This window comes from Bradyrhizobium elkanii WSM2783, assembly GCF_000472865.1.
Taxonomy (GTDB): Bacteria; Pseudomonadota; Alphaproteobacteria; order Rhizobiales; family Xanthobacteraceae; genus Bradyrhizobium; species Bradyrhizobium elkanii_A.
Genome location: NZ_AXAP01000011.1, coordinates 1 through 54552 on the forward strand (window position 1 = coordinate 1; position 54552 = coordinate 54552).

A 54552-nucleotide genomic window follows, 5' to 3' on the forward strand; every position below is an offset into this window, starting at 1 on the left:
GCGCGGCCCATACGTGAACTGATAGAAGGTGCCGTCATCGCGCATGTGGCGGAAGGCGCCGCTGAGAATTGCGATCACCTTGCGCGGCGACATCGGCAGGAGCGGAAGTCCGCTGACCACCGCGGCGGCGGGGGCCATGAAGGGCTCGTATTGCGAAAGCTGACGCGCATCCATCCACAGCACCCGCGCCCTCGGGAAGCGCTCTTGCAGCAAACGGACGAAGTCCGAGCCGTATTCGACCAGCAACAAGTCGCGTTCCGGAACGCCGCGCCGGATCAGCGCATTGGTGAAGGTGCCCGTCCCTGGTCCCAGCTCGATGACTGGCCCGGCGCCGGGGACGATCTCTTGCGTCATCAGACGAGCCAGCGTCTGGCCCGACGGGGCGATCGCAGAGACTTGCCTCGGATTTGCAACGAAGGCGCGGATGAACTCAAAGAAGTCCAAAACGGCAGCGGAACGCAAGGAGACGCTCCTCTCTGGTAGTGAGTAAAATTGTCCGACACGAGTTTCCGGATTTTCTGGACGGTGCTGTCGAGCTCTTCGTATCGCTGGAGCAGCCAACCGGCAGTGGCGAACCACGCCAATGGACTTGCAGTAACCGCCAAAGAAGATGCAGGGGTGGACCAGGCCGAAATCGAGGAGCTGCATGCAGCGGCCGCCTCAACGTTCAATGCATCCGGATTCCGTTGCCTAGTGAAGTTTGTTGCCGTGCAGCTCCCGCCAGCGGCTTGGCGTCACGCCTTCCCAATATCGGAAGGCTCGATAGAACGAACTCGCATCCTGATAGCCCAGGAGGCACGCGACTTCGTCAATTTCGGCCGACGGGTCGGACAGAAGCTGCCGCCCGAGCTCTTGGCGCGCTTCGACCAGAAGATCGCGGAAGCTTGTGCCCTCTTCGGTGATGCGGCGCTGAAGGGTGCGCTCGCTCAGGCCTAGATCACGCGCGACGTCGGACAGCTCCGGCCGTCCGCTCGCAAGGCTGCGCTTGAGCACGACCTTGACCTGCTCCTTGATGGAGCTGCGCGCCTGCAGCTCTCCGAGTGCGGAGGCCAGCGCCGGCGTGAGCATCTCGAGCAGCGCCTGATTGTATCCGGGAAACGGACGATCGAGATCGGTCGGTTTCAGGATGAGCGCGTTGCGCGCCGCGCCGAAGCGGATGGGGCATTCGAAATATTTCTGGTAGACGTCACTCTTCGGACGAGGGCGGACGAACTCGACGCGTTTCGGCGCCAAGTGCTGCCCGGTGCCACGACGCCCGAGTTCGACCAAGGACGCGAAAGTCACGTCCGTCGAAATCGCGGGCTCCGGCTCGCTTGCGTGAGGCCATTCGGCCGTGACGGTACATTCGCCCTTGCTTTCCGCGACACTCAATTGCTCCGGCGAGCAGAGCCGCTTGAAACGCGCGATGCGAAGCAGCCCGTCGCGGTAATCCTTCGCGTAGAACGCGACGAGGCTCGAGGGGGGATGCACCGCCGTGTCGGTCCGCTGCACCAGCTCGATTCCGAGCCCGGGCTCTGGCTTCAGCTCCTCGAGGGCCTTCCAGAGAGCAAAGAACTGATCCGTGGTGACATGCCCCTGCCCGTTCAGGTGCAAGGTCGCCGGCAGGCGCGCCTGCCGCAGCAGAGCGGGCGGCGGCACGCCGATGCGCTCGACCGTCTGCCAGAAGGCCTGTGGCACCTTGCATCTGTCTGCGGCCGCTCCACTCATGGCTGGTCCTACCGCATCTGGCTCATGATCACGCGATCGAACATGCGGTCGCCGAACCATTCGCGGATCTTGATCATCGGCTGGGCGTATTTGCCGGCAACGTAGCGCGTGCGCGGCTTGCTCTCCCTTACGGCCTTGGACACGACATCGGCGATCACGCCCGGATCGGTGCCGCGGCCCTGGCCGTACGCATCGCGGGTCGACTTCGCGACCGCCTGGGTCAGCTTGGCGTAGGGACCTGCACCCGAGCGCTTGAGCAGCCCATTGGCGACCACGTCGCCGAACCCCGTCTCGATCAGGCCGGGCTCGACCACGACGACCTTGATGCCGAAGGCGGCGAGCTCGAGCCGGAGGCAATCCGACCAGCCTTCGAGCGCATGCTTGGTGGCGTGGTACCAGGCGCCCAGCAGAGTATAGATCTTGCCGCCCATCGAGGTGATGTTGATGATGGTGCCGGCGCGCTTCTCCCTCATCTTCGGCAGCAGAAGCTGCGTCAGTCGGGCGGCACCGAACAGATTGACCTCGAACTGATATCGCGCCTCCTCGATGCTGACATCCTCGACGGGACCATACAGGCCGAAGCCGGCGTTGTTGACGAGCACATCGACACCGTTCACCTCGCTGAGAATGGTGTCGACCGCCGCCTTGATTTCGGCCCCCTTTGAGATGTCCATGCGCAACGCCCTGGCCCCGAGCTCGACCAGGTCATCCATCTTGTCGATGTGGCGCGCGGCGACGTACACCTGGAAGCCGTCATTGATCAGGCGTTTGGCGATTTCCTTGCCCATGCCCGAGGACGCCCCGGTCACAAGTGCTGTCTTCTTGCGTCTATCACTCATCTCAACCTCACAGTGTTCGGCCAACCCTACGGCCTTCAGGCGCCGCGACACTGACGAAGTCCGCCAAAAGACTTGCACATTGCGCCAACCGACGCCAGCGAAGCCAAACGGAGGGTTAACGGGAAAGGACGGGCGGCCCCGGAACGCGCGGCTGTCGACGCGTACCGGCCGGCTTTACGAATGCTGCTGCAGGCGAAGACGGCGGATCCCAGCGACGGCAAGGATCACTAGAGCGTGTTCGAGCGAAGTGGAGACCGGTTCGCGTGAAGAAAACGCGTCTAGACTAGCTAAATATCAAGCGGTACTCCCAATATTTACGTTGCCGAAGAAGAGTTCGGCGTTAACCACCGCTCACGGTTCCAGACTGAGCGAAATCGCTTCGAAGTTTCTTAAATTTTGCTGGGTACCTCTTCCGGACATGGTGATCTGGGGAAAAATATGAGTAAGCGGGCCAAACGTGGATAGGTAGAGACGGTCGCTCTACCGGGGGTCGCGAGAGTTACAGTTGGCGCCGTGGCCGCCGCCGCATTGGGGTACAGCTTGCTGTTTCGCCCGACGACCGTGCAGCCGATACGGAAGCCGTCCGCGCACCAAGCCCTTGCGTCGTCAACTCCGGTTTACGTGTCAACTCCAGTTCATGCATCAGCTCCGGCTCCGATTTCGGTCCCGGCGACTCAGGTCGAACCACCAAAAGCCGCTGACGGTCCCGGAGCATTTGTTCGGCAGGTGATCGACTACGCCAGCCACCAGCCGCCGGGCACCGTGATCATCGATACCCAAAACACATTCCTGTATTTCGTTCTGAATGATACGCAAGCGATGCGCTACGGCATCGGTGTTGGCCGCGAAGGCTTCACATGGTCCGGTGAGCAGACTGTGGCCCGTAAGACGGAATGGCCGGATTGGCGTCCGCCGGCAGAGATGATTTCGCGTCAGCCCTATCTGCCGCGGTTCATGGCAGGCGGTCCCGGCAACCCGCTCGGCGCTCGGGCGATGTATCTGGGCGAGACCGAATATAGAATTCACGGCACCAACAGGCCCGAGACGATCGGGAAGCGGGTTTCGTCGGGCTGTATCTGGCTGAGCAATGATGACGTCGTGAACCTTTATGAGCGGGTGAAAGTCGGAGCAAAAGTGATCGTGCTTCCCGCAACCGCTGCCCGTCGACCATCCCAGGGAGCACCGCCCGACGCCGCTTTCCGATCGCCGGACCCGGCATCGCCATCGAACCGGCCCTCGGCAACTAGCGCGCAGATGCCGTCATCTGGACCGAAGATCGCCGAGGTCCAGTAACTCAGTCCTCCGTCCTCGGTCTGTAACTGAGGACCAAGGAGGCAATTCAGATCGTCGCTTTTAAGTCCTCTGGCCCAGAGCGACACGCTCGGTCTAGCGCCTTGATGTCGGCAATGAGGGGTAAACCGGACGCGCTTTGACCAAACCGAACCGACGCGACCGACCCGCAGCGGACATAAGCACTCGATAGCTGAAAGCAGCTCCGCATGGCTGTGACATTTGCGTCACGTCTTCGGTGCTTAGGTCAATTTGCTCGGCCGCACTTTTGGACAGATGACTTGGCTTGTCTTATTTTGGCGAGGGGGGTGCACGCCATGACCGTGAAGAGAATCATTGCAGGCTGCTTGCTAGCAGCCGTGGCTTGTCTGGTGTTTTTCCCAGTTCGTTACGTTCTGGTCAAGCCAAGCAAGCTTGACCGGGCATACAATAAAGTCGTGCCGGTCCAATACAACATCACGGTGCAGGCGAAAGACATACAAGCTACGCTCAATGTTGCGGACATGCATGCGGACAGCCTTCTATGGAAACGCGATTTGCTCGAAAAGTCGGACATTGGTCATGTCGACCTGCCGCGATTAATCGAGGGACACTATGCGCTACAGGTGTTTTCGTCGGTAACGAAATCTCCTAAAGGTCAAAACTACGAGTCAAACAGCGCCGACAGCTTCGATACCCAGACATTGACAAGCATACTCTTCGTGCAGCCAATGCGAACGTGGGGTTCGGAGCTTGAACGATCTTTATGGCATGCGGAAAAGCTCCGAAGCTTTGCCAGCAGGTCAGATGGAAAATTGAGGATCATCCGCACCCCACAGGACATCGAGCGCTTGATTCTTGATAGGCAGGGCGGCAGTTCAATTGTGGGCGGCATGCTCTCTGTTGAGGGCTTGCACAATCTTGAAGGCAAGCTCGGAAACCTTGACGTTCTTTATGCTGCTGGCTTTCGAATGGCTGGCCTTACTCACTTCTTTGACAACGAAGTTGCGGGCTCAATGCATGGGGTCAACAAGGGCGGCCTCACTCCATTTGGAAGGAAGGTCGTCGGTCGCATGGAGGCTTTAGGGATGGTGGTAGATGTCGCCCACGCAAGCCATGCGACAGTTGCCGACGTGCTTGCGCTAGCGACTCGCCCAGTCGTGTCTAGCCACGGCGGTATCCAGGCGATTTGTAAAGCCAATCGCAATCTCAGCGACGATGAAATACGAGGGATTGCCAAAACTGGAGGCATGATCGGCATAGGATTCTGGGAAGGTGCGATCTGCTCAACGAAGCCAACGGATGTGGCTCGCTCCATAGCCTACGTTCGCGATCTCGTTGGTATCGACCACGTAGGTCTGGGCTCGGACTTTGACGGGGCGACCACCACCGCATTTGACGCAAGTCAAATCGCGGGCGTAACTCAGGCCTTGCTCGACGTGGGCCTATCGGCCGATGACATCCAAAAAGTCATGGGCGAAAACCTGCTGCGCGTGCTTCGCGAAGCGTTGGTAGCTAAAAATCCATGATCTGTACTGCCCAGCCGTATGCTCTGCGGGCATGAATCAATTCATGACTGCACGGCCTGTTCGTCGTTTCCGCCACTGGTCTCGGCCGGCTCCGCCTGTGCGATCTCGGCCGCGGCGATATCGCCCTTGCTGACTTCCCCGGTGTCGGCGATCCGCGCCTCTGCCGTTTCCTTCACATGCGCGGCCAGTGCCGGCAGGCGTTCGATCAAAGCGTGAAAGTCCTGGGCGTCGAGCGCGAGCAGCCTGGTCTTGCGTGTCGCCGTCACGGTGCCGGAGCGGCTGGTGCGCTTGAGCAGCACGATCTCGCCAAAAAGGTGCCGTCGGACAGCCTGACCCGCTGGCTCGGCAGTTCGATCTCCACCTCGCCTGCGGTGATGAAATACATCGAGGACGCGACGTCGCCGCGGCGGAATGAGGCGCAAGGGGCTTTTGGAAGAAAAACGAGCAAGAAACTCGCGAGGCCGTCAGTCTGCTGCTGGCCCGAATGCGAAGTCTGCGCTTTGATGTCTCAGGTTGCGCGTTCCGCTCCATCCGGGCTACGGCAAGGCTCTAGGAGCGGGTATGCTTCGCTTCTGCGCCTTGCAGCCCATCATTCGCCGTGAAGATCACGTTCCTGAGCCAGACATGCGCCGGGTCGTTGTCGTTGCGTCGATGCCACAGCAGCGTTTGGCGAAACTCGGGATAGTCAACAGGCGGCGTAAAACTGCGGACTCCTTGCCAAGCGAAACTGCGCACGATGCGCTCGGACAAAGTTGCGATCATGTCGGTTTCGGCAATCAGTTCAGGAACCGCGAGATGGTAGGGCACGCTCAACGCGACCTGCCGCTTCAACCCTCGTTCATCCAGAAGCCGATCGATCGCTCCCTTGAGATCGCCGACATGTGTGATCAGAACGTGTGGGTACTTCAGAAACATATCCAAGGTCAGCTTTCTCTTGATTTCGGGATGGCGCGCCGACACCAACGATACGTAGCGCTCCGGAAACAACGCTGCGCGCTTGATCGTCGCGGGCGCATCCGGAATGAGGGTCAGCGCGAGGTCAATCTCGCCGCGCTCAAGCCCGTTGACCACCTCCCTTCGATCCAGCGCCCGCACAACGAGTGCCATGCGGGGGGCTTGGGCGCGCAGCATCCCCATCACGCCGGGGAGGAGCGTCGCGGTCACGTTGTCGGTGGTCGCGATCCGAAAAATTCGCGTGGAGCGTACGGCATCAAATCGGCTGTAGCCCCCAAAGGCGTCTTCAATCTGCCGCAGCGCCGAGCGGATGGAATCGGCCAGATCGAGCGCGCGCTCCGTGGGCCTGACGCCATCGCCGCTACGGAGGAAGAGGTCATCGCGAAACAGAGAGCGCAGCCGCGCGAGGCGCTTGCTCATCGCCGGCTGGCTGAGACCGATGCGCCTGGCGGCCTCACTGACGCTGCCCTCGCTCAGCAAGGCATCGAATGCGACCAGCAGGTTCAGGTCGACTGCCGAGAGTTTCATGCACGCCACCTAGCTATATTTCCATGAAGAATATCTATATGTGATATATTCATTTGACGCATATCATGGCGCTGCGCAAATTTCCTTCACGCGTACGCAATAACGCAGAAGGAACTGTCCATGCGTCTGGCATCTCTGTGTCTCGCAGTCGCTGCGTCCGCCTGGTCGCTGCCTGTCTGCGCGCAATCACAGCCGTCGTTTCTTGCCGTGCTCGCCGACGCCGACATGGTCCCTACCGTCTATGAAACCGGCGAGCTGGGACCGGCCGATCCGAACCATCGCGACACACTTGCCATTATCGGCCTGCCGCTCGCCGCAGGAGCGCGTCCGACCATGATTGAAGTGTCGAATTCGGTTTATGGACCGCCAGGTGGGCTCGCATTGAGCCGTGACGCGCGCTTCGCTTTCGTCGCCGAGATACTGCGTCCACGGCCCGCGGGCGCGACGAAGCTGAGTGAAATGCTAGCGGGCAGCGTGATCCGCTCCGTAGACTTGCGGAGGGAACGCGGGCCAGCGATCATCGATATTGTCGATGTCGGTACACAGCCGCAAGCCATCGCGCTCAATCCGTCCGGCGACCTGATCGTCGCGATGACCACCGACGTCGATCGGGAGTTGAGCTTCGTGCCAGTGCGGGATGGCCGCTTCGGTCAGGTGAAGCGCGTCGGCCTCGGTCTGCCTCCATCCAGCGGCCTCATTCCACTGAGATCAACCTGGGTCGAATGGCACCCAAGCGGCACCTGGTCGACCGGGCACAGGTCGCATTTTACGAGGTCGTCAGAGGTCCGGATGGATCGATAGACGAGGTGCGGCCCTGGGGAAATCGGGTGCAGGTGAACAAGTTTCCCTTCATCGGACGGTTCTCGCCTGACGGTCGCTTCTATGTGACGTCGGATCTGCAGTGGGGCATCGACACCAAGGGCTTTTACGGCGTGCGGGAGGGCATCCTGACCACGGTGCGGACGGCGGAAATCGGCACAACCGGGGATGCGGCGCGGCACACCGTGCCACATATCGCCCTTGGCAGCTGGGGCTCTGAGACGATGACGTTCAGTTCCGATGGCCGCTTTCTGGTGACCTCGAACTTGCGTGGGACCGGTAAGCCTGCAGGTGATCCTGACCGTACTGACGAAGCCTCCATCAGCCTCTATGAGCAGGATCCTGAAACCGGCCGTCTCGCACACCGCGGCGAATGGACGTTTGACGCGGTCTTGCCACAGGGCCTCGCCTTCGATCCGTCCGGCCAGTTGCTCTACGTCGGCGTCAATCGCTATCTGGGCGAGGTGGACGCCGGGCTTGGCGGAGCAGTCGAGGTCTGGCGCATAATCGTTGACGAGAAGCCCCGACTGGAGCGCACCAGCGAACGGATACGTCTTCCGGCCGGCGTCCATACGATCGTGGCGCGATGAGGTGCCTGCAGCGCACCTGCTCCGAAGAGGTTCGGCGGCTTGGCTATTCCCGGTTTCCGCCGCCGGTCTCGGCCGGCTCCGCCTGCGCGATCTCGGCCTCGGCGATATCCCCTTTGCTGACCTCCACCGTGTCGGCAATCCGCGCCTCCGCGGTCTCCTTCACATGCGCGGCCAGCGCCGGCAGGCGTTCGATCAAAGCGTGAAAGTCCTGCGCGTCGAGCGCCAGCAGCCTCGTCTTGCGCATCGCTGTCACAGTGCCGGAGCGGCTGGTGCGCTTGAGCAATGCGATCTCGCCGAAGAATGTGCCGTCGGACAGCCTGACCCGCTGGCTCGGCAATTCGATCTCCACCTCGCCTGCGGTGATGAAATACATCGAGGACGCGACGTCGCCGCGGCGGACCAGCACTTCGCCCTGTTCGATGGTCTGCGCACGGAGCAGCCGCATGATGTCGGCGATCTCGGCGGCGCCGAGGTGGGAGAACAGCGGCACCCGCGCCAGCATGCCCCAGGTGACGACGAAATCGCGCCGGCGCACCTCGTCAGCAAAGGCGGTCGAGATGATCGCGACCGGCAGCGCGATCATGGCAAATCCGAACACGATCGCGAACACCGTGACGATCTTGCCGAGCGGCGTCACCGGAATCACGTCGCCATAGCCGACGGTGCCGAGCGTCACCATCGCCCACCACATCGCCTGCGGGATGGTGCCGAACTTGTCCGGCTGGACCTTGTGCTCGATCGCGTAGAGCAGCGAAGCGAACAGCAGCACTGCGCCTGCGAGGATCACGAGGCAGCCGACCAGCGTGCGCCGCTCGGCGTGCAGTGCCGCCAGCAGCGAGCGCATCGCCGGCGAATAGCGCACCAGCTTCAAGAACGGCAGCATGCCGAACATCACCACCGCGGTCTTGTCGCCCAGCATCAGCGCGATCGCCGACGGCACGAACGCGATGAGGTCGATGATGCCGAAGCTCGAGAACACATATTCGAGCCGCGCCCGCACGGCCGTCGTTGCGTGCAGGGAGTGACCGGCCACGCTCCAGATCCGCACCGCATATTCCAGCGCGAACACGATGACCGCGGCGACCTCGATGGTCGTGAACAGCGTCCCGAACGAGGCGTCGAACTCCGGCACCGACGCCAGGATCGCCGCCAGCACATCGATGGCGATGATCAGGACCAGCAGCCCGACCAGGCGCGCGCCGGGCGTATAAGGCAGATGATCGTGTTCGAGCAGCTCGTAGAGCCGGTCCCGCAACTCAGGGGCACCGGTCTCGCGCTTGCCCCGCATGGTCGCTTACACGCCGGCCAAAGCTTGCTCGATCGCGGATAGCGCCGCATTGGCCTTGGCGCCGTCAGGTCCTCCGGCCTGCGCCATGTCGGGCCGGCCGCCGCCGCCCTTGCCGCCGAGCGCCTCCGATCCCTTGCGCACCAGTTCGACCGCGTTGAAACGCGAGGTGAGATCGGCGGTGACGCCGACCACGATGCCGGCCTTGCCGTCCTCGGTGACACCGACGATCGCGACTACGCCGGAGCCGATCTGTTTCTTGCCGTCGTCGACCAGGCTCTTGAGGTCCTTGGTCTCGACGCCCTCGACCGCGCGCGCCAGCAGCTTGACGTTGCCAACCTCGCGCACGCCGGCGTCCCCGCCGTTCGAGGCGGCGCCGCCGCCCATCGCAAGCTTCTTGCGCGCATCCGACAGATCGCGCTCGAGCTTCTTGCGCTCTTCCATCAACGAGGCGATGCGCGCCGGCACGTCCTCGACCGAAGTGCGCAGCTCCTGCGCCGCGGTCTTCGCCAGCGCGATGGTGTCGTTGGCATGCTTGCGGGCGTAGCTACCTGTCAGCGCCTCGATGCGGCGGACGCCAGAGGCGACCGCGCTCTCGCTGGTCACCGAGATCAGGCCGATGTCGCCGGTGCGTCGCACATGGGTGCCGCCGCACAATTCCACGGACCAGCCAAACGCGTTCTGGCCCTGCTCGCGCGGGCCCTTGCCCATCGAGACCACCCGGACCTCGTCGCCATACTTCTCGCCGAACAGAGCGCGGGCGCCGGCTTCGCGGGCGTCATCGACCGCCATGACGCGGGTGGTGACCTCGTCATTCTCGAGCACCACGTCATTGGCGATGTCCTCGACCCGGGCGAGTTCCTCCGCCGTGATCGGCTTCGGGTGCACGAAGTCGAAGCGCAGCCGGTCCGGCGCCACCAGCGAACCGCGCTGGGCGATGTGGTCGCCGAGCACCTGCCGCAACGCCTCATGCAAGAGGTGCGTCGCGGAGTGGTTGCGCCGGATCGCCGAACGCCTGCCGTGATCGACGTCGAGCTGCAGCGCGGTGCCGGCCTTCAGCGTGCCCTGCTCCACCTGGCCGATGTGGACGAAGAGATCGCCGGCCTTCTTTTGGGTGTCGGTGACGCGGAAGGTGACGCCCTCGCCGGTGAGCAGGCCGGTGTCGCCGACCTGGCCGCCGGACTCCGCATAGAACGGCGTCTGATTCAGGACCACCGCGCCGCTCTCGCCGGCCTTCAGGCCGTCGACCTCGGCGCCGTCCTTCACCAGTGCCGCGACCACGCCCTCGGCACGCTCGGTCTCGTAGCCCAAGAATTCGGTCGCGCCGAGCTTCTCGCGCAGCGGGAACCAGATGCTCTCGGTCGCAGCCTCGCCGCTTCCGGCCCAGGCCGCACGCGCCTTCTCGCGCTGGCGCTCCATCGCGTCGGTGAAGGAGGCCTGATCGACGCTGATGCCGCGCGACTTCAACGCGTCCTGGGTCAGGTCGAGCGGGAAACCATAGGTGTCGTAGAGCGTGAACGCAGTATCGCCATCGAACATGTCGCCCTTTTTCAGGCCGGCGCTCTTCTCATCGAGAATGGCAAGACCGCGCTCCAAGGTCTTGCGGAAGCGGGTCTCTTCCAGCCGCAGTGTCTCTTCAATCAGTTTCTCAGCGCGCACCAGTTCCGGATAGGCCTGCCCCATCTCGCGCACCAGCGCCCACACCAGGCGATGCATCAATGGCTCGCGCGCGCCGAGGAGCTGCGCATGGCGCATCGCGCGGCGCATGATACGGCGCAGCACGTAACCGCGGCCTTCATTGGAGGGCAGCACGCCGTCGGAGATCAGGAACGAGGACGCGCGCAGGTGATCGGCGATCACGCGCAGCGAGGCCTTCTGCTCGCCTTTGGGATCGGCGCCGGTGAGATCGGCGATGGCGCGGATCAGCGAGACGAACAGGTCGATGTCATAATTGTCGTGGACGCCCTGCAGCACGGCGGCGACGCGCTCCAGCCCCGCGCCGGTGTCGATCGAGGGTTTCGGCAGCGGATTGCGCACGCCGCCCTCGAGCTGCTCGAACTGCATGAACACGAGATTCCAGATCTCGATGAAGCGGTCGCCGTCCTGCTCCGCCGAGCCGGGCGGGCCCCCCCATACCTTGTCGCCATGGTCGTAGAAGATTTCCGAGCACGGACCGCACGGGCCGGTATCGCCCATCTGCCAGAAATTGTCGGAGCCGGCGATGCGGATGATGCGCGATTCCGGCAGGCCGGCGATCTTCTTCCAGAGATTGAAGGCCTCGTCGTCGTCGATATAGACGGTCGCCGTCAGCTTGTCCTTCGGGAGCCCGAATTCCTTGGTGACCAGGTTCCAGGCCAGTTCGATCGCGCGATCCTTGAAGTAATCGCCGAACGAGAAGTTGCCGAGCATCTCGAAGAAGGTGTGATGGCGCGCGGTGTAGCCGACATTGTCGAGGTCATTGTGCTTGCCCCCGGCGCGCACGCATTTCTGCGAGGTGGTCGCGCGCTGATAGGGGCGCTTCTCGACGCCGGTGAAGACGTTCTTGAACTGCACCATGCCGGCATTGGTGAACATCAAGGTCGGGTCATTGCGCGGAACCAGCGGCGACGACGGCACGATCTCGTGGCCGTTCTTCGCGAAGAAATTCAGAAAGGTCGACCTGATGTCGTTGACGCTGCTCATAGCCATCCAACCGGAAAAGGGGCCCGGAATCCGCCACAAAAGGGTTAATCTTCCGGCCGAACGCTTTTAGACAAGGCGCACGGCGGTGTCCAGAAACTGTGCAAGCACATCATAGGCTTGCCGCGATCGCGTAAACCGGCCGTTGATAGTTGCCGCAGCCGCGTTGACAGCCTTGGCCGCGTCGTGTTTCCCTCTTATCTAGTATCAGTCACGTCGGGAGAGACCGGCCTTGAGCCGGCGCCGAAGGAGCAACCGCCCCGGAAACTCTCAGGCAAAAGGACCGCGTGACCACTGACATCTGGAAAGAGGCGCGTGAGGCTTCAGGCCGGGCGCGCCCGCCGACGGGATAATACTCTCAGGCAAAGCGACAGATGGGGCTTTTGGGTTTCCAGGGGATGGTCCCCAGGGGAACCGCGAGGGCCCTGCAATGCTTGCGCGAGACGAATCCGACCTCAAACGCACTCCGCTTTATGCGCTGCACCTCGCCCGCGGAGGCAAGATGGTGCCGTTCGCGGGCTACGAGATGCCCGTGCAGTATCCCGCCGGGGTGCTGAAGGAGCACCTTCATACGCGCGCCGCCGCCGGGGTGTTCGACGTCTCCCATATGGGCCAGCTCGCGCTGCGGCCGAAATCCGGCAAGGTTTCCGACGCAGCTTTGGCGCTGGAGCGGCTGGTGCCGCAGGACATCCTCGGCGTCGCGCCGGGACGCCAGCGCTATGCCCAGTTCACCAACGCCGACGGCGGCATCCTCGACGACCTCATGGTCGCGAATTTCGGCGATCACCTGTTCCTGGTGGTGAATGCGGCCTGCAAGACCGAGGACGAGGCGCATCTCCGGCGACATTTGTCCGATACCTGCGATATCGATTCGCTGTCGGGCCGCGCGCTGATTGCGCTGCAGGGGCCCAGGGCCGAATCGGCGCTGGCGAAAATTTGTGCAGACGCGCCGTCGATGAAGTTCATGGACGCCGGCCCGCGCCGCGTCGCTGAGTTCGACTGCTTCGTCTCCCGCTCCGGTTACACCGGCGAGGACGGGTTTGAAATCTCCGTTCCCGCGGAGCATGCCGAAGCGCTGGTGACCCAACTCCTGGATAATCCGGATGTGCTGCCGATCGGGCTCGGCGCGCGCGATAGCCTCCGGCTGGAGGCCGGGCTCTGCCTCTACGGCCACGACATCGACACCACGACCACGCCGGTCGAAGCCGCGCTGGAATGGTCGATCCAGAAGAGCCGCCGCAAGGGCGGCGCCCACGCCGGCGGCTTTCCGGGCGCGGACAAGATCCTCGACCAGTTCGAGCATGGCGCCCCGCGTCGCCGCGTCGGCTTGAAGGCGCAGGGACGCGCGCCGGTGCGCGAGGGTGCGCCGCTGTTTGCTGATAGCACCTCGACCGAGGCGATCGGCAAGGTGACGTCGGGCGGCTTTGGCCCCAGCCTCAATGCACCGGTCGCGATCGGCTACCTGCCCACCCCGCTCTCCGCCATCGGCACCAATGTTTTTGCGGAGGTGCGCGGCCAGCGCCTGCCGCTTGCGGTCGCCGCCACGCCTTTCGTTCCCAACACCTATAAACGCTAGAGGACACTTTTCATGACGACGCTCTACACGTCCGACCACGAATGGCTCAGCATCGAGGGCGATGTCGCTACGATCGGGATCACCGATTACGCGCAGCAACAGCTCGGCGACGTCGTGTTCGTCGAGCTGCCGAAGGTCGGACGCGCGCTAAAGAAGGCGGAAGCCGCCGCCGTCGTCGAATCCGTGAAAGCGGCCTCCGACGTGTACGCGCCGATCTCGGGCGAAGTGCTCGAGGTCAATGATGCGCTCGCCGCCGAGCCGGCGCTGGTCAATTCGGATGCCGCAGGCAAGGCCTGGTTCTTCAAGCTGAAGATCGCCGACAAGGGCGAACTCGGCGGCCTGATGGACGAAGCCGCCTACAAAGCCCACACCGCCTGAGAGGTTGCCATGAACGCGCCGTTCAAACCGACCAGTGAAGCCGCGGCCACCTTCGTGCGCCGCCACATCGGCCCCTCGCCGCGCGACGTCGACGCGATGCTGCAGACCGTCGGCGCCACCAGCCTTGCCGCGCTGATGGGCGAGACGCTGCCCTCATCAATCCGGCAGAAGGCCCCGCTCGATCTCGGCCGCGCGCTGAGCGAGACCGAGGCGCTGGCCCACATGACCGAGCTGGCCGCGCAGAACCAAGTGTTCACCTCGCTGATCGGCCAAGGCTATTCCGGCACGATCCTGCCGGCGGTGATCCAGCGCAACATCCTGGAAAATCCGGCCTGGTACACGGCCTACACGCCCTATCAGCCCGAGATCAGCCAGGGCCGGCTGGAAGCGCTGTTCAACTTCCAGACCATGATCTGCGACCTCACCGGGCTCGACGTTGCCAACGCCTCGCTGCTCGACGAGGCAACCGCTGCGGCCGAAGCGATGGCCCTTGCCGAGCGACACTCGCAGGTGAAGGCGCAGGCATTCTTCGTCGACCACGAAGTCCATCCGCAGACGCTTGCGGTGCTGCGCACCCGCGCCGAGCCGCTGGGCTGGAGCCTGATCGTCGGCGACCCCCTCACCGATCTCGACAAGGCCGACGTGCTCGGCGCCCTCCTGCAGTATCCGGGCACATCAGGCGCGGTGCGCGACCTGCGGCCCGTGATCGCAGCGCTGCGTGCCAAGGGCGCGCTCGCGATCGTCGCCGCCGATCTTTTGGCGCTGACGCTGCTGGCGTCGCCGGGCGAGCTCGGCGCCGACATCGCGATCGGCTCGGCGCAGCGCTTCGGCGTGCCGATGGGCTATGGCGGCCCGCATGCCGCCTACATGGCGGTGCGCGATGCGTTGAAGCGCTCGCTGCCCGGCCGCATCGTCGGTCTGTCAGTGGATTCGCGCGGGATGCCCGCCTATCGGCTGGCGCTGCAGACCCGCGAGCAGCATATCCGCCGCGAGAAGGCGACCTCCAACATCTGCACTGCACAGGTGCTGCTCGCCGTGATCGCCTCGATGTACGCGGTCTATCACGGCCCCGAGGGCCTCACTCATATCGCGCGCAACGTGCATCGCCGCGCCGCGGTGCTGGCGGCTGGATTGCGCAAGCTCGGCTTTGCGCCGACGCGCGAAGCATTCTTCGACACGCTGGCCGTCGAGGTTGGCGCGAAGCAAAGCGAGATCGTCGCTCGTGCGCGCACGGAGAAGATCAATCTGCGGATCGGCGACAGCACGCTCGGCATCGCCGTTGACGAGACCACGACGCCCGAAATCATCGAGGCGGTATGGCGCGCATTCGGCGGTACGCTTGCCTATGCCGACATCGAGACGGGCGCGCGTGAGGCGCTGCCGACGGAATTGAAGCGCACCACCGCGTTCCTGACCCATCCCGTGTTCCACGCGCATCGCTCCGAGACCGAGCTGCTCCGCTACATGCGCAAGCTGAGCGATCGCGACCTCGCGCTCGATCGCGCGATGATCCCGCTCGGCTCCTGCACGATGAAGCTGAACGCGACCACGGAGATGGTGCCGCTGACCTGGCCGGCGTTCGGCAGCCTGCATCCGTTCGCGCCGGCAGATCAGGCCAAGGGCTATCACGCGCTGTTTACGCGATTGGAAAAATGGCTGTGCGACATCACCGGCTATGCCGCGGTGTCGCTGCAGCCGAATTCCGGGGCGCAAGGCGAATATGCCGGCCTGCTCGCGATCCGCGGCTATCATGCCGCGCGCGGCGAGGCGCATCGTAGGATTTGCCTGATCCCCTCCTCCGCCCACGGCACCAATCCGGCATCCGCCGCGATGGCCGGCATGGACGTCGTGGTGGTCGCCTGCGATGCGCGCGGCGACGTCGATGTCAACGATCTCCGCGCCAAGGCGGAGAAGCATTCGGCAAATCTCGCAGCCGTGATGATCACCTATCCGTCGACGCATGGCGTGTTCGAGGAGCACATCAGCGAGATCTGCGATATCGTGCATGCCCATGGCGGACAGGTCTATCTCGACGGCGCCAATTTGAACGCGCAGGTCGGGCTGGCGCGGCCCGGCAATTACGGCGCCGACGTCAGCCATCTCAACCTGCACAAGACGTTCTGCATTCCGCATGGCGGCGGCGGCCCCGGCATGGGCCCGATCGGCGTGCGGGCGCATCTGGCGCCTTATCTGCCCGGCCATCCCGCAACGGACGGCGGCACGCCGCACCCGGTCGGGCCGGTGTCGGCCGCGCCGTTCGGCTCAGCGTCGATCCTGACCATCTCCTACATCTACATCCTGATGATGGGCGGCGAAGGCCTGACGCGCGCCACCGAGATCGCGATCCTCAATGCCAATTACATCGCGGCACGCCTGCAGGCGCATTTCCCGGTGCTGTACCGCAACGCCAAGGGCCGCGTCGCGCATGAATGCATCGTCGATCCGCGGCCGCTGAAGACCTCGGCGGGCGTCACCGTCGACGACATTGCAAAACGCCTGATCGATTACGGCTTCCACGCGCCGACCATGAGCTTCCCGGTGCCGGGCACGCTGATGATCGAGCCGACGGAATCGGAATCCAAGGCCGAGATCGATCGTTTTTGTGATGCCATGATCGCGATCCGCCAGGAGATCGCCGAGATCGAGAGCGGCCGCTTCAAGGTCGAAGCCTCACCGCTCCGGAACGCGCCGCACACCGTGCACGATATCGCCGACGACGAATGGAATCGCGCCTATAGCCGCACTGAGGGCTGCTTCCCCGACGGCGTCTCTCGATCAGACAAATATTGGAGCCCGGTCGGCCGCGTCGACAATGTCTACGGCGACCGCAACCTAGTGTGCTCCTGCCCGCCGGTGAGCGATTACGCGCAGGCTGCGGAGTGAGGTCACGCCGTCATTCCGGGGCGCGCAATGGCGCGGCCCCGGAACCTCGAAATCGTAGAGTTGTAGGATGGGTAGAGCGCAGCGAAACCCATCGCGCCCGTCCGCTTGGCGGCAATGATGGGTTTCGCTGCGCTCTGCCCATCCTACGGAGCATTTCAAGGAGCGACCAAGGCGCGGTTCAAGGAGTCCCAACGCCACAATCGGTCGTTGGTCAGCTCGGTGCCGCCCCACCAGCGATGAATCGGGTTATGCCGCGTGAAGTCGTCGGCTTGCGCGAGGACCGCCTTTCCAAGCTCGGTCAGCGAAAGCCTGCTTTGCTTGTACCGCGCATGACGGTCGGCTTGTTCGTGCATTTCGATGGTGAAAGGTCCTTCGTCGAGCCCGGACACCGCAGGCGATGGACAACGAGCTAGACCATCCAGCAACGCCCCAATCTCCCAATAGACGAATGTGCGGCGTTCGTTTGGTTTCTCGTGCCCAGGAAACAGGTCGTGCGGATGTACGTGGCCGGCCGAAATCAGCTCCAACATGCGCATTTCCGTCGCGCCAAGCCCGGAGCCGCGGTTCGGAAGCTCTTCAAGCAGCGTAACAACGGTGCCCTGCAGTCGCGGAAGCACACTCAAATTGTGCTCCAACAGGTCGAACCAGACTGCCGGCGTCGGCGCGCGATAGGCGGCCCAAGCGGTGCTGGCTATCTCCAGGTGATCGTTGCGAATAGGGATTGCTCTCCGCTCGAGCCCGACCAATTCCGACGGTAGATGATTGCCGATAGCGGTATCCATCTGAACCAGGGCCAGCCTGGAAATGATATTCGAGTGCCGGCGCAAATGGTCCAGTAGCCAGATCAGTTGCAATTGTGAGTTCGGCTCCGGATCAATCCACAGCTCCACCGCATCAAAGCGCTCGCAGAATTCGGCCAGGCCAAGTCCATGCGCTCGCGCGCTTTCGGGATGCGTGCCGGCGAGACTGTCTAACCAGTGAGGAGCCGAAGCTCCCTGCCTGACCGAGCGCGCTGACAGCAATGTTTCAAGTTCGGTCGTCGACAGTAACGGTCCGCAGACGAAGCGCACGCCAAACGGGATCACACCATCGGCGAACCCTGCCCTCTTCAGGACCCCCACCGCGCTGTCACTTGAGGTCAGGATCAGGCGCTTCATGGCCCCCTCGGCAATCGCGCAAAAAACGAAACGGGCGCCGAAGACGTCGGCAACTCAACGTCCTCCGCGCCCGCTTCCCGCGAAGAAATCGGATATTTCGAAAAAACTTACTCTTCCGCCGGCTCCTCGCCGTCGGCGTCACGCTCGGGGGTGCCGGCGAGGATCTGCTCGGCAATCAGGCCGGAGTTCTGCCGGATCGCAAGCTCGATCTTGCTGGTGATATCAGGGTTGGAGCGGAGGAACGCCTTGGAGTTTTCGCGGCCCTGACCGAGCCGCTGGCTGTCATAGGAGAACCAGGCGCCGGACTTTTCGACGATGCCAGCCTTGACGCCGAGGTCGAGGATTTCGCCCATCTTGGAGACGCCTTCGCCATACATGATGTCGAACTCGACCTGCTTGAAGGGCGGCGCCAGCTTGTTCTTCACCACCTTCACGCGCGTGGTGTTTCCGACCACCTCGTCGCGCTCCTTGATCGCGCCGATGCGGCGGATGTCGAGACGGACGGAAGCGTAGAACTTCAGCGCGTTGCCGCCGGTCGTCGTCTCCGGCGAGCCGTACATCACGCCGATCTTCATGCGGATCTGGTTGATGAAGATCACCATGGTGTTAGACTTGTTGATGGAAGCGGTGAGCTTGCGCAGCGCCTGGCTCATCAGGCGCGCCTGCAGGCCGGGCAGCGCATCGCCCATCTCGCCTTCGAGCTCGGCCTTCGGCACCAGCGCCGCCACCGAATCGACCACCAGCACGTCGACCGCGCCCGAACGCACCAGCGTGTCGCAAATCTCCAGTGCCTGCTCGCCGGTATCGGGCTGCGAGATCAGGAGCTCGTCGATATTGACGCCGAGCTTGCGCGCATAGACCGGGTCGAGCGCGTGTTCCGCGTCGATGAAGGCACAGATGCCGCCCTTCTTCTGCGCTTCCGCCACCGTGTGCAGCGCCAGCGTGGTCTTGCCCGACGACTCCGGCCCGTAGATCTCGACGATACGTCCCTTCGGCAGGCCGCCGACGCCAAGCGCGATGTCGAGCCCAAGCGACCCCGATGATACCGTCTCGATATCCATCGAGCGGTCGCTCTTGCCGAGCTTCATCACCGAGCCCTTGCCGAACTGGCGCTCAATCTGGGACAGCGCAGCAGACAGAGCCTTGGACTTATCCATGGAGGATCCTTCGACAATACGCAGGGCAGTGGCGGACATTGGATGTGCTCCTTATGACGGGGATTCGCTAGCGGGACAAACGGGGCGCGATAAGAAATCGATGGTTTATTGCGTTGAAAATTCTGTACCACCTTTGTTCCATGTTCGCAATATGTTCTTTTTATCCCCAGCCACTTCGAACCAAACCTGCACCGTCCGAGTTGCCCGTCCATCATCGGCAGCGGATCCGCCCCGTAGGCGTCGGTGGCTGAGAGACCAATCGCGCTCCCGCCTGCATAAATCTGAGGGAGCCCGAAGATGATCGACTGGCGTACTCATATTTGCCGCCCGTCCCGCACACAGGACGATGTCATCGCTACACGGTCGCGCGAGATCGTGGCCCAGTCCTTCGAACTCCTCGAACAAAGTGCAAAGCCTGACACGTTCCTGGGACGTCAAACCTTTGAGCCGTTTCCGAGAGAGGGCGACAATCCGTAGTTCTCCGACCGAGAACGAAGTTCCTTTCGAGCTTAACGCAAGTTAGCGGGCGTCCGGGTTTCTTCCTTGCGAGGGAGCATCTCTTCCGTTCCGGAATTGTCTTTCAGACAGAGCAGAACGGGAAATGCCATGAGGAACACGCTGCAAGACCCGCGCTACTGGCGAGAGCGAGCGGAGGAAACCTGTAGCAAAGCAGAGTCGTTTGCGTACCGTAGCTCGCGCGAAAGGCTGCTTAAGATCGCCGAAGAATATGAGCGGCTGGCTGTCTACGCCGAGCAATGGCAGTTGCAACAATAAGGCCGCGCCATCCCGTCGAGATGGTTGGGAAGAACTAGCAGTCGTGAACTCGACTGCGATCGATCAGGCGCTCGCGCAAAGCTCGTCGTGTGCCTTGCGAAGGTTCCTCGAACACGCGCTCCAGATCGACGCTTGCGCGCAATGGCTTGCTCGCTGGCATCCGATCGCCGCCGACGGCAAGCAGTGGAGCGACAGCCCGCGCAGACCTGCAGTCCCATCGCCCAGCTACGATTGCTCCGCCCCAATGACAGCGATCGTCCGCGACTGAAACTCAATGTGGGCGAGCACCGGGTGTCCATGTACCGATCGAGCCCGCCGCGGGCGCCGTAGTTCTCCGGACAAGAACAAAGTTCCATCAAAATGTTCGCGATTTGGTGCATCTGCCCGAGAACGCACGAGTTTTCGAACGGGCCTGCTTGACGGTATCCCTCCACACCTGACGGATCGCCGCGGCTGCCACGTTTCCGAGATAGTTCCGTCACGCACAGCATGAAGCAGTCTGATCAAACGCGTCGGCAATGGCGCGTCCCAGCGGATCTACTAAACCCTGGGAAAAATATGCAACCCGCTGGAACGGTGGGATTCGATCGATGTTAACTTGCGTTAAACTCGGGGACGGCGATTGATAGGTTTGGGAATATCGGGACCGGCGATCGGATCCCGCAAGGCTGCGGCAACTGCCCTTCGGCAGACTGCAAGGTGGCGCAACCTTCGTTCGGCCTGGAATACCGCCGGGTGTGCGCGGAGCCTAAGAGATGATCCATAAGGGCGTCGAATATACCGTCACACTGGCCACCCCCGGTGTGTGGAAGTGGCAGTTTCAGATCGGCGATACAATCAAGACCGGCAAGACCGAGGCGAAGCTTCAGTTGCTCGCGATCAGACGGGTTCAGTTACGCATCGATCGCGAACTGAAGAAGGTCAGTCGCGAAGCGAGCAGCACCGCAGACTCATCATTGCGCTGACAGCACTACATTGCGCTAAGAGCACTACCGTAAATAACCGGGATTGATCTTTCCCCCGTCAGGACCTCCACTGAGCTTTTGCTCCCAGTGGGTTGCCGGTCGGCGGCCTTTGATGCGCCGGTGCCATCTTATGCCGCTCTATTTCTTTCGCATCCGAACCGCCGACGGCACCGGCATCTGCAATGACGGTGCGGAGTTCGCCGATCGCGACGCTGCGTGGAAGGAGATGACGCGTGTCTGCGCCGACATGATCGGCGGCGTGTCGCGTCATCTTCAGGAAAATGCGGAGTGGCAGATAGAGCTGCTGGACGAGGCCAGGAGCCCGGTCTTCCGGATCCGGCTGGTCGCGAAAACGCTGGACTAGCTGGAGCGTTTTTGAGCACCTGCGCAGGAAACGCGCCAAGACAAAATCTAGATCAACGCCGTCTGCGGCTTTGGGTCCGGCTCGTTTGGCCCTTGGCCCTGCCGCAGTTCCTTCGCGCTGACGAAGCGGGCGCCGACCAGTTCGCCCCGGCGCCAGATCAGCGCGCACACCCGCATCACCTCACCGCCGGCAGTGAACGAGAGCCCGAACACTTTTGGCACCGCCATCGCGCCGACCTCCAGGCACACGCCACTGTCGGACACGTCGTGCACGCGGCATTCGATCCACGGCGCATCGGGCGCCGGGATCAGGAATCCCGACTTTTGTATTTCCACCCGGACATGCTTGCGCTCACCGAGATCGTTGCGGTGTCTCGTCATTGCGTGATCCCCTCGTGAGCGGAGAATTACGGCGGAAAGCTTGAATCCCGCTTGTGCAAAACCGCTCACAATTTAGGGGAAACCAGGCAGGATCAGCCTACCGCCGAGACATCAAGTCAAGGCTCTCAATCGGCGCTGGCGAGACGACGCATCGTGAATTCGATCCGGTCGCCGGGCAATTCGCGCCAGCTTTCCACCGCGCTCATATAGGCGGCCTTCGGATACCGGTTGAGGAAGTCGCGCGCCTTCAGCCGAGCTTCGTCGCGCGGCAGGGTAAAGGTCTCGCGCAGAAAGCCGTCGCCCCGCTTTCGCCGGGCGGCCATTCGGCTCGCGAGATCACGCGGACGCAGGGCCATGTCGCAATTCCAAACCAGGTGACGACAGGCCAAATATAGGGCGAGCGGAGACCGAATCCGAGTCTCCGCGCGGGCCGGCGCTACTGCTGCGCGCTGCCGGTCTTGGTCTTCGGCTTGGCCGGGGTGGCGGCCTTGGGAGCATCGCTCCGAACGGTCCCCCACGGATCGGACGACGTCTTGGCGTCCGGAATCTTCTTCAGCGATTCCCTGTAGGCCTTGTCCCTGATCTGGTCCTGCTCGATCTCATCAGGCGTCTTCGACGGCCCGTCCGAAAGCAGATTGATATGGGGGGTCGATATTTGCGCGTAGGCCGGCGTTGCCAGCATCGCCACGACAGCGATGGCGCCCAGAATTTTCATGAAATGCTCCCTTGCTACTCCCCTGGGGATTGGCCTCGCGTATAGCATCGCCCAAGCCGCACCGCAAAGCAGGGCCTCGGGCGTGATCCGGCGCCAAAAGTCTGGCAATTTCAAGCCGGCCGCCCTGCTGTTCCCTTGCCCGAAATGCCCTCTAGAATACCGTCATCATCCAGGGAGAGGAACGAGCCCCCCATGCAGCAGGAAGAGGTCACGGAATTCGGCATTGATGATGCGCGGCGGGTGCTGGCCGAGGTCTTCGCCCCCTGGGTGCTCGATCTCAATCTCTCGATCGAGGGCTTTGATGCTGCGCCGCCGCAGGAGGCCGGCGCCGATTGGCAGCCTGGCGCGCTCTTGCGCATGCCGTTCTCCGAACGGCTGTGCCGCAACGGCGGCGTCGTCTGCGGTCAGGCACTGATGGCGTTCGCGGACACCTCGATGGTGATTGCCAACCTCGCCGCCAACCGCAGCTATCGGCCGATGACCACCGTCGACCAGACCACGCATTTCATGCGCGCGGTGAGCGCCGCCGACGTGCTGGCGGACGCCCGCGTCGTCCGCCTCGGCCGCACCATGAGTTTCGGCCGCGTCACGCTGCTCTCCGCCACCGACAACAAGCCGGTGGCGATGGTGTCGAGCGCGTTTGCAATGCTGTGACCGCACAGCATTGCTTAGCGAGCATCGCTCCGGCGACGCCAGCGCCACGTCCCAGCCGCCATGAGCGCAACAACGAGCCCCGCCGAAATCGCACCGCCAAGGAAGCGTCCGCCCGGCCGGTCGATCGTGCGCGACCACAGCGATGGCGCTTCGCCCTGCCGCGGCAAACGGAAAGCCACGACGCTGTCGCCGATCGTGGTGCCCGCTTCCGAATGGCCGCCGGCGCTGATCACGACATATTGCTCGCCCCTCCACAGATAGGTCATGGGATTGGCAACGCCGGGCACCGGCAGCCGGCCCTGCCACAACTCCCGGCCGGTTTTGGCATCGAACGCGCGCAGATAAGCATCCATCGCGCCGGTGAAGACGAGCCCGCCCGCGGTGACCACGACGCCATTCACCAGCGGCATGCCCCAGGGGCGTGCAATGCCGAGCGGCGCGCGATCCTCCGTCGTGCCGACCGTCGAACGCCAGAGAATCTTGCCGGCCCTGAGGTCAACCGCGACCATCTCGCCCCAGGGTGGCTTGTTGCACAGCAATCCGAGCGGCGACATCACCACTGCGCGCGACATCGCGAAAGGCGCGCCCTCCTGCCGGCCGAAATCATGGCCGGGCGGCGGATTGAAGCCAATCGCCTGCTCGCGCGGGATCAGCTTCACCAGATGCACGGCGCGGCTGACATTGGCGTAGAGGATCTGATGGAGCGGATCGAACGCGACGCCGCCCCAGTTCACGCCGCCGCCGGTGAATGGAAACAACAGCGTGCCTTGCGTCGATGGCGGCGTGTACAGGCCCTCGCTGCGGGCGCTTGCAAATTGCTCCTTGCAGGTGGAGCGGCCGAGCAGCGGAAACGGATCGAACGCGTCGTCGACCGAGATCTTCTGTGGCACCAGCGTCGGCACATGGGTCGGGAATGGCTGCGTCGGCGAAGGCCTCTCGCCCTCCGCCGCGCCTTGCGGCACCGCGCGCTCCTCGACCGGCCACACCGGCCTGCCGCTGTTACGGTCGAGCACGAAGAGGAAGCCCTGCTTGGTCGGCTGGATCACGACATCGCGCATCGCTTCGCTGACATCGATCCGCGCCAGCGTCGGCTGCGCCGGCAGGTCGTAGTCCCATAGATCGTGATGCACGGTCTGGAACGACCACACCTGTTCACCCGTCTCGATCCGCAGCGCGACGACCGAGTTGGCATGCTCGTTGTTGCCCGAACGCTTGCCGCCCCAGAAATCCGGGCTCGGCGACGTCGTCGGCAGGAACACCAGGCCGCGCGCTTCATCCACCGACATCGGCGCCCAGACATTGGCGTGGCCCGCCTCGATGCCGTCATGCCGCAGCGGATCGAAATTCCAGCGCGGCGCCCCGCTGCGCGCATCGAAGGCGCGCACCGCGCCGCGCGGCGCGTCGACGCGGCGGTTGTCGCCGATCGCAGAGCCGACCACGATCACGCCGCGGCCAACCACCGGCGGCGAGGTCACCTGAAATTCGCCCGGCCATTCCAGCGTCATGCCGATATCGAGCCTGACCTCGCCGGCATTGCCGAAACCGGTGCAACGAATCCCGCTCTTGGCATCGAGTGCGATCAGACGGGCATCGTTGGTGCCCATGAATATCCGCGATCGGCAAACGGCCCCCGCAGGCGCATTGTCGTCGACCCAATAGGCGACGCCGCGGCAGACATAGCGGTTGGCGGGACGCTGGTGGGTGCTGATACCGGGATCGTAGCGCCACTTCTGCGCGCCGCTCCCGGGATCTAGCGCGATCACCTCGTTGAACGGCGAGCAGAACACCAGGCTGTCTTCGACGAACAGCGGCGTCGCCTGGAATTTCGTCCGCCGCATCACCTCTGGCGCGCGGCGGTCGAGATCGCCGGTCCGGAATTCCCAGGCGCGGATCAGGTTGGCGACATTGTCAGGCGTGATCTCTTTGAGCGGCGAGAAGCGCGATCCGCCGCGATCGCCACCCCAATGCTCCCATGCAAGGGCCGGCGTCGCGACACACAACACGGCAAGCAGGCGGACGAGATGGCGCATGGCGTCCCGCTGAAGATGCGGTCGTGGACTGCTGCATCTTCCCCGGATGATTTACGCCATTACCTGGTCAGTATCCACTCCTGCGACCGCTCCAGCCATCGCCGCCGCGTCCGCCATAGCCACCATAGCCGCCGGGCCGCCCATAGCCACCGCCAACGCCGATCCCGATTCCGATCGAGACCGGCGGTCCGGCGGGTTCGTAGACGACGCGCGGCGGCGGACGGCGCACGACCACGACGTCCTCCTCCTCGACGAAGCGGCGCGGCGGCGTGCTGGCGCGCTTGGGCGGCGCCGGCTCAGCGCGCTTCCTGGCCGGCGTATCAACCCTCTTGATCGGCGCCGGTTGCGACGGCGCGTTGCAGGGACAGGTCAGCGCGGCGTTGGTCGCGGGCACGCTGACGGGCGCTGCGAGAGCCAGCGCCATGTTCGGGCGGTTGCGCTGCCGCTCCTCCAATTTGCGCGCGGTCGCGGTGAGATCGCTGTCCTGATATTGCGCGAGGAACGCGCGATAACCGGCCGCGGTGTTGATCAGGACGGCGTTGTTCCAGGCCACCATGCGGCGATGGCGATCGAGCCAATCACGCGCCTGCAGCCCGCGCGGCGTCGAGGCGTAGAGCGCAGCAAAGGCTTCATAGGCTTCGTCGGTGCCGTCGGCGACGATGATCTCATTGGCCGTGTCGACCGGCTTGCCTTGCAATTCGCGCTTCCATTGCTCGACCGTGCGCTTGGCCGATGCGAGTTTTGGCGCGGCAGCGTTGGTGCCGGCGGTATCAGCTACGAAGCGGAAATCCTCGGTCAACGACGAGCTGTCCCACGGCGTCTGACGGCCATCCGTCGCCTTGTTCACAGCGACACGAACGCGCTTGAGGGTTTCCTCGATCGGCGCCGGCTCTTTCGCTGCCGCGAGCAGCGCCGTCGTGTAGGGACTGTTGCTGCCGTCGCCATCTTCGGCTTCCGCACCGGGCGAGGTCGAGAACGACAGGAAGGTGCCGGGCGCGCCGGTCTTGGCGTCGACAATCGCAAGTCCCTGGCCGGCGCTCTTGAGCTGCGGGAATGGATTGTTGCGGCACGCATCGAGCAGAAGGATGCGCATCTTGCTCGGCACCGAATTCAGCGTGTTCAGGACATCATTGAGGCGCACCGCCTGGATCGGAATGTCGGCCTCGCGCTTCGGATCGACGTCGGTCGGAACGAGGAAATTCTCTCCATCGACCTGCAGGCCGTGTCCGGCGTAGAACACCAGCGCCACCGTGTCGGCGCCCTTCGCCGCGACCTCGCCGGCGAATTCGCTGACCTTGGCCCGCAATTCATTCTGCGAGAGGTCGGACGCCGATAGCACCTGGAAGCCCGAATCGGTGAGAAGTTGCGTCATCGCCTTGGCGTCATTGGCCGGGTTGGGCAGCACCGGCACTGATTTGTAGGCGGATTGTCCGATCACCAGCGCCAGCCGGTTCTCGGCCAAAGCGGGACAGGCGCCGAGCAGCACGGCAGCGGAAACAAGCAGTCTGGCGAGCGAGCGGCGCGACATCGAACGATCTCCGGCAAGGCGATGGCTTGCCGGATTGGTCGTGAGGTTTGACGGCAAGGTTCATGCGCCGGCTCACGTGTCGCACGACCCCGTCGACATTGCCGCGTTGTCCGACGACGGATTGCCGTCAGATCACTTCGATTTCTTCGCAGCCTCCGTCGGCCGCGCCACGCCCCAGGGATCGTATTTCTCCTTGGGCTCGGGGATGCGTTCGAGCGCGGCCTTGTAAGCCTTCTCGTCGACCTTCGGCTTGCTGTCCTGCTTGCTTCCAGCCGCGTCGCCGCGATGCCGCTTGCCGCCCATCTGGGCATAAGCTGGCATCGCCATCAGCGCCAATACCGCCGCGGCGACCGTTAACTTGCGCATTGTTACTCTCTCCCTGCCACTCCGCCCCGGTATCTTCATACTGGAAAACGGCAGCATGGCGTGCCCCGGACCAATTCAGCAACAGTTGATCGATAGCGCGCCGTTCGGGGGCAGCCAAGTTTATTCGCGCAGGGTAAGTACCTCGAATGGGGTGGGACAACGCTCGCATTACATTGCTGTTAGGTTTGGCGGCTACGCTGGCCGGTTGCGGCTTCGTGGATAGCCGCTCGCCCCTGCCAATGCCGGCGTTCTTGCGCTCCAGGGAGGCCGAGCCGCCGCCGCTCGAAGCGCCGCCCGATATCAAGCGGCTGGTCAGCGAAAAACTGGACTCGGTGTTCGTATCGACGTCGCGTCCCGCCAATGTTCGTGTCTCGCAGCCGCTGCATGATCCGCGCGGACTGGGATGGACCGCCTGCGTGCGCGCTGAACTGACATCGGTGATGGGCCAGCCCTTGGGCACGCAGACCTATCGCGTCTTCATCAATGAAGGCGCCATCGCCGACCGCCGCCGGATCGACAGCGACGATACTTGCGCGACGGAGAATTACGAGCCGATCTGATCTCTGTTCGCCGACGACTGAATTGTTCCACCTCGGTACAAGCGCGCGCGCAACGGAACCGATCGCGCCAAGCCAGTTCCTTCGGAACGAAACCCTCCGCGCAGCTTTGTCAGCCGAGAGGGCAGTATCTTATGCGGAGGCGGAACCATGAAGACATTTGCAATCGCTTTGCTGGCCGGCGTCGGCGCGTTGTCTGTCGGCAGCGCTGCCAAGGCCACCGACATCTATAGCACCACGGAGTACAGCAACCCTGAACTCGTGCAGCATGTGCGCATGGTGTGTGACGATGACGGGAACTGCTATCGCACCCGCGGCGGCAGGCGCGTGATCGTCCGCGATTCCTATAACTACATGCCGCGCGAGCGTTACATCGAACGCCGCGAATATCGCGACCGCGATTACTACGATGGCGGCCCGCGCGCGGGTGTCGGCATTCGTACGCCCGGCGGGACCGTGGGTATCGGCGTCGGTGACGATCGCTGGTAAGCACTGAACAAGACAAAAGGGGCCGCCGAACGCATTTCGGCTGCCCCTTTTTGGTGAACAATCCGTTAACAATACCGCTTAAATTGCAGCGCCGAACCAACCGTATTTTGCATTTCTTCCGCTAGCTTTCCGGTAAGCGCGATCACGAGGGGCGACGTTGACAGTCCCTCCATCGCTCACGCATGGGGAAGCGGGGAAAGTGGCCGAGATCGCCGACAAAGCGGTTATTGATCGCGCATCGACCGACGACGCCACGCTAGCGCATGCGCCGGCGAGCGGCAGTCCCGTGCTCGCGCCGCTTGCCGATATCCCCATGGGCCAATGGCGCGCGCTCGCCGAACACGTGGCCGAGCCGAACGCCTATTACCTGCCAGAATGGGTGCTCGCAGTGAGCGCCTCCGCTCGCGGCCGCACAGGCGCGCTCGCGCTCAGCGCCTTCAGCGATGCTCCGCTCGCCTATGACGGACCGGCGCGGATGATCGGGCTGTTGCCGGTCGTCTCGCTGTGGCGCGCTTATAAAATCCCGCTGCCCGCGCTGGTGAGCGCACAGCCCTATGGCACGCTGTGCACGCCGCCGCTCGATGGCGACGTCGCTGAGGCAGCAGCGGAGCGGCTGATGCAGGAAGCGCGCAAGGCTGGTGCGCATGCGCTGATCCTGCGTGACATGTCGCTGGACGGCAAAGCGATGCGGGCCTTCACCGAAGTGCTGCGGCTGAACGGCATGCGTCCGCGCCTGATGCAATCATGCCTTCGCGCCTACCTCGACGCGACGCGCAATGCGGACGAACTGCTGCTCGAAGCACTCGGAACCAAGAAGCTGAAGGAGCTGCGCCGGCTGCGTCATCGTCTCGACGAACACGGCGCGGTGCATTTCGAGGTGGCGCGCTCGCCCGATGACCTCGCAGCCGCGCTCGAAACCTTCCTCATCCTCGAAGCCAGCGGCTGGAAAGGCAAGCGCGGCACCGCGCTCGTCCAGCATGATGGCGACGCCACCTTCATCCGTCGCGCCACCGCGGCGCTTGCCGAAACCGGCCAATGCGAGATCGTAACGCTCCGCGCCGGCGACACTGCGGTCGCAGCCGCGATCGTGCTGCGGCACCAGGAGCGCGCGTTCTATTTCAAGCTCGGCGTCGATGAGCGCTTTGCCAAATATTCGCCGGGCGTGCAGTTGACGCTCGATCTCACCCGCCATCTCTGTGGCGATCCGGCGATCCGCTCGGCGGATTCAACCGCGGCGCCCGACCATCCCATGATCAACCCGATCTGGCGCGGGCGCCTTGCCATCGGCGACGTCCTGATCCCGCTGCGGCGACACGATCCGCTCGTGCCAATGATCCATACCGCCCTGGCTGTGCACCGTTTTGCGGAGGAAGCCGCACGTAGCGGTGTTCGGTTCATCAGAAATCGCGGCAAGTCCCATTAGCAATCGTAGCCCGGGTGAAGCGCAGCGTGACCCGGGGCCGCTCGCCCTGGTGAAGCAGCCGTCCCGGGTTGCGCTGCGCTCCACCCGGGCTACGGGTCACGGCATTCGTTCGTCCCGCAACTCATTGCAACGGCGAGTGTGGCGCGGGCAGCATGATGGTCGAGTGCATCTCGTCGAGCAGCGGGCCGCCTTTGCGGAGAAATTCCTGCCATGCCGGATCTTTCAAGGCGTTCGCGCGGGCTTCAACACGCGCATTGAGACTGGGATAAGCCCAGATGTGGCAGACTTCGTTCGGCTGGCCTGCCTCGGTTTGCCAGAGGCCGACGATCTTGGAATATTTTTCGCGAGCCGGGAGAGCCTCCATGAGCGCTTCGAGCCATAGTTTGATCGCGCCGCCCGGCTTGGCGCGATAGTTGCGGAATTCATAGATGTTGCCCGTCGATGCCGGAGCAACCGGTGGCTTCACCGCGTTGAGCAGGCGGATATCCTGACGCTGCAGCAGCGGGCGGATCAGCGGAACATACTCGCCGGTCCAACGCGGATTTTTGGCGAGCTCGCCGCGCAGCCTGCTCCGCTCGTCAAAATCCTTATAGCTCCACAGGTGCATGACCTGATTGAGTGGACCGATCTCGGTCGTCCAATAGCCTTCGAGCTTGCCGTAGTCATCCTTGCGGATGTCGCGCGACACGGTGCTCGCTGCTTTCACCACCTCGCCCAGGGTCCCGGGCTTCACCGTGTAGGTCCGGAGCTCATAGAGCATGACGTTCTCCCAATTTTCTTTTGATGTTTTTTTGTTTCTTCGCCCGGGTGAAGCGCAGCGTAACCCGGGACTCTCGAAGACGCTGATGCAGGTGTCCCGGTTGCGCTACGCTCCACCCGGGCTACGGGCGCTACTCCGCCGCCTCGGCGTTGATCTCGGCCGATACCTGGCGGATGGCGCGGGCGAGTTGCTCGGCCGGCTGCGCGCCGGAAACCGCGTATTTCTGTGCGAACACGAAGGTCGGCACGCCGGAGATGCCCTTGTCGGACGCCTCCTGTGCCTGCGACGAGATCAGCGCGACATCTTCATCGGTTGCGAGGCGCCCGCGCACGTCATCGGCATCGAGCCCGACATCCGCCGCTGCCTGCACCAGCACGTCGATGTCGGTGAGGTCGCCCCCGTCGCGGAAGTAAAGCTCCATCAGCCGCTGCTTCATCTCGGCGGCCTTGCCCTTGGCCTCCGCCCAATGGATCAGCCGATGGCAATCGATGGTGTTGGGCTGGCGCTTGACGAGATCCGGGTGATAGGTCAGCCCCTCCTCGCCCGCGGCGGCGACAACGCGCCCGGCGATGCCCTTGTAGGCCTCGACCGAGCCGAACTTCGCGGTGAGATATTCGTCGCGGCTGACGCCCTCGCGCGGCACCCAGGCGTTGAGGAAGAACGGGCGCCAGCGCACTTCAACCGGCACATCCGGCACCAGCTTGAGTGCATTCTCGATCCGCCGCTTGCCGATATAGCACCAGGGGCAGACGACGTCGGAAACGATGTCGAGGCGAAGCGGCTTCAGGGTGCTCATCGGGCGTTCCTCCGCTGGAAAGACGCAGAGATAAGCCGCGAAGGGAACCCCGACAACCCGCTATTTCATGGCGTCAGCCATCTGCTTCAGCCGCTCGGCGGTCAGATCGTCGGCGGGAAAGAAGGTTTCCAATGCCAGTTCCGACAGCGTGATATCGACCGGCGTGCCGAATACCATGGTGGTGGAGAAGAAGCTCAACACCCCGCCATCGTGGCGCAGCTTGAGCGGGATCGCGACATTGTCCGGCGGCAGCGGCCCTGAGCGTGCCGGGATCGGATAGCTCTTCAGGTCCTGATAAAGCCTCAGCAATTCCGGATCGGCCGTCGCCTCGCATTGCCGATGCAATCGCTCCAGGAGGTGTCCGGTCCATTCGGCGAGATTGACCGTCCGCGCGGCCAGCCCTTCGGGATGAAAGGCAAGCTTGAGGATGTTGAAGGGCTGGCCGAGCAGCCGCTGCGGAATGCCCTCGAGCAGCGGGGCCACCATGCGGTTGGCGGTGACCAGATTCCAGTGCCGGTCATAGGCCAGCGCCGGGTTCGGCTCATGCGCCTTCAACACCAGATCGATCGCCTGCCGTGCGGATTTCAGCGCGGGATCGTCGAGCGAGCGCTGCGGGAAGGCCGGCGCGAAACCGGCGGCGACCAAGAGCACGTTGCGTTCACGCAAGGGCACCTCCAGCCGTTCGGCCAGCTTCAGCACCATCTCACGCGATGGCGCGGCGCGGCCGGTTTCCACGAAGCTCAAATGACGCGCCGAGATATCCGCCTCGATGGCGAGATCGAGTTGGCTCAGATGGCGGCGCTGCCGCCATTCTCGCAAGTGCTCGCCGACATGGATCGGCCTGCTTGGTTCGGCCCGCGCCGTGGATGCATGTGCGTTCATGCAGGAAAAACTACCACGCGGCCTTCGGCCATTCCATTACGTCCGAGGTAATCGAAAGCCTCCTACGTGCGAGGTAATCGAAAAGGCGCGCGGACCGGATCATCTTCGAAGGGCACGAGGAGATGACCATGAGACCCGACCCGAGCCCCTTCCCGTCCGCCGCCGACATCATTGCATGGCTGCTCAATCTGGCGACATCGCTGATCGCGCGTTCGCTGCAGCTACCGGAACCGCTGGTCTACTCGACCGGCGTCTATGTCGTCGCGCAGGTGCAGGCCGCCGAGACCAGGGCGGCGAAGCGGCTCTGTCCATTGCGCCTCATGCGTCAGCTCCGCCGGCTGTTCCGCTGAATCATCAACCAGGCTGCAAGCTTTCACCAACCGGCTCCAAAAAGAACGGCCGCCCTAAGCGTTCACAGCGGCCGCTCTTCCTGGCGTTAGAGCTCAGGCGTTAGCGTCCTCGCCGCGCCGAAACCGCTCGCCCTTGCCGAGCATCACGCCCTGCGCGCCAGCGATGCCGAGTTCGAGGCTGGCAGCGATCCGCTGCGCGCGTTCGATGAGATGCGCGGCCGCCTCCGGCGGACAAAGCTCCTGCGCGGTCTGTTCGAACAATTCGAGCCAGCGGTCGAAATGACCGGCGTCGACCGGCAGCGGCAGGTGTTTTGCCATCGGCGTGCCGTGATAGCGGCCAGTCATCAGCGCGACCGACGACCAGAACGCGCACATTTGCGACAGATGCGGCCCCCAATCCCGGATGCGTGCTTCGAACACCGGCCCAAGCACCGCATCGGCGCGGACCTTGGCGTAGAAGCCGTGCACGAGGTGCTCGATCATGGCCTCGGTGATGCCGGTCTTGGCGACGATGTCGGCCGTGATCTGCTCGCGCCGCTCTGCCCCTGTCATGCCAGCTCTCCTCAAATAGGTATTCTAAATACCCATTTAGGGCAGTATGGCTGGTTCGCAAAACCGGATTTTTGCGGGGCTCCCATGCGCCTCACTCTGTTCACCGATTTCGCCCTGCGCGCCCTGATGCGGCTTGCGGGCGAGCCGACGCGCTCTTTTGCGACCACGGAGATCGCGGCCGAATTCGGCATTTCGCGCAATCACCTGGCCAAGATCGTGCGGAACCTTGCGGATAGCGGCTTCATCACCACCCAGCGCGGGGCCCGCGGCGGTTTTGCGCTGGCGCGGCCGCCGCAGGCGATCACGCTCGGCGAGGTCGTGCGCGCGCTGGAGAACGACCAGGCGCTGGTCGAATGTTTTCGTGAGGATGGCGGCGCCTGCGTGCTGACGCCGCGCTGCCGCCTGAAGGGAAGACTGGCCGCGGCGCGCGAAGCCTTCTTGCGCGAGCTCGATGCAACGACGCTCGCCGAATGCGCCTATCCGGCGCGGCCAAAGGCGGTCAAGCCAATCTAGGCGTGTAGCGCCGTCGCTGAGCTCTTGCGCTTTCCGGCGACTACCTTCTTGCCGGCAGGCTTGGGGCGGCCCGAGCCGTTCAGATACTTGCCGTTGGCCTTGCCGTTCTTCTTTTTCGCCTTTTCTTTGGCTTTGTCTTGAGCTTTGGCCTTTTCCTTGGCGACCTTCTCGGCCTTCCGCTTCGCCTTGCGCTCGGCTTTCTCCTTCAGCCTGAGCCGTTCCGCCCGCGCCTCGGCGCGCTTCTTCTTGCGTTTCTTCTCGCAGGAATCGCACTTGCAGCCGATCGGCTTCAGATAGGCTTTGAAATAATCGGTGCCGTAGTCGTAGTTGATCTCCTCGCCGGGCTCGATGTTCTTGATGGCGCGGATATAGATCTTGCGCTTGCGCGGCTTGACGTCGGATTCCGAATTCGGCTTGCAGGAATGATTGATATAGCGGGCGACGTTTTCGCGGATCGAGCCGTCGATGGTCCACCGGTTGGTGAGCTCGAACAGATATTTGTTCTCGATCTCGTCCTCTTCCTTCTTCTTGGAATCCAGGAGCGGCCCGAAATAGCGGATGATCCTGCTACCCTTCTTGATCGGCTTGGTGGCGAAAAGGCCGAGTCCGGTGCGGGAACGGCCGACGCGATAGGGTTTATTGGGCGATATCGAGGGCATGGTAATGTTGAATGAACGGACGCTTCGCACGAGCGATGGCTGTGCGGAGCCGCTCTTCTAGGACAATTCAGCGCCGCTGTCAGGTGTTTCGCGCTTGCCGTTGAAGCTTGCCCACAATGAACGCGTCTGAATAAAGCATGATCCGGTCAAGTGGGAAGCGGCTCTCCAAAAAGATCACGCTCAAACAAGGAGATGAGATCACCATCTCATCGCGGTTCCGCTATGAAGGCTTGCATCATGAAGCTTGTCATAATGCATGCGTATTCACCATCCTGCTGGCCGGCAGTCTTGACCATTCAAACGCCCAAACATTCAGCAGCAACTACACGTCGACGGCGCCAAAAGACTGCCACGCGGTGGGTAAACCGACCAATCTCAACCATTTTTAGTTGGCCGGTGGACGGAAGGCCGAACTGCGCAGCATCGCATCCAGTAGTGTCTCGGCCGATGTGCCCTCGGGCAGCCGCTTCAGGACGTCGGACAGGCGGCCGTCAAGCAGCAGCGTGGTGAAGCCGTGCACCAGCGACCAGGCACGCACGATCGCAGCGGCCTGGTCGAGCGACAGCTTCTGCTCCTCGATATGCTCGTGGCGGCTTTCGCCGACCGCACCGGCAAGGCCGCCGAAGGCGGCGCTTGCGGCCTCGTGCAGCGAGGGTCTCGACATGTCGAGCCGCTCGGTGCGGAACATCAGGCCGTACATGCCCGGATGCGCCTGCGCATAGGCGATATAGGCCTTTGCGCGCGCCAGCCCCTTCTCCGCAATGGTGGTGCCGCCTGCGACGGCGGTGCGCATCGCATCGTTGAACTGGCGGAAGCCGATAGCGGCGAGCTCGCTGAGCAGGCCGGTCAGGTCGCCGAAATGATGCGTCGGCGCGGCGTGCGAAACCCCGGCCTCGCGCGCCACCGCCCGTAACGTCAGCCCCGCCAGCCCGTCGCGCTCGAGCACGCGCTCGGCCGCCGTCAACAGCGCCTCGTGCAGCGCGCCATGATGATAGGGCGCCTCGCCGGACCGGCGCTGCCGGCGCGCCGGCCTCGCGGCCGCTTGTTTCGCCGTCTTCCGCGTTCTCGCCGGCGACGCCTTCGCCTTGTTTTCTCTCGACAATCTCGTCATGCGAATCCTTATAGGTGGCAATTTTGACACTGTAAAGATTTTGCTTGACGGTCGGCAGCGCCACCTGTATCCATATCTTTACAACGTAAAGATAATATGGAGGGAGTGACGATGCTTGATCAGGCGATCGCTGAGACACCGCGGACCAACCTGGCGCCGATCCCCTTTGAGGCGGACGCGCCATTCCTCAGGATATCGGGCGAGCTGCCGCGCGAACTCAACGGCACGCTCTATCGGAACGGGCCCAATCCGCAATTCGAGTCCCCCGGCGCGCATTGGTTCGTCGGCGACGGCATGCTGCACGCCTTCCATCTCGAGAACGGCCGTGCCAGCTATCGCAATCGCTGGGTCCGCACGCCGAAATGGCAGGCCGAGCATGATGCCGGCCGCGCATTGTTCGGCGGCTTCGGCCGCAAGCTGTCGGATGCGCCGCCGTCGACCACCGCTGACGGCGGCGTCGCCAACACCAACATCATCTTCCACGCCGGCCGCCTGCTCGCGCTCGAGGAGGGCCATCTGCCGACCGAGATCGAGCCCGGCTCGCTGAACCGGCTTGGCTATTGCGACTATAGCGGCGCCATCCAGGGCCCTTTCACCGCGCATCCCAAGGTCGATCCGAAGACCGGCGAGCTCGTGTTCTTCGGCTACAACGCGGCTGGCCCCCTGACCCCTGCCCTTTCCTTCGGCTCGGTCAATTCGTCCGGGGTCGTGACGCGCTTCGAGCGTTTTGAATCGCCCTATGCCAGCATGGTGCACGACTTCATCGTCACGGAGAACCATCTGCTGTTTCCGATCCTGCCGGTCACCGGCAGCATGGAGCGAGCGATGAGGGGGAAAGCGCCATATGCCTGGGAGCCCGAGAAAGGCGCCTATGTCGGCGTGATGAAGCGGAGCGCCTCCGCGCAGGACATCACCTGGTTCCGCGCCGAGAGCTGCTACGTCTTCCACGTCGTGAACGCCTGGGAGGAAGGCAGCCGCATCATCGCCGACGTCATGCAGTTCGAGGAAGCGCCGCTGTTCAACCATCCGGACGGCTCGCCGACGGACCCGAAGAAGAACCGCGCGCGCTATTGCCGCTGGACCTTCGATCTCGCCGGCAATACTGACCGTTTCACGCAAACCTATCTCGACGACCTCACCGGCGAATTCCCGCGCATCGACGATCGCCATGCCGGCTATGCTTTCGCCCATGGCTGGTACGCCTGCGCCAATCCTGCACTGCCGATGTTCGGCGCGCTCTCCGGCATCGTGCATGTCGATGGCACGGGCAAGCGCCGCGGCCACTATCTGCTGCCCGCCGGCGACACCATCTCGGAGCCGGTGTTCGTCGAGCGCGGGAGCGATGCGCCCGAGGGCGACGGCTGGCTGCTCGCAGTGGTCTGGCGCGCCCGGGAAAATCGCAGCGATCTCGCCGTGTTCAACGCGCGCGACGTCCAGGCCGGCCCGATCGCACTGGTCCATCTCGGCCACCGCGTACCCGATGGTTTCCACGGCAATTGGGTCGGCGCCAATTGATGACCCACGCCCGCTCCCCGTCAGCCCGGGCGTCGCAACGCGATGAACCCTGAATCTGGAGGTTGTGAGCTCGAGATTCCGGGTTCGCGCTATCCGCGCCCCGGAATGATACCCTCATAGAGAACTGAAATCATTGCGATTTACCAGACACGCCTTCATTTTGACACTGTAAAGATTTTGCTTGACGGTTTCTCGCAATACCTCTAGCTTATCTTTACATTGTCAAGATCAGCACGGAGAGGCGGCCATGACGATTTTCCTCATCCTCGCCCCCTATGGTGCCTTCGCAGCCCTGCTGCTGGTGACGTCGGCGACTGCCAGCCTGTTTGCCGCCGCCGCGATTTGCCTCGCGGTCATCGCATTCGACGTGATACGCGGCCTCTCGATCAAGATCCTTGGCGTCGGCTCGGTGATCACCTTCGCTGCGATCGGCCTCTATGTCGCTTTTGTCGATCAGCACCTTGGCACCGCGTCGGTGAGGTTCGCCGTCGACACCGGCATCTTCCTGGTTTCGCTCGGCTCGATCCTGGCCCGCCGCCCCTTCACGCTGCAATATGCGCGCGAAGTGGTCGACGGCAACACAGTGCAGCAACCCGGCTTCCTGCGCGTCAACTACGTCATCACCTGGGCCTGGACCATCGCCGCGCTGCTGATGATGGTCGGCAACATCGCCATCGTCTACATGCCGAGCCTGCCGCTGTGGAGCGGGCTTCTGATTGCGTTCGCCGCGCGCAATAGTGCCGTCTTCTTCACCAAGTGGTATCCGCACTACCGGATGACGAAACACGGCACCCATCCGGTCAACGCGCTGCCCAGCGCGAACTGAGTGTTGCAGGGGACATCGCGATGAAGGACGTCTTCGCAAAGCTCGCCTCCGACTTCTTCTCGACCATCGTGTTCCTGGCGGTCTATTTCGCCACCGATAACGTTCTGCTCGCGACGGGGATCGCGATTGCCGGCGCGATCGCACAGGTGGTGCATTCCCGCATCAAGGGCGAGACGCTCGGCTTCATGACCTGGGCCAGCCTGGCGCTGGTGATCGTGCTCGGCAGCGCCACCCTGCTCACCCACGATCCGCGCTTTGTGCTGGCAAAGCCGGCGATCGCACATTTCGCGATCGGCGCGATCATGCTCAAGCGCGGCTGGATGCTGCGCTACATGCCGCCGATCGTGGTCCAGACCATTCCGGAATATGTCACCCTCGCCGGCTATGCCTGGGCGGTGCTGATGTTTGCGATCGGCGCCGGCACCATCGCGGTGGCCGCGACCGGCGATATCAAGCTATGGGCGACCTATGTGACACTGGTCGCCGCCGGCTTGAAGATCGCCGCCTTCGCGATCCAATACGTCCTTTTCCGCATCATCGTGACGAGCCGGCTGCGCGCGGCGGCCCGCGCTTAATGATCGCAGGGCGAAAATAGATCGTTGGGCTTGCGCGCCCTGATAGGCTATACCCGCTGCCCAAGCTTCACCATTAACCTCGGGGAGACAGGCATGGCGGTGGACGGAAACTGGAATCTCACCATGAGCACGCCGATGGGCGATCGTCAGGCGACACTGTCGCTGAAGAACTCGGGCGGCACGCTCACGGGCACGCAGGGCGCCGAAGGCAGCTCGGCTGAGATCTTCGACGGTACCGCCAACGGCGACGATGTCGCCTGGAAGGTTTCCATCACCAACCCGATGCCGCTCACGCTCGAATTCACCGGCAAAGTGACCGGCGACAGCATCGCCGGCGAAATGGGCATCGGCCCGATGGGCAGCTTCCCGTTCACGGGGACAAGGGCGTAAAGCGGCGCCATTATTGGCGCGGCATTTGCTGCAAACTCAGTCGTCATACGCGGGCTTGACCCGCGTATCCATCTCCTTTGAACGATGGATGGCCGGGTCAAGCCCGGCCATGACACATCGTGAGGCTACGCCTCCTCAACCCAAGTTCAACTCCTTGAAGAAGTCGTTGCCCTTGTCATCGATGATGATGAAGGCTGGAAAATCCACGACCTCGATGCGCCAGATCGCTTCCATGCCGAGCTCGGGATATTCGACCACCTCGACCTTCTTGATGCAGTGCTCGGCGAGGTTCGCCGCGGCGCCACCGATCGAGCCGAGATAGAAGCCTCCGTGCTTCTTGCAGGCTTCGCGCACCGCCGGCGCGCGGTTGCCTTTCGCCACCATCACCATCGAGCCGCCGGCGGCCTGGAACTGGTCGACGAAGGAGTCCATGCGCCCGGCCGTGGTCGGACCGAACGCGCCGGACGCGTAGCCATCAGGAGTCTTGGCCGGACCGGCGTAATAGACTGGATGGTTCTTGAAGTAATCCGGCAGCGGCTCGCCCTTCTCCAGCCGCTCGCGCAATTTGGCGTGCGCGGAGTCACGTGCGACGATCATGGTGCCGGTCATCGATACGCGCGTCTTGATCGGATGCTTTGAGAGCGTAGCCAGGATATCCTTCATCGGCTGATTGAGATCGATCTTGACGACGTCGCCGCCAAGCGACTGCTCGACCTGCGGCAGATACTGCGCGGGGTTATGCTCGAGCTCCTCCAGGTAGACGCCGTCCTTGGTGATCTTGCCGAGCACCTGGCGGTCCGCCGAGCAGGACACGCCAAGCCCGATCGGCAATGAAGCGCCATGGCGCGGCAGCCGGATCACGCGCACGTCGTGGCAGAAATACTTGCCGCCGAACTGCGCGCCGACCCCGAGAGACTGCGTCATCTTGTGGATTTCCTGCTCCATCTCCAGATCGCGGAACGCGTTGCCGTCGGGCGAGCCATGCGTCGGCAGCGCGTCGAGATAGCGGGCGGACGCGAGCTTCACCGTCTTCATGCAGAGCTCGGCCGAGGTGCCGCCGATCACGATGGCGAGGTGATAAGGCGGGCACGCCGCGGTGCCGAGCGTGAGGATCCTCTCCTTCAGGAATGCCAGCAGCCTATCCTTGGTCAAGACAGACGGCGTCGCCTGGAACAGGAAGCTCTTGTTGGCAGAGCCGCCGCCCTTGGCCATGAACATGAACTTATAGGCATCATCGCCCTCGGCGTAGATCTCGCACTGCGCCGGCATGTTGTTGGCGGTGTTCTTCTCCTCGTACATCGACAGCGGCGCCACCTGCGAATAGCGCAGGTTGCGGCGCAGGTAGGCGTCGCGCGCGCCTTCCGACAGCGCCGCCTCGTCATCGCCCTCGGTGATGACGTTGCACCCCTTCTTGCCCATGATGATCGCGGTGCCGGTGTCCTGGCACATCGGCAGCACGCCGCCGGCGGCGATATTGGCGTTCTTGAGGAAATCGAACGCCACGAACTTGTCGTTGTCGCTGGCTTCCTTGTCGTCGAGGATATTGCGAAGCTGCTTGAGGTGCCCCGGCCGCAGGTAATGGTTGATCTCGCCGAAGGCGGCCTCCGACAGCGCCCGCAGCGCCTCGCGCGACACCACCAGCATGTCCCGTCCCAGCACCTTCTCGACCCGCACGCCTTCCGCCGTGACCTTCTTGTACGGCGTCGTGTCCTGCCCCAGCGGGAACAGCGGCGTGTGCTTATAAGGCGGAACAGGCTTGGACTGGTCGGGGAAAGCGGTGGGAGCGTTCATGGGCATGATCTCGGGTTGGGGCCGGGAACCTCGGCCCGGCATCTAGAGCCGTTCTAAGCATTTTTGCCGTAAAGGAAAGGCGTGGGAACGCTAGCCAGCGATCCGGGGCACCTGCGGTCTCGCGCAGGGCTGGCCGCCGCATATTGACGCAACCCGCTCGACCCTGCATTGAACCCGTGTGGTTTTCCATGCCGGCAGGGGGCATCCGTGACCAGAACACTCGTATTGCGTCTTCGAGGCGCAGCGCTCGCCGCCGTGCTGGGGCTTTTCTCCGCCCTCGCCGCATTGCCGGCACACGCCGACCAGTGCGACGACATCGCCAAGCAGCTCGCCAGCCAGATCGACGGCCTCAAGGTCAACTTCAAGGCCGCCAACATCGTCTATCTGACCCATCCCGCGACCAGGGAATTGTCGCTCGGCTGCCGCGGCAAGAGCTACTCCGTCGAGCTCTATGCCAAGGGCGACCGGAAGCCGAAGCCGGAATTCTATCAACTGGTCAGCTCGGCGGCGGCGATCATCTTCACCGTGCCGAAGGACGACACCACGACCGGCGCCACGCGCTGCCTGAAGCGCATGGGCCTGTTGCGCGGCGACAAGGTCAGCATGCGCTTCCGCCGCCTCAACATGGACTGCACGCGCACCAAGACCGAGGCATCGATCGCGATCACCCGCGGCAAGGACGAATAGCGCTTCCGCGACCTGCTGACCGGACCGAGCCGTTGCGTTATCATGCTTTCCCCGGGATGCGGTGAGGAAGAACGATGCCTGACAGCAAAACCTATACCGGCGGATGCCATTGCGGACAGGTACGTTTCGAATGCACCTCCGATCTTGCCATGGTGACCAATTGCAACTGCTCGATCTGCACCAAGAAGGGCCTGCATTTCGCCTTCCTGCCGCCGAGGAGTTTTCAGCTCCGCGCCGGCGAGGAGAACTTGAAGGAATATCTCTTCAACCGGCACGCCATCCGCCATCAATTCTGCATCGACTGCGGCGCCGAGGTGTTTGCCTACGGCAAGAAGCCCGACGGCACTGATGTGGTGGCGCTGAACGTGAGCTGCATCGACGGCATTGAGTTGTCGAAGCTCGCGATGACGCCGTTCGACGGCAAGAACAGTTGATGTCGTTTCATGCACCGTCATGCCCGGGCTTGTCCCGGGCATCCACGTTCTTGGCAATCGAAACCGTGGATGGCCGGGTCAAGCCCGGCCATGACGAGCGGATAGAGCGACGCTTCAAAGATCCAGTTCCTTGTACCGGCGGAAGATGCCCTGCTCGTTGAACGGAATCCGCCGCTCGCTTGCCAGATAGGTCTTGATGTTCGGCCGCTCGGCGACGCGATCGCGCAATTCGACCAGGCGGGGAATGTTCTCCTCGAACGCCTGCATGTGCTTCGGGAAGGCATAACGGAGGCCCTCCACGATCTGGAACAGCGACAGATCGACATAGGTCAGGCGGCGGCCGCTGACGTAAGCACCGCCATTTGCCTCCACGATATCTTCGAAGTAGCCAAGATATTTCGGCACCCGCTCCTTCCAGAATTCCGTGGTGCGCTTCTTCGCCGGCGCCTTCTGGTCCTCGTAATAGAGGCTCGGCCCGAGCGGGTGATGGGTGTCGTGAACTTCCAGCACGAGATCGGCAATCGTGAGCTGCATTTGATGCACCCAAAGCCGTGCCGCTTCGGCCTTCGGCGCCAGGCCATGGCGCGGGCCGAGAAAGAACAGGATGTTGGCAGTCTGCCCGATCACGAGCTTGCCGGCCTTGAGGAACGGCGGCGCGAAGGGCGGCGTGCCCTTGCCCGCTTCCATCATCGCCATCATCGCGCTTGTGCCGCCTGCGCCACGCGCCACATCGTCATAATCAGCACCCGCATCCTCCAGCGCGAGTCGCACATATTCGCCGCGGCCCTGGATGTCGGGCCAGTAGTACAACTGATAGCGCATGGACGATGCCTCCCCAGTGACAAGCTCATGACAACACCACACTCCTGTGGCCGGCGCTCTGCTGCCCCGTGATCGCAATTGTTTGCAAACGCGCGACGATGTTAGCCTGTTCCGATCTTGGAACATCCGATTCCCGATCGGATAGGAGAATATTGATGGCGGATAGCAAGAAGAAGCGCGGCGCTGGTGATCGCGCGCGGATCGCGTTGGGCGAAGCTTATGAGGTCGCCTACTGGTCAAAAAAGTTCAAGGTCACGCCGGCCGAGCTGAAATCCGCCGTCAAGAAAGTCGGACATTCCGCCAAGAAGGTGGAAGCCTACTTCAAGGAGCAGAAGCACCTCGCCGCGGACCGTGCGCGGATTGCGGTAAGCGAGCCCTATGAAGTGCGCTACTGGTCCAAGAAGTTCAAAGTCACACCGGCCAAGTTGAAGGCCGCGGTCGCTGCCGTAGGCCATTCGTCGAAGAAAGTCGCGGCCTATGTGGCGAAGAAGAAAACAGCTCCCAAGAAGGTAGCAAAGAAGAAAGTCGCGAAGAAAAAAGCCACCAAGAAGGCCGCCTGAGCACTTGCTGGAGCATGGTGCGATGAGGTCGAATCGTGTCCGCGATGGCGCTGCGTCCCTTCACCTCTCCCGTAGGGAGAGGTCGGCGTGTAACGCCGGGTGAGTGGATTTGCTCTATCGAGGGGCCGCACCCCCTCACCCGCGCCTTCGGCGCGACCTCTCCCTAGGGAAGAGGTGAACTTGCAGCGAGACTGATTCAGCCAAGAGACATCACGCGCTGGCGCATGATCCGATTGGATGGAATCGGATCATGCTCCAGGCGGCCGAGATTGGCGGCATGGACTTCAGTTCACGGCGAAGCAGTACAGCAAGCCGTCGCCGCCGGTGCTCTTCAAGTCAGCCTGCGAGCAGCCACCGTCGGGGCCGCGCGAAGGATGCGACGAGTTCCAGGACTTCGATGGCTCGTCGTCGCGCAGGCCGATCCGGTCGGAATGGCCGACGATGGCGGTGCCTTGCGTGCTGCTCGTCCAGTTCTTGCAGGTGCGATCCTCGCCGGCGGCAAACGCCGTGCCGTCCGCTTGCGAGCCGGTCAGCACGTCGTGACGGTTCGGCGTGTCGCCGCGGCCATTGATGACCTCGCCTTTTTCGGAAAGCGCGGTCTGCTTGGTGAGATTGTTGCCGGCGCCGTGGAGGTCGGCGACATCCTTGGCGACCACCACCCCCTTCACATTCTGCCACGGCCCTTTGCCGATGCGGTCGCGCGCGTTTATGGCCGGCTGGCCGTCGGCCGCCTGTGTCGAGAGATAGGCGTGCGAGGTTTTCGGCGCGCCGAAGCCCGCCGCCTGCGCCAGCGTCTGGCAATGATTGTCGGCACCCGCAAGCCCACCGAGATTACCGCCATTGCCGATGCCGTTGCTGGTCAGGAAGAAGCTCGCGTTGGCCGACTGCGCCTGCGCCGGTTGCACCGCGAAAGCGGCGAGTGCGAAACATGTCGGCACGATGATGGCACGGATATTCATTTGCTCCTCCTGATTGTTCTTGGCTTCCGACATCAACCCGTAGCGGCACTGATTATTCCGACGCTGTGACCGCGAAAATGAATCGCGCAAAGCAAAAGGCGCTGCGGAATGAACCGCAGCGCCTCGATGTTACGTTATCTAGCGGACGATCAGTTCGCCTGCTGGATCGCCGAGAGTTCCCAGTCGCTGCCGCGCCGGCGCACGAAGGTCCAGACCTCCGTCACTTCCTGCGGCTGCTCGCTGCCGGCGACCGGCCGGCTGGTGGTGCGGTCGAGCGTCTGGTCGACCAGCGAGAACCGCATCGCCACGGTGGCGTAATCGGACTCGCCCTCGCGCCAGGCTTCGGCAAGATCGCCCTGCAGCAGTTTCACATTCGTCACCTTGTTGACGACGTTGCGAGCCTTGTTCTCCTCCAGGTCCTTGGAGAAGTAGGAGACCATTTCGGGCGTCGCGAGCGAGTGCAGCTTGCCGACATCCTCATTTGACCATGCAGCCTGGACCTCGCCGAGCAGGCGCTCGAAGGCCTCATAGTCGGCCGGCGCGATTTCCAGAGGTGCGTTGGCCGATCCGAGACCGAAACCCATGCCCGAGCGATAATTCGGCTGCGGGCCCACGCCGGGTGCAGGTGTCGGTCCGCCGGCATAGGCGGCGGCCGGTGTCTGGCGGCGCTGCCACCACGACATCGCGAGCCGCACCACCAGCACGATCAGGCCGATCTGCAGCAACAGGCCGAGGATCGAGGTCAGGCCGCCGAGGCCGGAGAGTAGGCCACCACCGAACAAGAGGCCGAACAGGCCGGCGCCGAGGAAGCCCGCGGCGAGGCCGCCGAGCAGGCCGCGGCCCATGCCGCCCCGGTTGAACAGGCCGCCCGAATTCGCGGCCGGCGAGTTCATGCCGGTGCCAGGCTGGCTATAGGTGCGGTTGAACGGTTGCGTCGCGCCGGGCGCCGTGTTGGTGCTGGGCGGCGCGGAAAAGCTCCGCGAGCCGCGGGAACCGGAGCCGAAGCCGCCGCCGGCGCGAGCGTCGGCCGCCGAGATGCTGATAGCCGTGAGGGGCAGCGCCAGCGCGATCGCGACCGCGATAGCCCGAACAATTCCGCGCGTGTGTTGCGTGAAATTCATCTGTGTTTCCTTGAATCCCCGAAATGGAGAAAGTGGCACTAAGATGGGCACGGCCGCCCAAAAGGGAAGCCGTAAACGGGAACAACCACTGCGGCCCTCAGTCGCGGGGATGTGACAAAAGCCCGTCTTTTCACGGGTTTTAGCGGCTTCTTAACCCTGTCATTGCGACCGGAGCGAGGCGCTGCAGACTGCCACTACGGAGGGCAGGTTGCTTCGTCGCCTCCCCTGGCGATGACGTTATTGCAGCGTCATCGTCTCCTTCACGGCAGCGACGAGCTGCGTCAGCGTGAAGGGCTTTGGCAGGAAGGCGAACTGCTGGTTCTCCGGCAGGCTCTTCTCGAACGCATCCTCGGCATAGCCGGAGACGAAGATGATCTTCAGATCCGGATTGCGGCTGCGCATCTCCTTCAAGAGCGTCGGGCCATCCATCTCGGGCATCACCACGTCGGAGACGACGAGGTCGATCTCGCCATTCTTCTCGTCGAAGGCTTCCATCGCCTCGACGCCGTTGGACGCCTCGATCACGCTGTAGCCGCGCGAACGCAAGCCGCGGGCGTTCAGTGAACGCAGACCATCCTCGTCCTCGACCAAGAGGATCGTGCCCTGCCCGGTCAGGTCGGGTTTCGGCTTCGGCGGCTCGGCTGCCGCTTCCTTGGCCGCGCCATTGGTCGGCTGCGGCTCCGGCGCGACCTCCTGCTCGGGCCGGTGGCGCGGCAGGAAGATGCGGAACGTGGTGCCCTCGCCGGGCGTGGAATCGACATATACGAAGCCGCCGGTCTGCTTGACGATGCCGTAGACCGTCGACAGGCCGAGCCCCGTGCCTTTGCCGACCTCCTTGGTCGAAAAGAACGGCTCGAAGATCTTGTCGATGATCTCAAGCGGAATGCCGGTGCCGGTATCGGTGATGTCGATCCGCACATAGTCCGCCGCCGGCAGGCCCTTGTAGGCGAGCTGGCCCGCTTCCTCCGCCGCCACGTTCTGGGTCTTGATGATCAGCTTGCCGCCATCAGGCATCGCATCGCGCGCGTTGACGGCGAGGTTGACGACCACCTGCTCGAACTGGGAGACGTCGACCTTCACCGGCCAGAGGTCGCGCCCGTGCACGAGGTCGAGCTTCACCTTCTCGCCGATCAGCCGGCGCAGCAGCATGGTCAGGTCGGATAGTGCGTCGCCGAGATCCAGCACCTGCGGCCGCAGCGTCTGGCGGCGCGAGAAGGCGAGCAGTTGCCGCACCAGCGTCGCCGCGCGGGTCGCGTTCTGCTTGATCTGCATGATGTCCTGGAACGACGGATCGGTCGGCTTGTGTGCGTTCAGCAGGAAATCGTTCGCCATCATGATGGCCGACAGCACGTTGTTGAAATCGTGCGCGATGCCGCCGGCCAGTTGGCCGACCATATCCATCTTCTGCGACTGATTGATCTGGTTTTCCAGCGTGCGCCGCTCGGTGGTCTCGAGCATGTAGACGATCGCGGCCTCGGCATCGCGCTCGTCCTCCTCCACCGCGGTGATGAAGAACTGGCCCCAGCGTTCCTTGGCGCCGTCGAGCATGACCTCGACCGGCGCGATGTCGCCCCTGCCCTCGGCGGCCTGGTTGATCGCCGCGATCACCAGGCTGCGGTCGCGCGGATTGACCGCGCGGAAGATCGACTTGGCGGCAGCACCATCCGCACTCAGGCCTTGCGCCAGCTTGGCATAGCGCGCATTGGCGCGCACGACATTGCCGCCGCGGTCGACGGTCGCGATCGCCATCGGCGTATGGTCGAAGAAGCGCATGAAGCGCACTTCGGCGGCGCGCTCGGGATCGTGATGCTCGTCGCGGGCGCGGCTGATGACGAGCGTGCGCGAAGCCCCGCGCGCGCCATCGGCGCCGAAGGCGAGCTTGTGATAGAGCCGCACCGGCATCGGCTTGCCGCTGCGCATCCTGAGATCGATGTCGAAGACTTCGGTCTTCACCTCACCCGGCGCCGGCACGATCGAGGTCAGCAGTGCCGCGCCGTCGCCGGACACGATGTCGGTGAGCTTCACGCCGCCCGAGCCGATCTCGGCGAGGTCGTAGTCGAGCCAGTTCGCGAGCGTCGCGTTGACATAGGCGATCTCGCCGGACGGCGTGACCGAGAAGAAGCCGCAAGGCGCGTGATCGAGATATTCGATCGCGTGCTGCAGTTCCTTGAACACGTCCTCCTGGCGCTCGCGGTCGCGGGTGATGTCGGCGATCGACCACACCGCATACTTCTGTTCGCGCTTGCTCTGGCCGAGCGGGCGCACCCGCATCCTGAGCCACCGCCCCTGGAGGCCGTCATGGCCGGCGATGCGGACCTCCTCCTGCTGCCGCTTGCCTTCGCGCGCGGCCTTGAGCAGGCGGAACACGGCCTCGGAGACATCCGGATTGCCGATGAAGACGCGCTCGACCGGCCGCACCTCCTGCGGGCTCGAGGCCCCCGTCAGCGCGAGATAGGCGGCATTGGAATAGACCACCTGTCCGTGCGAATCCGTGACCGCCAGCCCGTCATAGGCGTGGTTGGCGATCCGGCCCATCACGGGGTCGTCGGTGGAACGGTCGGAGAAACGGACGATTCCGGCGGCAAAGGCGAAGAGGCTAAACAGCCCGACCATGGCGAGCAGCGCCAGCACGCCAAGGATATAGGGCTGCGCCTGGCCGCGGCCGATCGTCATCAGCGCGACCGCCACCGCGACGAGGCCGGCCGCCACCAGCAGCACCAGAACAATGCTGCCGCTCCGCCGCGCCGGTTCGTGGGCCACGAACGGCTCGGCAGCCTGGTTGTGATCGGTCTCGGCGGTCATTGACTGAAGCTGCCCGTCGGCGGTGAAGGCGCGCAGATTCGCCCGTCCTCCTGAGTGCCTCAATCGGAGCTTGGAGCGCAAGTCCATCAGGCCGCGATTTCCCAGGTTAAGCCCATCTCAGGCCGCTTTCGTTCCATTCCCGGAGTCCCATGCCGCGTCAGCTTCGCTGTCCCGACAGCCCGCGACGCTTCAGGCCCATGACGTAGCCGATGATTTCGGCGACCGCGTGGTAGTGTTCGACCGGAATTTCCTCGTCGATATCGACGGTTGCATAGAGCGCGCGGGCCAGCGGCACGTTCTCGACGATCGGGATGTCGTGATCCTTGGCGATCTCCCTGATCTTGAAGGCGATGATGTCGACACCCTTGGCAACGCAGACCGGCGCCTGCATGTCGCGGTCGTAGGCGAGCGCCACCGAATAGTGGGTCGGGTTGGTGATGATCACGCTCGCCTTGGGAACCGCGGCCATCATCCGCTTCTTCATGCGCTGCTGCCGCAACTGGCGGATGCGCCCCTTGATGTGCGGATCGCCTTCCGACTGCTTGAACTCCTCCTTCATCTCCTGCACCGACATCTTCTGCCGCTCGTACCATTGCCGGTACTGGAAGAAGTAGTCGGCGATCGCGACCGCGGCGAGCATCGCCACCACAGCGCCCAGCAGGTGCAAGGTCAGACTGGTGGTGGCGGGCAGGATCGAGGCGACGTCGATTCTAAGCAGCGATTCCAGCCGGTGCCACTCCGGCCACAGCACCGCCGTCATGACCGCGCCGAGCGCGACGACCTTGAAGATGCCCTTGAGGAAATTCGCCGCCGCCTGCTTGCCGAAAATGCGCTTGAAGCCGGCGCCGGGCGAGATCTTGCTGAATTTCGGCGTCAGCGACTCCGTCGACCACACCAGGCGGTGCTGGATCATGTTGCCGGCAATCGCCGCCAGCATCAGCATCAGCAGCGGCACGCCGATTGCCGCGATGACAGCGATCACGAGCGTCTGCATCAGCGACATCAGCCCCGGGCCGTCGGTCCTGATCATCCAGGAATTGGCGATCAGGTTGCGCAGCGGCGTCAGGATGCCTGCTGCCGTCGAGGTCGAGAAGGTCGACAGCACCAAGGTGCCGCCAGCGATCACGAACCAGGTGTTGACCTCCTGGCTCTTGGCGACATCGCCCTTCGCATGTGCGTCATCGAGACGTTTTTGCGTAGGGTCTTCTGTTTTGTCGTCGCTATCCTCGGCCATCGCGCTTCCTTAATGGCGGCTCCCTATTTCAGCGGCGTCAGTTGGTGCATGACGCCGATGAAGTATTCGAGATAGGTCCCCATCATCGCCGCGATCACTACGGCGAGGATCAGGAACCCGGCGAGGATCGAGAGCGGCACGCCGACGAAATAGACCTGCATCTGCGGCATCAGCCGCGCCAGCACGCCAAGCCCGATATTGAAGACGAGACCGAATACGAGAAACGGCGCCGACAGTTGCAGGCCGATCTTGAAGGCTTCCGCGAAGGCGCGCGTCGCCAGCGCCGCGACGTCGCCGGTCGGCATCGTCGCGCCCGGGGAGAAGATCTTGTAGCTCTCGTTCAGCGCCGCGAGCACCAGATGATGGGTGTCGGTCGCAAACAACAGCGTCATGCCGAGGATCGTGAGGAAGTTGCCGATGAGCTGGCCCTGCTGGCCCTGCGTCGGATCGATCGCAGTGACGAAGCCGAGCCCGAGCTGTTGGGCGATCACCGAGCCCGCGACTGCAAGCGCCGACAACGTCACGCGCGCGGTCGCCCCAAGCACGATGCCGATGACGATCTCGTGCACCATCAACACCATCAGCGACGTCACCGACGTGATGTCGACATGATAGTCGGCGCGGTGCAGCGGCAGGATGATCAGCGTCAAGAGCAGCGCGATCCCGAGCTTGATACGCGCCGGGATATTGCTCTCGCCGAATCCCGGCAGCAGCATCACCATCGCCCCCATGCGGGCAAACACCAGCACGAAGGTCGCGGCGAGCGCCGGCAGCAGGGATACGTCGATGCGCATAGTTTACGCACAGTGCATCAACCGCCGATGATTCGCGACGATATCCGCAGCATGTGGGCGTGCATGGCGTCAGCCATGAACGGCAGCGCCAATAGCATTGTCACGAAGATCGCGAGGATCTTCGGCACGTAGATCAGCGTCTGTTCCTGGATCTGCGTCAGCGCCTGGAACAGCGACACGATCACGCCAACCACGAGGCCGACGATCATCAAGGGCGACGACACCACCACGATGGTCCAGATCGCATCGCGCGCCACGTCGAGGGTTTCAGCACCGGTCATTTTCATTTCCTCTCTGTCTCCCCTCATGGTGAGGAGGCGCGCAGCGCCGTCTCCGGACGATGCTTCGCGTCGCCTTGGGAACCATGAAGCCCCGATCTCGCCCGTGGCCATCCTTCGAGACGCCGGCTGCGCCGGCTCCTCAGGATGAGGAGCGAACTAGATCGGCATCTTCATGATGTCTTCATACGACTGGATCACCCGGTCCCGCACCGACACCAGAGTTGAGACCGCGACGTCGGTCTCGGCGACCGCGGTCACCACGTCCATCACATTGGCCCGGCCCGAGGTCATCGCCACGGTCTGGGCGTCGGACTTGCGGCCGGCATCCATGACGCTGCCGATGGCTTCCTTCACCAGCGCGCCGAACGAGGGGCCTGCGGTCTCGCCGCCCTTCTCGGCACCGCCCCGCTCCATCATGCGGGCGAGACTGGCATAGGCATTGGCGGCAACTGTCGGTGTGGCCATGTTGGATCGCTTCCTGTTTCTTAGGACTTGAGGATATCGAGCGTGCGCTGGATCATCCGCCGCGTCGCGCTGATGATGTTGAGGTTCGCCTCATAGGAGCGCTGGGCGTCGCGCATGTCGGTCATTTCGACCAGCGGATTGACGTTGGGATATTTCACGTTGCCGGTCGCATCCGCCGCCGGATTGCTCGGCTCGTATTTGACGCGGAACGCCGACTGGTCGGGCCGCACTCTGCCGAGCGTCACCACCTTGGCATCCAGCGTCCGGTCGAGTGCGGAGGAGAAGGTCGGCACCTTGCGGCGGTAGGGATCGCCGCCCGCGGTCTGCGCCGTCGAATCGGCGTTGGCGATATTTTCCGAGATCACCCGCATCCGTCCGGCCTGCGCGCGCAGGCCGGAGGTGGCAATCGTCATCGAGCGGGCGAAATCGCTTCCATCGTCGGCCATGATCCCTTCTCCCTAAAAACCTGTCAGCGCCTGCCGATGGCGGTTTTGATCAATCCGAGGCTGCGGCTGTAGAGCGAGGTCACCGCCGCATAGTCCATCTGGTTGGCGGAGACCTTCAGCATCTGCTCTTCCAGGTTGACGGCGTTGCCGGCCGGCCTGGTCATGAAGGCGTTCTTTCCGCCGTCATGGTCGAAATTCTCCGGCGCGCCGGAGGCCGCGATATGGCCGGAGGCGGTCCGCATCATCGGCAGCGTGCCCATCGATCCGCCGACCGGCGCGCCATTGCGGCCGAAGGTCGGCTCGACCAGGTCGCGCGGCCGAAAGTTCGGCGAATCCGAATTGGAGACGTTCTCGGCCAGCACCCGCTGGCGCTCCTGATGCCACTGCATCTTGGTGCGCAGCGCCGACAGGATCGGTAGATCGTTGATGGCCATGCCGCGCCCCCGTTAACCTCTGGGGCCGTCCCCGAGGTAGGCAGAATTTGCCCGGTGTATGGTTAACGGCTGGTTAAATTGTTCCGGGAGGCCGTGGGCAGGCCTCCGAATCATCCGGAAGTGCACATTTTCGCCACGATGGCTGCGTTAACCAGCGCGCGCAGGTGGGCTTAGAAGTCGTTTTGGAACAATCGATTCTTGGTCTATTAGTAAACATGGGCGGCGTGACTGCCGTGGGGAATTAAGAAATAAGGCTGATCTCGGGCGTGATTCGCTGATCGGATCGCTTCAGCCCGCATCCGTCGACGCCAGCATGAAAGCAGGGCCAGATGGCCGGGGACAGTAATATGCAGATCCTGTGGTTCCTCTTTGCGTTCATCGCCGTATTGGCGCTGATCGGTCTGGCCGCATGGCTGGTCCGCCGCTTTGCGGGCAACCGCCTCGGAGCCAACACCAACCGCGGGCGGATGCCGCGGCTGGCGGTGATCGACGCGGCCGCGGTCGATGGGCGGCGCCGCCTCGTGCTGGTCCGCCGCGACAATGTCGAGCATCTCCTCATGATCGGCGGCCCCACCGACATCGTCGTCGAACCCAATATCGTCCGCGCGTCGGCCCGCGACCAGGCGCCGCCGCGTCCGGTCATCCCCAGCGCCGAGCCGCCACCGCGGGTTGCGCCGCTCCCGGATGCCGCGTGGGCCGAGGCCGAAAGCGCCCGCACCGAGATCTTCGATACGCCGGAGCCGACGATGCCTGAGCCGCCGCCGCGGCCCGCGCGCCCGTCTTTTGCCGAAGAGCTCCGCCGTCCGGCCGGCCCGCCGCTGACAGAGCGACGCGATCCGCTCACCGGCTTCACGCCGGAGCCGATCGGCAGCCGCCCCGAGCGCACCGAACCGCGGTCGGAGCCGATCCCGCCGCGCGTGCCCCGCACCGAGCCCCTGATCCCGCGCCCGCCCCGCACGACCGAGCCGAAGATCGCGCCGCTGCGCACCCCCGAGCGTGCCGCAGCACCCACACCGCCGCCTCCGTCTCCGCCATCTCCTCCTCCGCCGCCGCCGGACACATCCAGCGCCGACGCCAATCTCGCCGAGATGGCGCAGCGGCTCGAGGCCGCGCTGCGCCGTCCGCCGAGCGAAGCTGCCGCGCCGCCGGTGGCGCCCGAGCCGGCACCTGCACCGCGCCCCGCACGCAGCGAACCTCCGCCCTCACCTGCGCCGCAGAAGAGCGGCTTTGAGAATCTCGAAGACGAGATGGCCTCCTTGCTCGGCCGCCCGAAGAACCCTTCGTGAGGCCGCCGAAGTTTCCGCGTAGAGTTTTATTCACCGCCGTCCTGATCGCCGCCAGCTCGCTGGCGGCGCCTGCGCTTGCGCAGGACATCAGCATCAATCTCGGCCAGGGCAATGGCGGCGTCACCGAGCGCGCGATCCAGTTGATCGCGCTGCTCACCGTGCTCTCGATCGCGCCGTCGATCCTGATCATGATGACGTCGTTCACGCGCATCGTCGTGGTGCTGTCGCTGCTCCGCACCGCGCTCGGCACCGCGACCGCGCCGCCGAACTCCGTGATCATCGCGCTGGCGATGTTCCTGACCGCGTTCGTGATGGGCCCGGTGCTGCAGAAATCCTATGACGACGGCATCCGCCCGCTGGTCGCCAACCAGATCGGCGTCGAGGACGCGCTGCAGCGCGCCTCCGTCCCGTTGCGCGGCTTCATGCAGAAGAATGTGCGCGAGAAGGACCTCAAGCTGTTCATGGATCTCTCCGGCGAGCCGCCGCCCGCGAGCCCGGAAGAGATGTCGCTGCGCATCCTCGTCCCCGCCTTCATGATCTCCGAATTGAAGCGCGCCTTCGAGATCGGCTTCCTGCTATTCCTGCCCTTCCTCATCATCGACCTCGTGGTCGCCTCCGTCCTGATGTCGATGGGCATGATGATGCTGCCGCCGGTCGTGGTGTCCCTGCCGTTCAAGCTGATCTTCTTCGTGCTGGTCGACGGCTGGTCGCTGGTCGCCGGCAGCCTGGTGCAGAGCTACGGGGGATAGCGCGACGAACTACGAGCGCGCGCGATCGCCCAATAGGCCGACCACGAGATCGACGGCGAGCGCTGTGATGATGGCGGCGGCTCCGATCATGAACAGGAGCGCGTAGTTGCCGCCGGTCTGCTCGAAGCAGTAGGACAGGCCATAGGCGCCGCCGGCCTGAAACAGCGCAAAGCTCGTGGTTGCTTGCGCCCAGGCCGCGCCCTGCGCGGCGCTGTTGTGCGGAACGAGTTCATGGATGCGGCCGAGCGTCAGCGGCACGATGCCGGGGGTGAAGGCGCCAGCGATCACGCTCGAGACGATCATCGCGGCCGGAGCCACGCTGACCGCAGGCAGCACGATGGCAACCGCCTGCACCAGGAAGGCGACGCGCAGCGCCGGGCCGAAGCCCGCACGGTCGGCGAGATGCCCGGTCACGAGCGGACCCGCGATCGCGCCGATGCCGTAGAGCACCCAGTATTGCGAAGCGGCCGGAATCCCCTGCCCCAGCCCGCGCGCCACGAAGTCGACCAGGAAAACCATGTGCGGCACCAGCGCCAGGGCGTTGAGGCCATACTCCGCATACAGCGCGCGGATCGCCAGTGATCGCGGCCGCGATGCTATGCGATGTTGAGCTACGGCTTTCGCGCCGCGGACCTCGGCCGGCCAGGCCTTCCAGCTCGCCAGGGTCAGCAGCACGGACAATATCCCAAGTCCATACCAGGCCTCTTGCAGCCCTTGCCGCAGCAACAACGGCACGAGCGTGCCGGACGCCGCAACGCCGAGGCCCACGCCGGCGAAGATCACGCCACCGACCACGCCCTTCTTGTTCGGCGGCGTATGCGGCAGGATCGTCGACGCCGCAAGCACCATGATCACGCCTCCGGACAGACCGGCAAGAAAGCGCCACACGAAGAACCAGGCGAACGAGATCGGCACCGAGCAGGCAAAGCAGCAGAGCGATGCAAGCACCATCATCGCGCGCAGCGAGCGCACCGCCCCGATGCGAGCGCCGACCTGGCGCGCGATAATCGCGCCGCCGAGATAGCCCGCAAGATTGGCAGCGCCGAGATAGACGACATCGGCCGGACTGAACCATTTTGCCGCGATCAGCGCCGGGATCAGCGGCGTGTAGGCGAAGCGCGCCAACCCGAGACCGACCAGCGAGGCGCAAAGCCCCGCCGCAG

At 63.7% G+C, this 54552-nt stretch carries 59 protein-coding genes, 1 pseudogene and 1 riboswitch (1 of these 61 only partly in view); of the genes and pseudogenes, 27 read left to right on the forward strand and 33 right to left on the reverse strand.

Features of this window, described 5'->3' with window-relative positions; genetic code table 11:
* The 3 genes from YY7_RS0112250 to YY7_RS0112260 all read right to left on the reverse strand — a co-directional run.
* Positions 1 to 648, reverse strand: a 648-nt coding sequence (locus YY7_RS0112250) for a class I SAM-dependent methyltransferase (protein ID WP_196237258.1), incomplete at its 3' end; no start/stop codon positions are given.
* A 42-nt stretch (positions 649 to 690) separates the two neighbouring features.
* A complete protein-coding gene (locus YY7_RS0112255) occupies positions 691 to 1707 on the reverse strand; it encodes an AraC family transcriptional regulator (protein WP_028163497.1) in 1017 nt (338 codons plus the stop codon).
* Positions 1708 to 1715: 8 nt separating this feature from the next.
* Positions 1716 to 2546 carry an oxidoreductase gene (locus YY7_RS0112260; RefSeq protein ID WP_028163498.1) on the reverse strand — a complete coding sequence of 277 codons (831 nt, stop codon included), beginning with the start codon at positions 2544 to 2546 and terminating at the stop codon, positions 1716 to 1718.
* A gap of 513 nt (positions 2547 to 3059) precedes the next feature.
* On the opposite strand from YY7_RS0112260, the gene YY7_RS51450 reads away from it, so the two are divergent.
* Positions 3060 to 3839: a L,D-transpeptidase gene (locus YY7_RS51450; RefSeq protein WP_433994497.1), complete on the forward strand. Its 780-nt coding sequence runs from the start codon at positions 3060 to 3062 to the stop codon at positions 3837 to 3839.
* 314 nt (positions 3840 to 4153) lie between these two features.
* The gene (locus tag YY7_RS0112270) at positions 4154 to 5344 is read left to right on the forward strand and encodes a dipeptidase (RefSeq protein ID WP_035689974.1); all 1191 of its coding nucleotides are present in this window, start codon (positions 4154 to 4156) and stop codon (positions 5342 to 5344) included.
* 41 nt (positions 5345 to 5385) lie between these two features.
* On the opposite strand, the pseudogene YY7_RS0112275 reads toward YY7_RS0112270, so the two are convergent.
* Positions 5386 to 5753, reverse strand: a pseudogene (locus YY7_RS0112275) (cyclic nucleotide-binding domain-containing protein); the annotation flags it as partial.
* A gap of 140 nt (positions 5754 to 5893) precedes the next feature.
* Complete coding sequence (locus YY7_RS51455; protein WP_035689976.1) at positions 5894 to 6826, reverse strand: LysR family transcriptional regulator; 933 nt, start codon at positions 6824 to 6826, stop codon at positions 5894 to 5896.
* A gap of 120 nt (positions 6827 to 6946) precedes the next feature.
* Here YY7_RS51455 and YY7_RS0112285 point away from each other — a divergent pair, with 120 nt between their 5' ends.
* Both YY7_RS0112285 and YY7_RS0112290 read left to right on the forward strand, forming a co-directional pair.
* A complete protein-coding gene (locus YY7_RS0112285; RefSeq protein WP_028163501.1) occupies positions 6947 to 7627 on the forward strand; it encodes a hypothetical protein in 681 nt (226 codons plus the stop codon).
* 32 nt (positions 7628 to 7659) lie between these two features.
* Entirely contained in the window at positions 7660 to 8235 is a 576-nt protein-coding gene (locus YY7_RS0112290; protein ID WP_196237260.1) for a beta-propeller fold lactonase family protein, read from the forward strand.
* 43 nt (positions 8236 to 8278) lie between these two features.
* Here YY7_RS0112290 and YY7_RS0112295 read toward each other — a convergent pair whose 3' ends face one another.
* The gene (locus tag YY7_RS0112295; RefSeq protein ID WP_028163503.1) at positions 8279 to 9523 is read right to left on the reverse strand and encodes a cyclic nucleotide-gated ion channel; all 1245 of its coding nucleotides are present in this window, start codon (positions 9521 to 9523) and stop codon (positions 8279 to 8281) included.
* 6 nt (positions 9524 to 9529) lie between these two features.
* The gene (alaS, locus tag YY7_RS0112300; protein WP_028163504.1) at positions 9530 to 12202 is read right to left on the reverse strand and encodes an alanine--tRNA ligase; all 2673 of its coding nucleotides are present in this window, start codon (positions 12200 to 12202) and stop codon (positions 9530 to 9532) included.
* Positions 12203 to 12405: 203 nt separating this feature from the next.
* Positions 12406 to 12495, forward strand: a riboswitch (glycine riboswitch).
* Positions 12496 to 12629: 134 nt separating this feature from the next.
* On the opposite strand from alaS, the gene gcvT reads away from it, so the two are divergent.
* The 3 genes from gcvT to gcvP are packed head-to-tail and all read left to right on the forward strand — an operon-like array spanning position 12630 to position 17036.
* The gene (gcvT, locus tag YY7_RS0112305; RefSeq protein WP_028163505.1) at positions 12630 to 13775 is read left to right on the forward strand and encodes a glycine cleavage system aminomethyltransferase GcvT; all 1146 of its coding nucleotides are present in this window, start codon (positions 12630 to 12632) and stop codon (positions 13773 to 13775) included.
* 12 nt (positions 13776 to 13787) lie between these two features.
* Complete coding sequence (gcvH, locus tag YY7_RS0112310) at positions 13788 to 14153, forward strand: glycine cleavage system protein GcvH (protein WP_028163506.1); 366 nt, start codon at positions 13788 to 13790, stop codon at positions 14151 to 14153.
* Between the two features lie 9 nt (positions 14154 to 14162).
* Positions 14163 to 17036, forward strand: coding sequence for an aminomethyl-transferring glycine dehydrogenase (gene gcvP, locus YY7_RS0112315; RefSeq protein ID WP_028163507.1), 2874 nt, complete (start codon positions 14163 to 14165; stop codon positions 17034 to 17036).
* Between the two features lie 155 nt (positions 17037 to 17191).
* Here gcvP and YY7_RS0112320 read toward each other — a convergent pair whose 3' ends face one another.
* Entirely contained in the window at positions 17192 to 18193 is a 1002-nt protein-coding gene (locus YY7_RS0112320) for a hypothetical protein (protein WP_028163508.1), read from the reverse strand.
* A 107-nt stretch (positions 18194 to 18300) separates the two neighbouring features.
* The gene (gene recA, locus YY7_RS0112325) at positions 18301 to 19389 is read right to left on the reverse strand and encodes a recombinase RecA (RefSeq protein ID WP_028163509.1); all 1089 of its coding nucleotides are present in this window, start codon (positions 19387 to 19389) and stop codon (positions 18301 to 18303) included.
* Positions 19390 to 19647: 258 nt separating this feature from the next.
* On the opposite strand from recA, the gene YY7_RS60255 reads away from it, so the two are divergent.
* The 4 genes from YY7_RS60255 to YY7_RS0112345 all read left to right on the forward strand — a co-directional run bounded on the left by YY7_RS60255 (position 19648) and on the right by YY7_RS0112345 (position 21453).
* Positions 19648 to 19827, forward strand: a complete 180-nt coding sequence (locus tag YY7_RS60255) for a hypothetical protein (protein WP_130228479.1) — start codon at positions 19648 to 19650, stop codon at positions 19825 to 19827.
* Between the two features lie 129 nt (positions 19828 to 19956).
* Positions 19957 to 20124, forward strand: coding sequence for a hypothetical protein (locus tag YY7_RS61845; protein ID WP_196237261.1), 168 nt, complete (start codon positions 19957 to 19959; stop codon positions 20122 to 20124).
* Positions 20125 to 20879: 755 nt separating this feature from the next.
* Positions 20880 to 21089, forward strand: a complete 210-nt coding sequence (locus YY7_RS0112340) for a hypothetical protein (protein WP_028163511.1) — start codon at positions 20880 to 20882, stop codon at positions 21087 to 21089.
* 130 nt (positions 21090 to 21219) lie between these two features.
* Positions 21220 to 21453 carry a DUF6894 family protein gene (locus YY7_RS0112345; RefSeq protein ID WP_028163512.1) on the forward strand — a complete coding sequence of 78 codons (234 nt, stop codon included), beginning with the start codon at positions 21220 to 21222 and terminating at the stop codon, positions 21451 to 21453.
* Positions 21454 to 21500: 47 nt separating this feature from the next.
* Here YY7_RS0112345 and YY7_RS51460 read toward each other — a convergent pair whose 3' ends face one another.
* The 3 genes from YY7_RS51460 to YY7_RS0112360 form a co-directional block, all read right to left on the reverse strand.
* A complete protein-coding gene (locus YY7_RS51460) occupies positions 21501 to 21833 on the reverse strand; it encodes a PilZ domain-containing protein (protein WP_035689979.1) in 333 nt (110 codons plus the stop codon).
* Between the two features lie 125 nt (positions 21834 to 21958).
* Positions 21959 to 22189, reverse strand: coding sequence for a hypothetical protein (locus tag YY7_RS0112355; protein WP_028163513.1), 231 nt, complete (start codon positions 22187 to 22189; stop codon positions 21959 to 21961).
* 80 nt (positions 22190 to 22269) lie between these two features.
* Positions 22270 to 22548 (reverse strand): hypothetical protein, encoded by a 279-nt coding sequence (locus YY7_RS0112360; RefSeq protein ID WP_028163514.1) that lies wholly within the window; start codon positions 22546 to 22548, stop codon positions 22270 to 22272.
* 192 nt (positions 22549 to 22740) lie between these two features.
* Between YY7_RS0112360 and YY7_RS0112365 the strand changes: the two genes are divergently transcribed.
* The gene (locus tag YY7_RS0112365; RefSeq protein WP_028163515.1) at positions 22741 to 23202 is read left to right on the forward strand and encodes a PaaI family thioesterase; all 462 of its coding nucleotides are present in this window, start codon (positions 22741 to 22743) and stop codon (positions 23200 to 23202) included.
* A 14-nt stretch (positions 23203 to 23216) separates the two neighbouring features.
* On the opposite strand, the gene YY7_RS0112370 is transcribed toward YY7_RS0112365, so the two are convergent.
* The 3 genes from YY7_RS0112370 to YY7_RS0112380 all read right to left on the reverse strand — a co-directional run bounded on the left by YY7_RS0112370 (position 23217) and on the right by YY7_RS0112380 (position 27126).
* Positions 23217 to 25232: a pyrroloquinoline quinone-dependent dehydrogenase gene (locus tag YY7_RS0112370; RefSeq protein WP_035689981.1), complete on the reverse strand. Its 2016-nt coding sequence runs from the start codon at positions 25230 to 25232 to the stop codon at positions 23217 to 23219.
* Positions 25233 to 25299: 67 nt separating this feature from the next.
* Positions 25300 to 26760: a caspase family protein gene (locus tag YY7_RS0112375; RefSeq protein WP_028163517.1), complete on the reverse strand. Its 1461-nt coding sequence runs from the start codon at positions 26758 to 26760 to the stop codon at positions 25300 to 25302.
* A gap of 132 nt (positions 26761 to 26892) precedes the next feature.
* The gene (locus YY7_RS0112380; protein ID WP_028163518.1) at positions 26893 to 27126 is read right to left on the reverse strand and encodes a hypothetical protein; all 234 of its coding nucleotides are present in this window, start codon (positions 27124 to 27126) and stop codon (positions 26893 to 26895) included.
* A gap of 215 nt (positions 27127 to 27341) precedes the next feature.
* Here YY7_RS0112380 and YY7_RS0112385 point away from each other — a divergent pair, with 215 nt between their 5' ends.
* The 3 genes from YY7_RS0112385 (at position 27342) to YY7_RS0112395 (ending at position 29595) form a co-directional block, all read left to right on the forward strand.
* Complete coding sequence (locus YY7_RS0112385; protein ID WP_245287263.1) at positions 27342 to 27686, forward strand: hypothetical protein; 345 nt, start codon at positions 27342 to 27344, stop codon at positions 27684 to 27686.
* Positions 27687 to 27833: 147 nt separating this feature from the next.
* Positions 27834 to 28172, forward strand: coding sequence for a hypothetical protein (locus YY7_RS0112390; RefSeq protein ID WP_028163520.1), 339 nt, complete (start codon positions 27834 to 27836; stop codon positions 28170 to 28172).
* 199 nt (positions 28173 to 28371) lie between these two features.
* Complete coding sequence (locus YY7_RS0112395) at positions 28372 to 29595, forward strand: GNAT family N-acetyltransferase (protein ID WP_028163521.1); 1224 nt, start codon at positions 28372 to 28374, stop codon at positions 29593 to 29595.
* A gap of 121 nt (positions 29596 to 29716) precedes the next feature.
* Here YY7_RS0112395 and YY7_RS0112400 read toward each other — a convergent pair whose 3' ends face one another.
* The 3 genes from YY7_RS0112400 to YY7_RS0112410 all read right to left on the reverse strand — a co-directional run bounded on the left by YY7_RS0112400 (position 29717) and on the right by YY7_RS0112410 (position 32033).
* The gene (locus YY7_RS0112400) at positions 29717 to 30355 is read right to left on the reverse strand and encodes an NIPSNAP family protein (RefSeq protein ID WP_028163522.1); all 639 of its coding nucleotides are present in this window, start codon (positions 30353 to 30355) and stop codon (positions 29717 to 29719) included.
* Between the two features lie 130 nt (positions 30356 to 30485).
* Positions 30486 to 31151 carry a DsbA family oxidoreductase gene (locus tag YY7_RS0112405; RefSeq protein WP_028163523.1) on the reverse strand — a complete coding sequence of 222 codons (666 nt, stop codon included), beginning with the start codon at positions 31149 to 31151 and terminating at the stop codon, positions 30486 to 30488.
* A gap of 60 nt (positions 31152 to 31211) precedes the next feature.
* A complete protein-coding gene (locus YY7_RS0112410) occupies positions 31212 to 32033 on the reverse strand; it encodes a helix-turn-helix domain-containing protein (RefSeq protein ID WP_028163524.1) in 822 nt (273 codons plus the stop codon).
* Positions 32034 to 32161: 128 nt separating this feature from the next.
* Here YY7_RS0112410 and YY7_RS0112415 point away from each other — a divergent pair, with 128 nt between their 5' ends.
* A complete protein-coding gene (locus YY7_RS0112415; RefSeq protein WP_409334853.1) occupies positions 32162 to 32383 on the forward strand; it encodes a hypothetical protein in 222 nt (73 codons plus the stop codon).
* A gap of 93 nt (positions 32384 to 32476) precedes the next feature.
* Here YY7_RS0112415 and YY7_RS0112420 read toward each other — a convergent pair whose 3' ends face one another.
* Positions 32477 to 32935, reverse strand: a complete 459-nt coding sequence (locus tag YY7_RS0112420; protein ID WP_028163526.1) for a group III truncated hemoglobin — start codon at positions 32933 to 32935, stop codon at positions 32477 to 32479.
* A gap of 84 nt (positions 32936 to 33019) precedes the next feature.
* Between YY7_RS0112420 and YY7_RS0112425 the strand changes: the two genes are divergently transcribed.
* On the forward strand, positions 33020 to 33448 hold the full coding sequence (locus YY7_RS0112425; RefSeq protein ID WP_028163527.1) for an RrF2 family transcriptional regulator: 429 nt from the start codon (positions 33020 to 33022) through the stop codon (positions 33446 to 33448).
* On the opposite strand, the gene YY7_RS0112430 is transcribed toward YY7_RS0112425, so the two are convergent.
* Positions 33445 to 34107 carry an SET domain-containing protein gene (locus YY7_RS0112430; RefSeq protein ID WP_028163528.1) on the reverse strand — a complete coding sequence of 221 codons (663 nt, stop codon included), beginning with the start codon at positions 34105 to 34107 and terminating at the stop codon, positions 33445 to 33447. The genes YY7_RS0112425 and YY7_RS0112430 overlap by 4 nt on opposite strands.
* Before the next feature lie 137 nt (positions 34108 to 34244).
* Between YY7_RS0112430 and YY7_RS0112435 the strand changes: the two genes are divergently transcribed.
* Positions 34245 to 34496 (forward strand): hypothetical protein, encoded by a 252-nt coding sequence (locus YY7_RS0112435; protein ID WP_028163529.1) that lies wholly within the window; start codon positions 34245 to 34247, stop codon positions 34494 to 34496.
* Here the strand turns inward: YY7_RS0112435 and YY7_RS0112440 are convergent.
* Positions 34493 to 35218: a TetR/AcrR family transcriptional regulator gene (locus tag YY7_RS0112440; protein WP_028163530.1), complete on the reverse strand. Its 726-nt coding sequence runs from the start codon at positions 35216 to 35218 to the stop codon at positions 34493 to 34495. The two genes, YY7_RS0112435 and YY7_RS0112440, sit on opposite strands and share 4 nt — an antisense overlap.
* Positions 35219 to 35329: 111 nt before the next feature.
* Here YY7_RS0112440 and YY7_RS0112445 point away from each other — a divergent pair, with 111 nt between their 5' ends.
* The 4 genes from YY7_RS0112445 (at position 35330) to YY7_RS0112460 (ending at position 38524) form a co-directional block, all read left to right on the forward strand.
* Positions 35330 to 36733: a carotenoid oxygenase family protein gene (locus YY7_RS0112445; RefSeq protein WP_028163531.1), complete on the forward strand. Its 1404-nt coding sequence runs from the start codon at positions 35330 to 35332 to the stop codon at positions 36731 to 36733.
* Between the two features lie 247 nt (positions 36734 to 36980).
* The gene (locus tag YY7_RS0112450; RefSeq protein WP_028163532.1) at positions 36981 to 37559 is read left to right on the forward strand and encodes a hypothetical protein; all 579 of its coding nucleotides are present in this window, start codon (positions 36981 to 36983) and stop codon (positions 37557 to 37559) included.
* Positions 37560 to 37579: 20 nt separating this feature from the next.
* Positions 37580 to 38134 carry an inner membrane-spanning protein YciB gene (locus tag YY7_RS0112455; protein WP_028163533.1) on the forward strand — a complete coding sequence of 185 codons (555 nt, stop codon included), beginning with the start codon at positions 37580 to 37582 and terminating at the stop codon, positions 38132 to 38134.
* 93 nt (positions 38135 to 38227) lie between these two features.
* On the forward strand, positions 38228 to 38524 hold the full coding sequence (locus tag YY7_RS0112460; RefSeq protein WP_028163534.1) for a hypothetical protein: 297 nt from the start codon (positions 38228 to 38230) through the stop codon (positions 38522 to 38524).
* Positions 38525 to 38659: 135 nt separating this feature from the next.
* Here the strand turns inward: YY7_RS0112460 and YY7_RS0112465 are convergent, their stop codons facing one another.
* On the reverse strand, positions 38660 to 40315 hold the full coding sequence (locus tag YY7_RS0112465) for a fumarate hydratase (protein ID WP_028163535.1): 1656 nt from the start codon (positions 40313 to 40315) through the stop codon (positions 38660 to 38662).
* 207 nt (positions 40316 to 40522) lie between these two features.
* On the opposite strand from YY7_RS0112465, the gene YY7_RS0112470 reads away from it, so the two are divergent.
* Positions 40523 to 41002, forward strand: a complete 480-nt coding sequence (locus YY7_RS0112470; RefSeq protein ID WP_080663680.1) for a hypothetical protein — start codon at positions 40523 to 40525, stop codon at positions 41000 to 41002.
* A 74-nt stretch (positions 41003 to 41076) separates the two neighbouring features.
* Positions 41077 to 41436 (forward strand): GFA family protein, encoded by a 360-nt coding sequence (locus YY7_RS0112475; protein WP_028163537.1) that lies wholly within the window; start codon positions 41077 to 41079, stop codon positions 41434 to 41436.
* Positions 41437 to 41550: 114 nt separating this feature from the next.
* Here YY7_RS0112475 and YY7_RS0112480 read toward each other — a convergent pair whose 3' ends face one another.
* Positions 41551 to 42258, reverse strand: a complete 708-nt coding sequence (locus tag YY7_RS0112480) for a glutathione S-transferase (protein WP_028163538.1) — start codon at positions 42256 to 42258, stop codon at positions 41551 to 41553.
* Positions 42259 to 42413: 155 nt separating this feature from the next.
* Between YY7_RS0112480 and YY7_RS0112485 the strand changes: the two genes are divergently transcribed.
* A complete protein-coding gene (locus YY7_RS0112485; RefSeq protein ID WP_028163539.1) occupies positions 42414 to 42818 on the forward strand; it encodes a DUF3606 domain-containing protein in 405 nt (134 codons plus the stop codon).
* 284 nt (positions 42819 to 43102) lie between these two features.
* On the opposite strand, the gene YY7_RS0112490 is transcribed toward YY7_RS0112485, so the two are convergent.
* From YY7_RS0112490 to flgB, 9 genes are all read right to left on the reverse strand, one after another.
* Positions 43103 to 43777, reverse strand: coding sequence for a hypothetical protein (locus YY7_RS0112490; RefSeq protein ID WP_028163540.1), 675 nt, complete (start codon positions 43775 to 43777; stop codon positions 43103 to 43105).
* Between the two features lie 149 nt (positions 43778 to 43926).
* Positions 43927 to 44898, reverse strand: coding sequence for a Tim44 domain-containing protein (locus YY7_RS0112495; protein ID WP_028163541.1), 972 nt, complete (start codon positions 44896 to 44898; stop codon positions 43927 to 43929).
* A gap of 237 nt (positions 44899 to 45135) precedes the next feature.
* Complete coding sequence (gene cckA / locus YY7_RS0112500) at positions 45136 to 47700, reverse strand: cell cycle histidine kinase CckA (protein WP_028163542.1); 2565 nt, start codon at positions 47698 to 47700, stop codon at positions 45136 to 45138.
* 157 nt (positions 47701 to 47857) lie between these two features.
* Positions 47858 to 48934: a flagellar biosynthesis protein FlhB gene (gene flhB / locus YY7_RS0112505; RefSeq protein WP_028163543.1), complete on the reverse strand. Its 1077-nt coding sequence runs from the start codon at positions 48932 to 48934 to the stop codon at positions 47858 to 47860.
* Positions 48935 to 48957: 23 nt separating this feature from the next.
* On the reverse strand, positions 48958 to 49728 hold the full coding sequence (gene fliR / locus YY7_RS0112510; RefSeq protein ID WP_028163544.1) for a flagellar biosynthetic protein FliR: 771 nt from the start codon (positions 49726 to 49728) through the stop codon (positions 48958 to 48960).
* Positions 49729 to 49745: 17 nt separating this feature from the next.
* A complete protein-coding gene (fliQ, locus tag YY7_RS0112515; protein WP_028163545.1) occupies positions 49746 to 50009 on the reverse strand; it encodes a flagellar biosynthesis protein FliQ in 264 nt (87 codons plus the stop codon).
* A 156-nt stretch (positions 50010 to 50165) separates the two neighbouring features.
* Positions 50166 to 50474 carry a flagellar hook-basal body complex protein FliE gene (gene fliE, locus YY7_RS0112520; protein WP_028163546.1) on the reverse strand — a complete coding sequence of 103 codons (309 nt, stop codon included), beginning with the start codon at positions 50472 to 50474 and terminating at the stop codon, positions 50166 to 50168.
* Between the two features lie 20 nt (positions 50475 to 50494).
* The gene (gene flgC / locus YY7_RS0112525) at positions 50495 to 50920 is read right to left on the reverse strand and encodes a flagellar basal body rod protein FlgC (RefSeq protein ID WP_028163547.1); all 426 of its coding nucleotides are present in this window, start codon (positions 50918 to 50920) and stop codon (positions 50495 to 50497) included.
* A 23-nt stretch (positions 50921 to 50943) separates the two neighbouring features.
* Positions 50944 to 51354, reverse strand: coding sequence for a flagellar basal body rod protein FlgB (gene flgB / locus YY7_RS0112530; protein ID WP_028163548.1), 411 nt, complete (start codon positions 51352 to 51354; stop codon positions 50944 to 50946).
* Between the two features lie 329 nt (positions 51355 to 51683).
* On the opposite strand from flgB, the gene YY7_RS0112535 reads away from it, so the two are divergent.
* Together YY7_RS0112535 and fliP are read left to right on the forward strand one after the other, a co-directional pair.
* Positions 51684 to 52640 carry a flagellar biosynthetic protein FliO gene (locus YY7_RS0112535; RefSeq protein WP_245287264.1) on the forward strand — a complete coding sequence of 319 codons (957 nt, stop codon included), beginning with the start codon at positions 51684 to 51686 and terminating at the stop codon, positions 52638 to 52640.
* The gene (fliP, locus tag YY7_RS0112540) at positions 52637 to 53389 is read left to right on the forward strand and encodes a flagellar type III secretion system pore protein FliP (protein ID WP_028163550.1); all 753 of its coding nucleotides are present in this window, start codon (positions 52637 to 52639) and stop codon (positions 53387 to 53389) included. The genes YY7_RS0112535 and fliP overlap by 4 nt, the downstream gene beginning before the upstream one ends.
* Positions 53390 to 53398: 9 nt before the next feature.
* Here the strand turns inward: fliP and YY7_RS51465 are convergent, their stop codons facing one another.
* Positions 53399 to 54552 carry the 3' portion of a YbfB/YjiJ family MFS transporter gene (locus YY7_RS51465; protein ID WP_155255149.1) on the reverse strand. The gene runs 82 nt beyond the window's last position, so 1154 of the gene's 1236 nt are visible here — the last part of the coding sequence; the start codon falls outside the window, past its right edge; the stop codon is at positions 53399 to 53401.

Bases quoted from the DNA above. Each gene is read 5' to 3' on its own strand.
- YY7_RS0112255 (WP_028163497.1), bottom strand. From the start codon at position 1,707: ATGAGTGGAGCGGCCGCAGACAGATGCAAGGTGCCACAGGCCTTCTGG.
- YY7_RS0112260 (WP_028163498.1), bottom strand. From the start codon at position 2,546: ATGAGTGATAGACGCAAGAAGACAGCACTTGTGACCGGGGCGTCCTCG.
- YY7_RS0112270 (WP_035689974.1), top strand. From the start codon at position 4,154: ATGACCGTGAAGAGAATCATTGCAGGCTGCTTGCTAGCAGCCGTGGCT.
- YY7_RS51455 (WP_035689976.1), bottom strand. From the start codon at position 6,826: ATGAAACTCTCGGCAGTCGACCTGAACCTGCTGGTCGCATTCGATGCC.
- YY7_RS0112285 (WP_028163501.1), top strand. From the start codon at position 6,947: ATGCGTCTGGCATCTCTGTGTCTCGCAGTCGCTGCGTCCGCCTGGTCG.
- YY7_RS0112295 (WP_028163503.1), bottom strand. From the start codon at position 9,523: ATGCGGGGCAAGCGCGAGACCGGTGCCCCTGAGTTGCGGGACCGGCTC.
- alaS (WP_028163504.1), bottom strand. From the start codon at position 12,202: ATGAGCAGCGTCAACGACATCAGGTCGACCTTTCTGAATTTCTTCGCG.
- gcvT (WP_028163505.1), top strand. From the start codon at position 12,630: ATGCTTGCGCGAGACGAATCCGACCTCAAACGCACTCCGCTTTATGCG.
- gcvH (WP_028163506.1), top strand. From the start codon at position 13,788: ATGACGACGCTCTACACGTCCGACCACGAATGGCTCAGCATCGAGGGC.
- gcvP (WP_028163507.1), top strand. From the start codon at position 14,163: ATGAACGCGCCGTTCAAACCGACCAGTGAAGCCGCGGCCACCTTCGTG.
- YY7_RS0112320 (WP_028163508.1), bottom strand. From the start codon at position 18,193: ATGAAGCGCCTGATCCTGACCTCAAGTGACAGCGCGGTGGGGGTCCTG.
- recA (WP_028163509.1), bottom strand. From the start codon at position 19,389: ATGTCCGCCACTGCCCTGCGTATTGTCGAAGGATCCTCCATGGATAAG.
- YY7_RS60255 (WP_130228479.1), top strand. From the start codon at position 19,648: ATGATCGACTGGCGTACTCATATTTGCCGCCCGTCCCGCACACAGGAC.
- YY7_RS61845 (WP_196237261.1), top strand. From the start codon at position 19,957: ATGAGGAACACGCTGCAAGACCCGCGCTACTGGCGAGAGCGAGCGGAG.
- YY7_RS0112340 (WP_028163511.1), top strand. From the start codon at position 20,880: ATGATCCATAAGGGCGTCGAATATACCGTCACACTGGCCACCCCCGGT.
- YY7_RS0112345 (WP_028163512.1), top strand. From the start codon at position 21,220: ATGCCGCTCTATTTCTTTCGCATCCGAACCGCCGACGGCACCGGCATC.
- YY7_RS51460 (WP_035689979.1), bottom strand. From the start codon at position 21,833: ATGACGAGACACCGCAACGATCTCGGTGAGCGCAAGCATGTCCGGGTG.
- YY7_RS0112355 (WP_028163513.1), bottom strand. From the start codon at position 22,189: ATGGCCCTGCGTCCGCGTGATCTCGCGAGCCGAATGGCCGCCCGGCGA.
- YY7_RS0112360 (WP_028163514.1), bottom strand. From the start codon at position 22,548: ATGAAAATTCTGGGCGCCATCGCTGTCGTGGCGATGCTGGCAACGCCG.
- YY7_RS0112365 (WP_028163515.1), top strand. From the start codon at position 22,741: ATGCAGCAGGAAGAGGTCACGGAATTCGGCATTGATGATGCGCGGCGG.
- YY7_RS0112370 (WP_035689981.1), bottom strand. From the start codon at position 25,232: ATGCGCCATCTCGTCCGCCTGCTTGCCGTGTTGTGTGTCGCGACGCCG.
- YY7_RS0112375 (WP_028163517.1), bottom strand. From the start codon at position 26,760: ATGTCGCGCCGCTCGCTCGCCAGACTGCTTGTTTCCGCTGCCGTGCTG.
- YY7_RS0112380 (WP_028163518.1), bottom strand. From the start codon at position 27,126: ATGCGCAAGTTAACGGTCGCCGCGGCGGTATTGGCGCTGATGGCGATG.
- YY7_RS0112390 (WP_028163520.1), top strand. From the start codon at position 27,834: ATGAAGACATTTGCAATCGCTTTGCTGGCCGGCGTCGGCGCGTTGTCT.
- YY7_RS0112400 (WP_028163522.1), bottom strand. From the start codon at position 30,355: ATGCTCTATGAGCTCCGGACCTACACGGTGAAGCCCGGGACCCTGGGC.
- YY7_RS0112405 (WP_028163523.1), bottom strand. From the start codon at position 31,151: ATGAGCACCCTGAAGCCGCTTCGCCTCGACATCGTTTCCGACGTCGTC.
- YY7_RS0112410 (WP_028163524.1), bottom strand. From the start codon at position 32,033: ATGAACGCACATGCATCCACGGCGCGGGCCGAACCAAGCAGGCCGATC.
- YY7_RS0112415 (WP_409334853.1), top strand. From the start codon at position 32,162: ATGAGACCCGACCCGAGCCCCTTCCCGTCCGCCGCCGACATCATTGCA.
- YY7_RS0112420 (WP_028163526.1), bottom strand. From the start codon at position 32,935: ATGACAGGGGCAGAGCGGCGCGAGCAGATCACGGCCGACATCGTCGCC.
- YY7_RS0112425 (WP_028163527.1), top strand. From the start codon at position 33,020: ATGCGCCTCACTCTGTTCACCGATTTCGCCCTGCGCGCCCTGATGCGG.
- YY7_RS0112430 (WP_028163528.1), bottom strand. From the start codon at position 34,107: ATGCCCTCGATATCGCCCAATAAACCCTATCGCGTCGGCCGTTCCCGC.
- YY7_RS0112435 (WP_028163529.1), top strand. From the start codon at position 34,245: ATGATCCGGTCAAGTGGGAAGCGGCTCTCCAAAAAGATCACGCTCAAA.
- YY7_RS0112440 (WP_028163530.1), bottom strand. From the start codon at position 35,218: ATGACGAGATTGTCGAGAGAAAACAAGGCGAAGGCGTCGCCGGCGAGA.
- YY7_RS0112445 (WP_028163531.1), top strand. From the start codon at position 35,330: ATGCTTGATCAGGCGATCGCTGAGACACCGCGGACCAACCTGGCGCCG.
- YY7_RS0112450 (WP_028163532.1), top strand. From the start codon at position 36,981: ATGACGATTTTCCTCATCCTCGCCCCCTATGGTGCCTTCGCAGCCCTG.
- YY7_RS0112455 (WP_028163533.1), top strand. From the start codon at position 37,580: ATGAAGGACGTCTTCGCAAAGCTCGCCTCCGACTTCTTCTCGACCATC.
- YY7_RS0112460 (WP_028163534.1), top strand. From the start codon at position 38,228: ATGGCGGTGGACGGAAACTGGAATCTCACCATGAGCACGCCGATGGGC.
- YY7_RS0112465 (WP_028163535.1), bottom strand. From the start codon at position 40,315: ATGAACGCTCCCACCGCTTTCCCCGACCAGTCCAAGCCTGTTCCGCCT.
- YY7_RS0112475 (WP_028163537.1), top strand. From the start codon at position 41,077: ATGCCTGACAGCAAAACCTATACCGGCGGATGCCATTGCGGACAGGTA.
- YY7_RS0112480 (WP_028163538.1), bottom strand. From the start codon at position 42,258: ATGCGCTATCAGTTGTACTACTGGCCCGACATCCAGGGCCGCGGCGAA.
- YY7_RS0112485 (WP_028163539.1), top strand. From the start codon at position 42,414: ATGGCGGATAGCAAGAAGAAGCGCGGCGCTGGTGATCGCGCGCGGATC.
- YY7_RS0112490 (WP_028163540.1), bottom strand. From the start codon at position 43,777: ATGAATATCCGTGCCATCATCGTGCCGACATGTTTCGCACTCGCCGCT.
- YY7_RS0112495 (WP_028163541.1), bottom strand. From the start codon at position 44,898: ATGAATTTCACGCAACACACGCGCGGAATTGTTCGGGCTATCGCGGTC.
- cckA (WP_028163542.1), bottom strand. From the start codon at position 47,700: ATGACCGCCGAGACCGATCACAACCAGGCTGCCGAGCCGTTCGTGGCC.
- flhB (WP_028163543.1), bottom strand. From the start codon at position 48,934: ATGGCCGAGGATAGCGACGACAAAACAGAAGACCCTACGCAAAAACGT.
- fliR (WP_028163544.1), bottom strand. From the start codon at position 49,728: ATGCGCATCGACGTATCCCTGCTGCCGGCGCTCGCCGCGACCTTCGTG.
- fliQ (WP_028163545.1), bottom strand. From the start codon at position 50,009: ATGACCGGTGCTGAAACCCTCGACGTGGCGCGCGATGCGATCTGGACC.
- fliE (WP_028163546.1), bottom strand. From the start codon at position 50,474: ATGGCCACACCGACAGTTGCCGCCAATGCCTATGCCAGTCTCGCCCGC.
- flgC (WP_028163547.1), bottom strand. From the start codon at position 50,920: ATGGCCGACGATGGAAGCGATTTCGCCCGCTCGATGACGATTGCCACC.
- flgB (WP_028163548.1), bottom strand. From the start codon at position 51,354: ATGGCCATCAACGATCTACCGATCCTGTCGGCGCTGCGCACCAAGATG.
- YY7_RS0112535 (WP_245287264.1), top strand. From the start codon at position 51,684: ATGGCCGGGGACAGTAATATGCAGATCCTGTGGTTCCTCTTTGCGTTC.